49 protein-coding genes and 2 tRNA genes (1 of these 51 running past the window's edge) are annotated in these 51,117 nt (G+C 60.8%); 30 read left to right on the forward strand and 21 right to left on the reverse strand.

From position 1 onward, the window contains the following. From G5533_RS13670 to G5533_RS13680, 3 genes are all read left to right on the forward strand, one after another. Window positions 1-468, forward strand: the end of a protein-coding gene (locus tag G5533_RS13670) for an L-cysteine desulfidase family protein (protein ID WP_421255801.1). It extends 819 nt beyond the left edge of the window; only the last 468 of its 1,287 coding nucleotides appear in the window; its start codon lies off the left edge, out of view; the stop codon is at window positions 466-468. 133 nt (window positions 469-601) lie between these two features. Continuing rightward, window positions 602-2,002, forward strand: a complete 1,401-nt coding sequence (locus G5533_RS13675) for an L-cystine transporter (protein WP_421255802.1) — start codon at window positions 602-604, stop codon at window positions 2,000-2,002. A 98-nt stretch (window positions 2,003-2,100) separates the two neighbouring features. Next, entirely contained in the window at window positions 2,101-3,429 is a 1,329-nt protein-coding gene (locus tag G5533_RS13680; protein WP_441254900.1) for a CoA-disulfide reductase, read from the forward strand. A 72-nt stretch (window positions 3,430-3,501) separates the two neighbouring features. On the opposite strand, the gene arnF is transcribed toward G5533_RS13680, so the two are convergent. Genes arnF through arnB form a run of 7 tightly spaced genes read right to left on the reverse strand, consistent with a single transcriptional unit; the run spans window position 3,502 to window position 10,928 of the window. Beyond that, window positions 3,502-3,909: a 4-amino-4-deoxy-L-arabinose-phosphoundecaprenol flippase subunit ArnF gene (gene arnF, locus G5533_RS13685; protein ID WP_216952260.1), complete on the reverse strand. Its 408-nt coding sequence runs from the start codon at window positions 3,907-3,909 to the stop codon at window positions 3,502-3,504. After that, on the reverse strand, window positions 3,906-4,250 hold the full coding sequence (locus G5533_RS13690; RefSeq protein WP_216952259.1) for an EamA family transporter: 345 nt from the start codon (window positions 4,248-4,250) through the stop codon (window positions 3,906-3,908). Before G5533_RS13690 ends, arnF begins: the two co-directional genes overlap by 4 nt. Continuing rightward, window positions 4,250-5,893: a lipid IV(A) 4-amino-4-deoxy-L-arabinosyltransferase gene (gene arnT / locus G5533_RS13695; protein ID WP_421255804.1), complete on the reverse strand. Its 1,644-nt coding sequence runs from the start codon at window positions 5,891-5,893 to the stop codon at window positions 4,250-4,252. The genes G5533_RS13690 and arnT overlap by 1 nt, the downstream gene beginning before the upstream one ends. Window positions 5,894-5,924: 31 nt before the next feature. After that, window positions 5,925-6,824: a 4-deoxy-4-formamido-L-arabinose-phosphoundecaprenol deformylase gene (gene arnD / locus G5533_RS13700; protein WP_216952257.1), complete on the reverse strand. Its 900-nt coding sequence runs from the start codon at window positions 6,822-6,824 to the stop codon at window positions 5,925-5,927. Beyond that, window positions 6,817-8,808, reverse strand: a complete 1,992-nt coding sequence (gene arnA / locus G5533_RS13705; protein ID WP_421255805.1) for a bifunctional UDP-4-amino-4-deoxy-L-arabinose formyltransferase/UDP-glucuronic acid oxidase ArnA — start codon at window positions 8,806-8,808, stop codon at window positions 6,817-6,819. Before arnA ends, arnD begins: the two co-directional genes overlap by 8 nt. Continuing rightward, window positions 8,805-9,785, reverse strand: coding sequence for an undecaprenyl-phosphate 4-deoxy-4-formamido-L-arabinose transferase (gene arnC, locus G5533_RS13710; RefSeq protein WP_266135216.1), 981 nt, complete (start codon window positions 9,783-9,785; stop codon window positions 8,805-8,807). The genes arnA and arnC overlap by 4 nt, the downstream gene beginning before the upstream one ends. 6 nt (window positions 9,786-9,791) lie before the next feature. Then, window positions 9,792-10,928 carry a UDP-4-amino-4-deoxy-L-arabinose aminotransferase gene (gene arnB / locus G5533_RS13715; RefSeq protein WP_216952254.1) on the reverse strand — a complete coding sequence of 379 codons (1,137 nt, stop codon included), beginning with the start codon at window positions 10,926-10,928 and terminating at the stop codon, window positions 9,792-9,794. 401 nt (window positions 10,929-11,329) lie between these two features. Here arnB and G5533_RS13720 point away from each other — a divergent pair, with 401 nt between their 5' ends. After that, window positions 11,330-12,697 carry a UDP-glucose dehydrogenase family protein gene (locus G5533_RS13720; RefSeq protein WP_216952253.1) on the forward strand — a complete coding sequence of 456 codons (1,368 nt, stop codon included), beginning with the start codon at window positions 11,330-11,332 and terminating at the stop codon, window positions 12,695-12,697. Continuing rightward, on the forward strand, window positions 12,684-14,366 hold the full coding sequence (locus G5533_RS13725; protein WP_421255806.1) for an ArnT family glycosyltransferase: 1,683 nt from the start codon (window positions 12,684-12,686) through the stop codon (window positions 14,364-14,366). Before G5533_RS13720 ends, G5533_RS13725 begins: the two co-directional genes overlap by 14 nt. A gap of 290 nt (window positions 14,367-14,656) precedes the next feature. Here the strand turns inward: G5533_RS13725 and G5533_RS13730 are convergent, their stop codons facing one another. Beyond that, window positions 14,657-15,412: an outer membrane protein assembly factor BamD gene (locus G5533_RS13730; RefSeq protein WP_005339769.1), complete on the reverse strand. Its 756-nt coding sequence runs from the start codon at window positions 15,410-15,412 to the stop codon at window positions 14,657-14,659. 117 nt (window positions 15,413-15,529) lie between these two features. On the opposite strand from G5533_RS13730, the gene rluD reads away from it, so the two are divergent. The 3 genes from rluD (at window position 15,530) to clpB (ending at window position 20,237) form a co-directional block, all read left to right on the forward strand. Further along, window positions 15,530-16,510 carry a 23S rRNA pseudouridine(1911/1915/1917) synthase RluD gene (gene rluD, locus G5533_RS13735; RefSeq protein ID WP_227341786.1) on the forward strand — a complete coding sequence of 327 codons (981 nt, stop codon included), beginning with the start codon at window positions 15,530-15,532 and terminating at the stop codon, window positions 16,508-16,510. Window positions 16,511-16,723: 213 nt separating this feature from the next. Beyond that, a complete protein-coding gene (gene pgeF, locus G5533_RS13740; RefSeq protein ID WP_441254902.1) occupies window positions 16,724-17,461 on the forward strand; it encodes a peptidoglycan editing factor PgeF in 738 nt (245 codons plus the stop codon). Window positions 17,462-17,663: 202 nt separating this feature from the next. Further along, window positions 17,664-20,237, forward strand: coding sequence for an ATP-dependent chaperone ClpB (gene clpB, locus G5533_RS13745; RefSeq protein ID WP_441254904.1), 2,574 nt, complete (start codon window positions 17,664-17,666; stop codon window positions 20,235-20,237). A 285-nt stretch (window positions 20,238-20,522) separates the two neighbouring features. Here clpB and asnA read toward each other — a convergent pair whose 3' ends face one another. Continuing rightward, window positions 20,523-21,515 (reverse strand): aspartate--ammonia ligase, encoded by a 993-nt coding sequence (gene asnA / locus G5533_RS13750; RefSeq protein WP_058056217.1) that lies wholly within the window; start codon window positions 21,513-21,515, stop codon window positions 20,523-20,525. Between the two features lie 154 nt (window positions 21,516-21,669). Between asnA and asnC the strand changes: the two genes are divergently transcribed. Next, on the forward strand, window positions 21,670-22,131 hold the full coding sequence (asnC, locus tag G5533_RS13755; protein WP_216979927.1) for a transcriptional regulator AsnC: 462 nt from the start codon (window positions 21,670-21,672) through the stop codon (window positions 22,129-22,131). An 8-nt stretch (window positions 22,132-22,139) separates the two neighbouring features. Here the strand turns inward: asnC and G5533_RS13760 are convergent, their stop codons facing one another. Beyond that, window positions 22,140-22,904 (reverse strand): substrate-binding periplasmic protein, encoded by a 765-nt coding sequence (locus tag G5533_RS13760; protein ID WP_216979928.1) that lies wholly within the window; start codon window positions 22,902-22,904, stop codon window positions 22,140-22,142. 87 nt (window positions 22,905-22,991) lie between these two features. On the opposite strand from G5533_RS13760, the gene G5533_RS13765 reads away from it, so the two are divergent. Further along, the gene (locus G5533_RS13765; protein WP_064338940.1) at window positions 22,992-23,528 is read left to right on the forward strand and encodes a DUF2301 domain-containing membrane protein; all 537 of its coding nucleotides are present in this window, start codon (window positions 22,992-22,994) and stop codon (window positions 23,526-23,528) included. Here G5533_RS13765 and G5533_RS13770 read toward each other — a convergent pair. Then, the gene (locus tag G5533_RS13770; RefSeq protein ID WP_216979929.1) at window positions 23,525-23,929 is read right to left on the reverse strand and encodes a CBS domain-containing protein; all 405 of its coding nucleotides are present in this window, start codon (window positions 23,927-23,929) and stop codon (window positions 23,525-23,527) included. The two genes, G5533_RS13765 and G5533_RS13770, sit on opposite strands and share 4 nt — an antisense overlap. 162 nt (window positions 23,930-24,091) lie before the next feature. Here G5533_RS13770 and G5533_RS13775 point away from each other — a divergent pair, with 162 nt between their 5' ends. Further along, window positions 24,092-24,796 carry an SDR family oxidoreductase gene (locus G5533_RS13775; protein ID WP_216979930.1) on the forward strand — a complete coding sequence of 235 codons (705 nt, stop codon included), beginning with the start codon at window positions 24,092-24,094 and terminating at the stop codon, window positions 24,794-24,796. Here G5533_RS13775 and G5533_RS13780 read toward each other — a convergent pair. Continuing rightward, complete coding sequence (locus G5533_RS13780) at window positions 24,722-25,297, reverse strand: 2-amino-4-hydroxy-6-hydroxymethyldihydropteridine diphosphokinase (RefSeq protein WP_216979931.1); 576 nt, start codon at window positions 25,295-25,297, stop codon at window positions 24,722-24,724. The genes G5533_RS13775 and G5533_RS13780 overlap by 75 nt on opposite strands. A 124-nt stretch (window positions 25,298-25,421) precedes the next feature. Here G5533_RS13780 and cydH point away from each other — a divergent pair, with 124 nt between their 5' ends. From cydH to G5533_RS13800, 4 genes are all read left to right on the forward strand, one after another. Further along, a complete protein-coding gene (gene cydH / locus G5533_RS13785; protein ID WP_216952243.1) occupies window positions 25,422-25,514 on the forward strand; it encodes a cytochrome bd-I oxidase subunit CydH in 93 nt (30 codons plus the stop codon). 103 nt (window positions 25,515-25,617) lie between these two features. Then, the gene (locus G5533_RS13790) at window positions 25,618-27,027 is read left to right on the forward strand and encodes a sensor histidine kinase (RefSeq protein ID WP_421209119.1); all 1,410 of its coding nucleotides are present in this window, start codon (window positions 25,618-25,620) and stop codon (window positions 27,025-27,027) included. Continuing rightward, complete coding sequence (locus G5533_RS13795) at window positions 27,024-27,542, forward strand: hypothetical protein (protein ID WP_337073300.1); 519 nt, start codon at window positions 27,024-27,026, stop codon at window positions 27,540-27,542. The genes G5533_RS13790 and G5533_RS13795 overlap by 4 nt, the downstream gene beginning before the upstream one ends. Beyond that, window positions 27,539-28,819 carry a sigma 54-interacting transcriptional regulator gene (locus G5533_RS13800; RefSeq protein ID WP_216952241.1) on the forward strand — a complete coding sequence of 427 codons (1,281 nt, stop codon included), beginning with the start codon at window positions 27,539-27,541 and terminating at the stop codon, window positions 28,817-28,819. Before G5533_RS13795 ends, G5533_RS13800 begins: the two co-directional genes overlap by 4 nt. 1 nt (window position 28,820) lies before the next feature. Here the strand turns inward: G5533_RS13800 and G5533_RS13805 are convergent, their stop codons facing one another. Further along, window positions 28,821-29,303, reverse strand: coding sequence for a DUF1097 domain-containing protein (locus tag G5533_RS13805; RefSeq protein ID WP_441254905.1), 483 nt, complete (start codon window positions 29,301-29,303; stop codon window positions 28,821-28,823). Between the two features lie 369 nt (window positions 29,304-29,672). Here G5533_RS13805 and msrP point away from each other — a divergent pair, with 369 nt between their 5' ends. Next, entirely contained in the window at window positions 29,673-30,674 is a 1,002-nt protein-coding gene (msrP, locus tag G5533_RS13810) for a protein-methionine-sulfoxide reductase catalytic subunit MsrP (protein WP_184236585.1), read from the forward strand. Continuing rightward, entirely contained in the window at window positions 30,665-31,291 is a 627-nt protein-coding gene (gene msrQ, locus G5533_RS13815) for a protein-methionine-sulfoxide reductase heme-binding subunit MsrQ (RefSeq protein WP_421209075.1), read from the forward strand. The genes msrP and msrQ overlap by 10 nt, the downstream gene beginning before the upstream one ends. Here the strand turns inward: msrQ and G5533_RS13820 are convergent. Then, complete coding sequence (locus G5533_RS13820; protein WP_013724184.1) at window positions 31,288-31,536, reverse strand: PepSY domain-containing protein; 249 nt, start codon at window positions 31,534-31,536, stop codon at window positions 31,288-31,290. The two genes, msrQ and G5533_RS13820, sit on opposite strands and share 4 nt — an antisense overlap. Window positions 31,537-31,599: 63 nt before the next feature. On the opposite strand from G5533_RS13820, the gene G5533_RS13825 reads away from it, so the two are divergent. From G5533_RS13825 to G5533_RS13840, 4 genes are read left to right on the forward strand one after another with little or no spacing between them, the layout of a single operon-like run. Further along, window positions 31,600-31,938: a PepSY domain-containing protein gene (locus G5533_RS13825; RefSeq protein ID WP_005339825.1), complete on the forward strand. Its 339-nt coding sequence runs from the start codon at window positions 31,600-31,602 to the stop codon at window positions 31,936-31,938. Window positions 31,939-31,959: 21 nt separating this feature from the next. Continuing rightward, the gene (locus G5533_RS13830; RefSeq protein WP_005339826.1) at window positions 31,960-32,616 is read left to right on the forward strand and encodes a response regulator transcription factor; all 657 of its coding nucleotides are present in this window, start codon (window positions 31,960-31,962) and stop codon (window positions 32,614-32,616) included. Beyond that, on the forward strand, window positions 32,613-33,962 hold the full coding sequence (locus G5533_RS13835; protein WP_421309905.1) for a sensor histidine kinase: 1,350 nt from the start codon (window positions 32,613-32,615) through the stop codon (window positions 33,960-33,962). Before G5533_RS13830 ends, G5533_RS13835 begins: the two co-directional genes overlap by 4 nt. 41 nt (window positions 33,963-34,003) lie before the next feature. Then, a complete protein-coding gene (locus G5533_RS13840; protein WP_108542312.1) occupies window positions 34,004-34,465 on the forward strand; it encodes a hypothetical protein in 462 nt (153 codons plus the stop codon). 85 nt (window positions 34,466-34,550) lie between these two features. Here the strand turns inward: G5533_RS13840 and torA are convergent, their stop codons facing one another. After that, complete coding sequence (gene torA, locus G5533_RS13845; RefSeq protein WP_441254908.1) at window positions 34,551-37,031, reverse strand: trimethylamine-N-oxide reductase TorA; 2,481 nt, start codon at window positions 37,029-37,031, stop codon at window positions 34,551-34,553. Between the two features lie 23 nt (window positions 37,032-37,054). Beyond that, entirely contained in the window at window positions 37,055-38,185 is a 1,131-nt protein-coding gene (locus G5533_RS13850) for a NapC/NirT family cytochrome c (RefSeq protein ID WP_441254909.1), read from the reverse strand. A gap of 276 nt (window positions 38,186-38,461) precedes the next feature. On the opposite strand from G5533_RS13850, the gene G5533_RS13855 reads away from it, so the two are divergent. The 3 genes from G5533_RS13855 (at window position 38,462) to G5533_RS13865 (ending at window position 43,023) form a co-directional block, all read left to right on the forward strand. After that, on the forward strand, window positions 38,462-40,429 hold the full coding sequence (locus tag G5533_RS13855) for an ATP-binding protein (RefSeq protein WP_441254911.1): 1,968 nt from the start codon (window positions 38,462-38,464) through the stop codon (window positions 40,427-40,429). Window positions 40,430-40,484: 55 nt separating this feature from the next. Continuing rightward, window positions 40,485-40,982, forward strand: a complete 498-nt coding sequence (locus tag G5533_RS13860) for a response regulator (RefSeq protein ID WP_005339850.1) — start codon at window positions 40,485-40,487, stop codon at window positions 40,980-40,982. 67 nt (window positions 40,983-41,049) lie between these two features. Continuing rightward, the gene (locus G5533_RS13865) at window positions 41,050-43,023 is read left to right on the forward strand and encodes a DNA topoisomerase III (RefSeq protein ID WP_441254913.1); all 1,974 of its coding nucleotides are present in this window, start codon (window positions 41,050-41,052) and stop codon (window positions 43,021-43,023) included. Window positions 43,024-43,063: 40 nt separating this feature from the next. Here G5533_RS13865 and G5533_RS13870 read toward each other — a convergent pair whose 3' ends face one another. Beyond that, window positions 43,064-43,504 (reverse strand): DUF417 family protein, encoded by a 441-nt coding sequence (locus G5533_RS13870; RefSeq protein WP_005341854.1) that lies wholly within the window; start codon window positions 43,502-43,504, stop codon window positions 43,064-43,066. Between the two features lie 13 nt (window positions 43,505-43,517). Then, on the reverse strand, window positions 43,518-44,051 hold the full coding sequence (locus tag G5533_RS13875) for a carboxymuconolactone decarboxylase family protein (RefSeq protein ID WP_139412137.1): 534 nt from the start codon (window positions 44,049-44,051) through the stop codon (window positions 43,518-43,520). Between the two features lie 101 nt (window positions 44,052-44,152). On the opposite strand from G5533_RS13875, the gene G5533_RS13880 reads away from it, so the two are divergent. Beyond that, window positions 44,153-44,983 (forward strand): cupin domain-containing protein, encoded by an 831-nt coding sequence (locus tag G5533_RS13880; protein ID WP_441254914.1) that lies wholly within the window; start codon window positions 44,153-44,155, stop codon window positions 44,981-44,983. Between the two features lie 41 nt (window positions 44,984-45,024). On the opposite strand, the gene G5533_RS13885 is transcribed toward G5533_RS13880, so the two are convergent. Together G5533_RS13885 and G5533_RS13890 are read right to left on the reverse strand one after the other, a co-directional pair. Next, window positions 45,025-46,380 carry a TrkH family potassium uptake protein gene (locus G5533_RS13885; RefSeq protein ID WP_441254916.1) on the reverse strand — a complete coding sequence of 452 codons (1,356 nt, stop codon included), beginning with the start codon at window positions 46,378-46,380 and terminating at the stop codon, window positions 45,025-45,027. Beyond that, on the reverse strand, window positions 46,377-47,030 hold the full coding sequence (locus G5533_RS13890) for a potassium channel family protein (protein ID WP_005339863.1): 654 nt from the start codon (window positions 47,028-47,030) through the stop codon (window positions 46,377-46,379). The genes G5533_RS13885 and G5533_RS13890 overlap by 4 nt, the downstream gene beginning before the upstream one ends. A gap of 127 nt (window positions 47,031-47,157) precedes the next feature. Between G5533_RS13890 and murB the strand changes: the two genes are divergently transcribed. Together murB and birA are read left to right on the forward strand one after the other, a co-directional pair. Beyond that, complete coding sequence (gene murB / locus G5533_RS13895) at window positions 47,158-48,195, forward strand: UDP-N-acetylmuramate dehydrogenase (protein WP_159164501.1); 1,038 nt, start codon at window positions 47,158-47,160, stop codon at window positions 48,193-48,195. Further along, window positions 48,192-49,157 carry a bifunctional biotin--[acetyl-CoA-carboxylase] ligase/biotin operon repressor BirA gene (birA, locus tag G5533_RS13900; protein ID WP_421209070.1) on the forward strand — a complete coding sequence of 322 codons (966 nt, stop codon included), beginning with the start codon at window positions 48,192-48,194 and terminating at the stop codon, window positions 49,155-49,157. The genes murB and birA overlap by 4 nt, the downstream gene beginning before the upstream one ends. An 81-nt stretch (window positions 49,158-49,238) precedes the next feature. Here birA and coaA read toward each other — a convergent pair whose 3' ends face one another. Continuing rightward, entirely contained in the window at window positions 49,239-50,177 is a 939-nt protein-coding gene (gene coaA, locus G5533_RS13905; RefSeq protein ID WP_005339877.1) for a type I pantothenate kinase, read from the reverse strand. A gap of 263 nt (window positions 50,178-50,440) precedes the next feature. On the opposite strand from coaA, the gene G5533_RS13910 reads away from it, so the two are divergent. The 3 genes from G5533_RS13910 to G5533_RS13920 form a co-directional block, all read left to right on the forward strand. Then, window positions 50,441-50,525, forward strand: a tRNA-Tyr gene (locus G5533_RS13910). A 38-nt stretch (window positions 50,526-50,563) separates the two neighbouring features. Next, window positions 50,564-50,638: transfer RNA gene (locus G5533_RS13915), tRNA-Gly, on the forward strand. 168 nt (window positions 50,639-50,806) lie between these two features. Continuing rightward, window positions 50,807-51,117: GTP-binding protein (locus G5533_RS13920; RefSeq protein ID WP_238325203.1), on the forward strand; the 311-nt coding region annotated here is incomplete at its 3' end.

The raw sequence follows: 51,117 nt of genomic DNA on the forward strand, positions 1-51,117 counted from the left end.
GTGGTCGCGGCCGCCCGCTTCCTCAAGGCGAGCGACGAGCAGCTGACCCGGGCGCTGGTGATGAGCCATCTGGTGGCCATCTACATCAAGACCTATCAGAACAAGCTGTCGGCCCTCTGCGCCGCCAGTACCGCCGCCATGGGTGCCGGTGCCGCCATTACCTGGCTGCTGGGCGGCCAGTATCAGCAGATCAGCCACTGCATCAACAACATGATTGGCGATGTCTCCGGCATCATCTGCGACGGCGCGGGCAGCGCCTGCTCCATGAAGGTCTCCACTTCCACCTCGGCGGCGGTAAAGTCTTCGCTGATGGCCATCAACAACCTGCATGTCCCCCAGAGCGAGGGGATCGTTTCCGATGATGTGGACCAGACCATCGCCAATCTGGGCCGCCTCTCCAAAGAGGGGATGCTGGATACCGACATTGAAATCATCAACATCATGCGAGCGAAACAGCAGAAGCAGTGAATCTGTGACAAGGGGGCGATAGACCCCCTTGTTCTTGTCACGACGGCGCAGACCGTCTGACACGGTTGCCAGGGCAAGCATGGCGCTTGCTCTTGTTTCTCGGGCCCAAGCCCGCTTTTTGGGGAGTCATACCATGACATTTAGCGTTATCGGCAATCTGGCCATCGCCGCCATCTTGCTGTTCTTTCTCTACCGGTTACAGGAAAAACATGTGAGCTTCACCCGCCGGGTATTTGCCGGTCTGGGGCTCGGTATTCTGTTCGGCGCCGCGTTGCAACTGCTTTACGGTGCAGGTTCGCCCGTCATTGTTCAGACCATCGACTATCTGGATATCGTGGGTAGCGGCTATGTGAAGCTGCTGCAGATGATCATCATCCCGCTCATCATGGTCTCCATCATCAGCGCTATCTTGAAGCTCAATGGCGGCACCGCGCTGGGCAAGATCAGTGCCATGACCATAGGCGTGCTGATCTTCACCACCGCCATCGCCGCCGGGGCAGGCATCCTGATGTCCAACCTGTTTGGCCTGACCGCTGAAGGGCTCACCTCCGGTGCCGCCGAGAGCGCCCGTGGCGCTGCGCTGCAGACCACCCTCGGTAGCGTCGAGAGCATGTCGTTCGCCAAGATGATGCTGGAGTTCATTCCGGCCAACCCCTTCCTCGACATGACCGGGGCGCGCAAGACCTCCACCATCGCCGTGGTGATCTTCTCCATCTTCATCGGCCTTTCCGCTACCGGCATCGCCCGCAAGAAGCCGGAGATCTTCGCCAGCTTCAGCCACTTCGTGGCCGTGGCTCATGCCATCGTGATGCGGATGGTGACTCTGGTGCTGCGCCTGACCCCGTTTGGCGTACTGGCGCTGATGACCAAGGTGGTCTCCGGCTCCAACTATGCGGATATTCTCAACCTGCTCAGCTTTGTGATGGCCTCTTACGGCGCCATCGCCATCATGTTTGTCGTGCACCTGCTGCTGGTGAGCATGGTCGGCATCAACCCGCTGCGCTTCCTCAAGAAGATCACTCCGGTGCTGGCGTTTGCCTTCACCTCGCGCACCAGTGCGGGATCCATCCCGATGAACGTGCAAACCCAGACCAAGTCGCTGGGTATTCCTGAGGGGATCGCCAACTTCGCCGCCTCCTTCGGTTCCACCATCGGCCAGAACGGCTGTGCCGGTATCTATCCGGCCATGCTGGCCGTGATGATTGCCCCGACCGTCGGGGTCAACCCGATGGATCCCGGCTTTATCATGACCCTGATCGCCATCATCACCGTCAGCTCCTTCGGGGTGGCCGGGATTGGCGGCGGTGCTACCTTTGCCGCGCTGATCGTGCTCTCCGCGCTGGACTTCCCGGTGGCGCTGGCCGGGCTGCTCATCTCCATCGAGCCGCTGATCGACATGGGTCGTACCGCGCTCAACGTCTCCGGCTCCATCACCGCAGGGACGGTGACCAGCCGCCTGCTGGGGGAGACTGACATGCATGTGTTCAACAGCGATCACGAAGTGAGTCTGGACGGCGAAGAGTCCACCGTCTGATTTGCTATCGGTTGATCTGGACGTGGGAAGGGGCGACTCTTTCCCGTCATAGACCGCAGGGAGGGCATGCCCTCCCTGCGCCATTGAGAGGAAAAACTATGAGAATTCTGATCATCGGTGGCGAAGCCGCCGGTATGAGCGCGGCCGCCAAGGCACGCCGTCTGGCCATCGATGCCGAAATCGTGGTGTATGAGGCCTCCGAGGTGATCTCTTTCGGTGCCTGCGGCCTGCCTTACTTCGTCGGTGACGAGTTTCAGGAGCCCGGTTACATGGCCGAGTTCACCCCCGAGCAGTTCGCCGCCAAGGGGATCGAGGTCAAGATTGGCCATCGGGTGCTGAGCGTTGACGCAACTGCCCAGACCTTGGTGGTGGAGCATAACGGCGACACCTTCACCGATCGCTACGACCGGCTGATGATCGCCACCGGTGCCCGTGAAGTGATGCCCCCCATCCCCGGTTTGCAGCAGCAAGGGGTATTCGGTCTGCGCCGGATGGCCGATGGGTTGGCATTGAAGGCGGCGGTGCAAGACAAGAACAATCGCCGCGCCGTGGTGATCGGCTCCGGCTTTATCGGGCTGGAAGTGGTCGAGGCGCTGGTCCATCAGGGTAAAGAGGTGCGTCTCATCGAACTGGCGGATCGAGTCATCCCCGATGCGTTTGATGGCGAGATCACCCAGCACATCGAAACAGAACTGCGCGAGCAGGGGGTATCTCTCCATCTGGGTGAGCGAGTTGAAGCACTGCTGGGGGATGGTCGGGTGACCGGCGTGCGCACCAGCCAGGGCGAGTACGAGGCCGATATCGTGGTGGTCTGCACCGGGGTGAAGCCCAACACCGAGTTTCTGGCTAATACCGGCATCGAGCGGCTCGGCAATGGTGCCATCAAGGTGGACCGTCAGGGGCGCAGCTCGCTGGCCAACGTCTGGTCGGCCGGCGACTGTGCCAGCGTCTGGCACAGCGTAAAGCAGCAGCAGGTCTATGTACCGCTCGCCACCATCGCCAACAAGCTGGGGCGCATGGTGGGTGAGAACCTGGCCGGGGCCGAGCAGGAGTTCCCGGGTACCCTCGGTTCTGCGGCGCTCAAGGTGTTGGGGCTGGAGGCGGGCCGTACCGGCCTCTCCGAGCAGGAAGCCAAGGCGATGGGCATCGACTATCGCACCGTGGTGATCAAGGACAAGTGCCACACCAACTACTGCCCGGGTCAGTCCGACATTCACGTCAAGCTGGTCTACGAGGCGGGCAGCAAGCGGCTGCTGGGCGGCCAGATCCTCGGTCGCAAGGGGGCGGTACACCGCATTGACGCGCTGGCGGTGGCCATCACCATGGGGGTGACCACCGAGCAGCTCGGCATGCTGGACTTTGCCTACGCGCCGCCCTTCTCCCGCACTTGGGATGCCCTGAACGTGGCGGGCAACGTCGCGAAGTAACAGGCGCTGGTCAGGCGGAAAATGAGAAGAGGCGGCACAGGGGGCCGCCTCTTCTTTTTGTTTAAAGCTGCCTCAGGGATTGGCAGGGGGATCTTGCCGCTCCGGCTTGCCTGTCGCCGGTTTGCTGCCGACCAGCACGGCGCCGAAGAAGATAAGCGCAACACCTGCCGCCTTGCTTGCCACCAGCGGTTCGGCAAAGACCGGCATGCTCACCGCCAGCAGATAGACCAGCCCGTAACTGGTGCTGAGCAGTGGGTAGGCGATATTGAGCGGTGTGGAGTGCAGCGCGGCCAGCCAGCAGAGCAGCGATAGCCCGTAGCAGAGGATGCCGATGACGATGGTGAGGAGTGGCAGGGGGTGAGCCAGCATCACGGCGGGATCGGCCTGCCATGCAGGGAGGCTGATCGCTCCCCACTTCATGCAGAGCTGCGCCACCGTCACCAGCACTATGCTGCCTAACACGTAGAGATAGCCCTTCATCGCAGGCCTCCCAGCAGCAGGGCGCCGACGATGATGGTGGCAGCCCCCAGCCAGTTGTGGCTGCTCACCGGCTCGTGGAAAAAGAGGCGTGAGCCGAGCAGCACCAGCACCAGATTAATGCTGAGCATGGGGTAGGCCATGCTCAGCGGCAGTCGTTGCAACAGATAAATCCAGAGCAGCATGCCACTGCCAAGTGCTGCCACGCTGGCAACAAGCCAGGGGGAACGCAGCTTTTGCAGGTGGTTACAGGGGTTACGCTGCCAGCAGATAACGGCCTGCTTTTGCAGCATCTGGCCGCTGCTGGTCAGCAGGCACACCAGTAATAGCAGCACTATATCCATCAGCGTACTCCATGGTAGATGAGCAGGGTCAGCCGGTGGCTGACGAGGGTCTCGTCGGCAGGGGGCAGAGGGCCGGTCTCTCCGTCGTGATCGGTCTTCATCAGCAGGGCAACTTGCCCCTTCTCGCGCGCTTGTGCCAACCATCTCGGGAACTCTGCACGGGCAACATAGCGGCCCTTGGCATCCGGATAGCCCAGGCCGTAAGCTAGCTCTCCTTTGTCGTCGAACAGCATGATCTCGCCGCGCCGGGTGCTCCGGGCGAGAGCGGATGCCAGTCCCGGATCGCTGGCCAGCAGAGTCTCTGAACCCTGCAGCACGGCCTGATTGGTCTCGATGAAACGCTCTGGCAGCTTTGAGTCGATCAGTGATTGCGGCAGCGCCCAGGGCAGGCCGATGGCCAGTATCATGGGGCAGAGCGCGCTCAGGACCCAGCGGCGACTGACCGCCTGCAACTGGATGAGTCCGAGCAGGGACCAGCCGATAAAGATGGCCATGGCCACCGACAGTGCCCCGTGATCCTCTTCACCGTAGATGGCTTGGTCGCGGGATAAAGCCAGCACGGTCAGCACTACCAGTCCGATGAGGCCGAACAGGCCGTTCAGCCAGGCGTTGAGTTTGAAGGCCCGCTCTTTACCTTCCTTGATTTTGTCCACGGCGCTGGTGGCCATCAGCATGGCCAGCGGGGCGAAACAGGGCAGGATATAGGTGAGCAGCTTGCCTTTGGCAATGCTGAAGAAGAGCAGCGGCAACACCACCCAGGCCAACAGATAGAGGGTTTCCGGGCTGTTCTTGCGCGCTTGCCATCCTTGCTTCAGTGCCCCCGGCAGCAGGCCGAGCCAGGGCAGGGTGCCGAGCAGCCCCATCGGCAGGTAGTACCAGAATGGCGCCTTGTGCTGCGCATCTTCCGAGGCGAAGCGCTGGATGTGCTCAATCCAGAAGAAGTAGTGCCAGTAGTCCGGCTCGCGCAGGTGTACGGCGATGGCCCAGGGGGCGACCAGCAGAGCCGCGCTAAGGATGGCCAGCGGCCCGAAACATACCAGCTCGCGCAGACGGCGCTGATAGATGGCGTAGGGCATGATGGCTACCACGGGTACCGCCAGTGCGATAAAGCCTTTGGTGAGAAAGCCCATGCCGCAGGCGAGGCCGAACAGCAGATAGCCTGCCACTCTGCGACCGGGCGGCCCTTCTTGCCGGATGAGGTAGAAGCTCACCATGGCGGCATTGAGCCAGAGGGTGACCATGGCATCCAGCACGCTGTAGGTGCCGATGCCGTAGACGATCAGGGTCGAGAGATAGATCAGGCTGGCGAACCACGCTGTACGCCGGCACTGCCACAGCTGCAGAGCGAACCAGAAGATCAGCAGGGCGCTCAGGCCGGTGGCTGCGGCCGAGGCGAAGCGGACCGCAAAGTTGCTCTCGCCAAACAGCAGCTGGCTGAGGCTGTTGAACCAGAAACCGGCGATGGGTTTCTCGAAGTAGCGCAGGCCAAGGAAGTGGGGCACCACCCAGTCACCCGTGGTGATCATCTCCCGGCTGATCTCGGCGTAACGGTTTTCGTCCGGGCTCCACAGCATCCGCTGGTTGAGTGGCAGCAGGTAAAAGGCGAGGAAGAAAAGGGGCAGGGCCCATCGGGTCATCTTCATGAGATTCTCTGTTGCAATCTGGCGAGCGGGTTCATGGCGTCATCTTGCAACCGAGCCACCCTTCGCGTCCTGGCAGGGAGCCGCGCAGCAGATGGCTGGTCGGCAAGAGGGCTGGGTCGGGGGGAAGCAGGTTGCCAAGGGGGATGAAGTGGATGCCGCGCGACCTGGCTTCATCGAGCAGGAGATCGAACTGCTCGGCCATGACGATCCCCTCCACCTCGGCGTGGATGGTGTAGACATGGGGGCCCGGTTGCGGTGCCGCAGTCAGCTGCTCCAGCAGGAAGTGGTTGAAGCGCTCGGCCGTCACCTGGCTGCCAATCACCTCGTCAAAGGTGGGCAGGTTGACCGGGATCTGCGGGGTGCCGGGCCGACCATCCTCCAGAATGGGACGGAACAGGCCGCAGCCACGGCAGTCACTGTTGTAACGAAAGCCGAACTGCTCCTTGGCCTGGGTGGTGAGGGGATCGGCTCGCCAGCCGGCGGCGGCGGAGCAATCCACTTCGCGCCCCAGGATCTCGCTCAGGGCATCGACTCCGAGCCGGGTCTGGCGGATCAGTTCGGCTTCGTCCCAGCGACCGGTATTGGCCTGCCAGCCGTGGTGATCCCAGGCATGCAGCCCCACCTCATGGTGCGCCTTATCGGTGTCGCGCATCAGGGAACCCAGCTCTCTGCCGATGGACTTGCCGGGCCAGGCGGTGCCAGCCAGCAGGATATCGAGCCCATAGAGGGATGCGGCGTTGGAACGCAGCATCTTGAGCAGGAAGCGGGGTTTTAGCAGGCGCCACAGGTGGCGCCCCATGTTGTCCGGACCGACCGAGAAGAAGAAACTCCCCTTCACCTGATGCTTGTCGAGCAGTTGCAGCAGGCGGGGAACCCCGTCACGGGTTCCCCTGAAGGTATCGACGTCGATCCGCAGACCCACTTCAGTCATGCTCGACTCCCGTCGTGACCGCCCCCTGCAGGAAGAAGTCCAGCGTCTTGCCGATGGTCTCTTCCATCTCGATGGTCGGTTCCCAGTCGATCAGCTTGCGGGCATTACGGATGCTCGGGCGGCGGTGGGAGACATCCTGATAGCCGTCGCCGTAGAAGGACTTGCTCTCCACCAGATTGAAGCCGGCAAATGGCGGGAAGTGGTGGCGCAACGGGTGGGCCTCGAACTTGGCGAGCAGCACCTCGGCCATCTCGCGAATGCTCGCCTCGTTATCCGGGTTGCCGATGTTGATGATCTGGCCGTTGCAGCGATTGCCCCTGTTTTCGACGATGCGAAACAGGGCTTCAATGCCATCCTCAATATCGGTGAAGCAGCGTTTCTGGGCGCCGCCATCCACCAGCTGGATCGGGGTGCCGTCCACCAGATTGAGGATCAGTTGGGTGATGGCGCGGGAACTGCCGATGCGGGCAGAGTCCAGGCTGTCGAGGCGTGGGCCCATCCAGTTGAAGGGACGGAACAGTGTGAAGTTGAGCCCCTCTTTTTTGCCGTAGGCCCAGATCACCCTATCCAGCAGCTGCTTGGAGACCGAGTAGATCCAGCGCTGCTTGTTGATGGGGCCGACGATGAGGCGGGATTCATCTTCGTCGAAGCTGTGGTCGTCGCACATCCCGTACACCTCGGAGGTGGAGGGGAAGATGATGCGCTTGTGGTACTTGACGCAGTAGCGGACGATCTTGAGGTTCTCTTCAAAGTCGAGTTCGAACACCCGCAGCGGGTTGCGGGTGTACTCGATGGGGGTGGCGATGGCCACCAGCGGCAGGATCACGTCGCACTTCTTGATGTGGTACTCGATCCACTCGGTGTGGATGCTGATGTCCCCCTCCACGAAGTGGAAGTGGGGGTGGCCGATGAAGCGTTCCACTGCGCTGGAGCCAATATCGAGGCCATAGACCTCGTAGCCGCCATCCTTGAGCAGACGCTCGGTGAGGTGGTTGCCGATAAAGCCGTTGACGCCGAGGATCAACACCCGGGTCAGCCGTGCCTTGCGCATGGCCTTGCTCGCCTTGTCGCCGATCTTCATCCCTTCCATCAGCCCCAGCTCGCGGGCAAGTTGGGCGCCGCGTACATAGAGCCCTCCTTCGGCCTGGCCTGTCAGGATCTCCAGCACCCCTTCACCACAGGCCACCTGCAGCGGGTCGTGGGAGAGAATGGTGCCCGGCTGCTGGTCGCTCTGGATCGCCAGCGGCTTTGCCTGCCAGACCGTCAGCTTGCGATCACCGGCGAAGCTGAAGGCCCCCGGGTAGGGCTGGGTAACGGCACGTACCAGGTTATAGAGATCCCTGGCGGGCTTATCCCAGCGCAGCTTGCCATCGGCCGGGGTGCGGCGACCATAGTAGCTTGCCTTGCTCTCGTCCTGCGGGGTGAAGGTGGCGTCACCGCGCTTGAGTTTGACCAGCTCCCCTTCCAGCAGGGCGTGGGCTGCCTGGCGCATCTTGCCATGCAGGGTCAGTGCGGTGTCATCGTGGGCAATGGTTACTGCCTGTTGGGCAAGGATATCGCCGGCATCGGCACGGGCTGTCATCCGGTGCAGGGTCATGCCGGTTTCGCGCTCGCCGTTGACCAGACACCAGTTGATGGGCGCCCGGCCACGATAGGCAGGCAGCAGGGATCCATGCAGATTGAAGGCCCCGACGGTCGGGATATCGAGGAGTTCCTGCTTGAGCAGGTTGCGGTAGTAGAAGGAGAAGATGGCCTCGGGCGCCAGTTCGCGGATACGCTCGACCCAGAGCGGGTGGTTCACGTCTTCGGGAGAGTAGACCGGCAGGTCATGTTCGGCGCAGAGCTGGGCCACCGAACCGAAGAAGCGGTTCTCGCCCGGATCATCGGCGTGGGTGAAGACCGCCTGGATCTGATAACCGGCCTGAAGCAGGGACTCGATACCGGTGCAGCCGATATCGTGATAGGCAAAGACAACAACGTTCATGATTGAGTTTCCTGTTGCGAAGCATCCGGTGTGGAGCGAACGACTTGGTGAATGAAGTAGCGGGGACGGGCGCGCACATCGGTATACATGCGGCCTATGTACTCACCCAGCAGCCCCATCCCGATCAGCTGTACGCCGACAAAGGTGAAGAGAATGGCAAACAGGGTGAAGACGCCATCTGCTGCCCAGTCGGCGCCCAGTAACAGACGCAGCAGCAGCAGCAGGATCGAGAAGGTGAAGCCGATCCCCGCCACCAGGCTGCCAACGATGCTGAGCAGGCGCAGCGGGGCCGTGGTCATGCAGGTGACCAGGTCGTACATCAGGTTGATAAGGTGCATCAGGCCATATTTGGATTCGCCGTGGGCCCGCTCGGCGTGGCCCACCTCCAGCTCGGTGGTGCGGCGGGCAAAGCTGTTGGCCAGGATGGGGATGAAGGTGCTGCGCTCCTGACAGCAGAGCATGGCGTCGATGATGTGGCGGCGATAGGCACGCAGCATGCAGCCGTAGTCGCTCATCTGGACGCCGGTGGCCCGCTGTACCGACTTGTTGATAAAGCGTGAGGCTGTCTTGCGAAACCATGAATCCTGCCGGTTGCGGCGGATGGTGCCGACCACGTCATACCCTTCCATGGCGGTGGCGACCAGCCGCGGGATCTCTTCCGGCGGGTTCTGCAGATCGGCATCCAGGGTGATCACCAGATCCCCTGTTGCCGTCTCGAAGCCGGCCATGATGGCGGCATGCTGGCCATAGTTGCGGTTGAGCAGCACGGCGACCAGCTTGCTCCCTTCGCGATTGGCGGCTTCGCTGATGATGGTGGCGGATCGGTCGTTGCTGCCGTCGTCGATCAGGATCACTTCGTAATCCTGGCTCAGCTGCTCGCAGGTGTCGGTCACCCGTTGCAGCAGTTCCGGCAGGCTCGCCTCCTCGTTGTAGACGGGGATGATGACTGAGACCCGTTTGATGTCGTTATGGTTCACGTATTGTTACTCCAGTATGTCGGTCAGGGCTGCCACAACCCGATCCACGTCGGAGAGCGTCATGTCGGGGAAGAGGGGCAGGGTGCAGAGCCGTGACGAGTTCCACTCTGTGTTGGGTAGCGAAAGATCCGGATAGCGCTCCCGGTAGTACTTCTGGGTGTGGGCGGCGCGAAAATGCAGGCCACTGCCGATGCCTCGCTCCTGCAGCGCCTGCATCAGCTGATCGCGATCGAGGCCGCACTGCTCGGGGTCGACCCGCACCATGAAGAGGTGCCAGGCATGCAGATGGGGGTAGGTGGGGATGGCCAGCGGTGCCAGCGGCAGGTTGGCCAGACGTTCATGGTAGCGAGACACCAGTTCGACCCGCTTGGCATTGAGCTCGGGCAGGCGGGCCAGCTGCACCAGGGCGATGGCGGCGTTGATGTCGGCCAGGTTGTATTTGAAGCCCGGCATGATCACCTCCGCCTGCGGCTTGCGTCCCTGCGTCATGCGGTCGAAGGCATCGACTCCCAGGCCGTGAAATTTCAGCATGCGAGCCTTGTCGGCCAGCGCCTGGTCATCGGTCACCAGCATTCCTCCCTCGGCACAGGTAAGATTTTTGATGGCGTGGAAAGAGAAGATGGCGGTGCCGGTTTCCCCGACCCAGCGCGCGCGATAGCGGGTGCCGACTGCATGGGCGGCATCTTCGATGACTGGAATATCGTGCTGGCGACCCAGGGCGAGGATGGGGTCGAGGTCGACCGGTGCCCCTGCGTAGTGGACCGGGATGATGGCCCGGGTGTTGGGGGTGATGAGCGGCGCTATCTGGTCGGCGCTGACCATCAGAGTATCCCTGTCCACATCGACAAAGACCGGGGTGGCCCCCAGCAGGGTGATGATGTTGATGGTGGAGACCCAGGTCTGGGAGGGGGTGATCACCTCGTCACCCGGGCCAATCCCCAGCGCCATCAGGGTGACATGCATGCCCGCGGTCGCGGAGCAAAGCGCGACCGCATGCTGGCAGCCAAAGGTCTCGCAGAAACGCTGCTCCAGCTCATGATTTTTCGGGCCCGTGGTGATCCATCCCGATTGCAACACCTCGCTGACGGCACGGATCTCGGCCTCGCCCATGGCAGGCTTTGAGAATGGCAGAAAGTCTTTCATACGACTCCGGTCTTAATGTCGCAAAAAATAAAATGACGATGAAAATCTGCATTGCTGATTTTCACTGGAAATATGCCTGGGGAAAGTGTCGAGATTGCTCGATATATTTTGAAAGTAGCTGAATAACGAGTTTTTATTCAAGCGCACAGCAACACTTGGTAACAATTACTGCCGTTTTGATGGCGTGGCTTAATATGGAAATATCTCGTAACAAAAAATCGCTTGGCTTTATTTTAGGTTGGTGTTTAGCCACTTTTTTGACTGTCGCCATCTAAATCATCTGCTATTGATCAATAGGTTGGGTGTCATTCAGAATTGACATTGCTTGTTACAAATTGCCCGTAGTGCAATTGAGTAAAGGATGTAAAGTTTCCATCATTACGCATTATGGAAAAATCGTTATGAATATCACAGTGTTTGGCAGTGGCTATGTCGGACTGGTACAGGCAATTGTATTGGCAGATGTAGGGCACCAGGTTGTTTGTATCGATCTCGATGCAGATAAAATAAATAGATTATCCCATGGCGAATTACCAATATATGAGCCGGGACTGGATGTGTTATTACACCAGACATTGCAAAATGGCTCGCTGACATTCACCACGGATATTCCCATGGCGGTTACCCATGGTGACGTGCAATTTATCGCCGTCGGTACGCCCCCTGATGAGGATGGTTCGGCCGATCTGAGCGCCGTCAGGGCGGTGGCGAGATCGATTGCCCAGCATCGTGCAGATGAGGTGATCATCGTCAACAAATCCACCGTGCCGGTTGGTACGGCAGACAAGGTGTTTTACTGGGTCAGGGAGCAGCAGGCCGAACTTGGCAAGCAGTTTGAATTCGATGTGGTCTCCAATCCGGAATTTCTGAAAGAGGGGGCGGCCGTCAGGGATTGCCAGCGCCCGGATCGCATTGTTATCGGCACCGGCAAGGAGCGTTCCAGAGCCGTGATGCGCGAGTTGTATGAGCCATTTAATCGCAATCACGACCGCATTCTGTTTATGGATGTTCGCAGTGCCGAGCTGACCAAATACGCCGCCAACTGCATGCTGGCCACCAAGATCAGCTTTATCAACGAGATGGCCGGGCTGGCCGAGCGGGTCGGTGCCGATATCGAACTGGTGCGGCAGGGGATTGGTGCCGACCAGCGCATCGGCTACCAGTTTATCTATCCCGGTTGTGGTTATGGCGGATCCTGTTTCCCCAAGGATGTGAGGGCATTTCTGGCGACTGCAGCGGCCCTCGACTACGACACGCCGCTTATTCGTGCGGTGGAGCGGGTCAACGAGCGGCAGAAGTTCAAGCTCTTCGACACCCTGGCCTGCCACTTTCACGAGCGAGGCGAGTCGCTGGCGGGCAAGACCATCGCCATCTGGGGACTCGCCTTCAAGCCCAATACGGATGACATGCGCGAAGCGCCGAGCCGGGTGTTGATGGAGGCGCTCTGGCAGGAGGGGGCCCGGGTGCAGGCCTTCGATCCGGTGGCGATGAAGGAGGCACAGCGTATCTATGGTTGCCAGCCCGAGCTGTCGCTGATGGGGACCAGGGAGGCAGCGCTGGCGGGGGCGGATGCGTTGGTCATCTGTACCGAGTGGAACGAGTTCAAGGCGCCCGATTTTGCCCAGATCAGGAAGATGCTGGCGCACCCCCTCATCGTCGATGGTCGCAATCTCTACGATCCGCTCAAGATGAAGGGGCTGGGCTTTTCCTACTATGCCATCGGGCGTGGGGAGACCATTACAGAAGGTATGAGCCATGCAGAGTGCTGATATTTCGGAGCGCACGCTCTGCTGGATGTTGCTGCTGGTTACGCTGGTGCTGCTGTCTGGCCAGTTTGACCATCAGCTCTGGACCCCTGACGAGCCGCGTGAGGCAGCCATTGCACTCGAGATGTACCGCAATGGCGATTGGGTGGTACCGACCCTTGGCGGGCACAGCTTTATCGAGAAGCCGCCGCTCTTCTATATGGCCGCTCTGCCGTTTCTTGATGGGTTTGAATCCTGGCTGGGGGTGACCAATAGCCTGCGGTTGGCGGGCGTGGTCTGGGCGGCGGGTATGCTGCTCTTTACCGGCCTGCTGGCCTATCGCCTGCTTGGCAATAGATCGGCCGCGATCTGGTCGGTGATCGCACTGGGCACCATGGAAGGATTTATCATCAACACGCACTGGATTAGAACGGACAGTGCGCTTGCCTTCTTTGTCATATTTACCCTTTGGGCATTTTCAGAATATTACCTTGTAAGCCGTCGGTGGATGGCGATACTGGCCGGAATAGGGTTGGCGGGCTGTTTTATGGCAAAAGGTCCTATTGGGCCACTGACAGTTTTTTTTGGCTGGTTCCCGCTATTCTTCTTCGCTGCAAGATGTGCCGCCATCGACAAAAAACTGCCAGGATTTATCTGGCAGCATCTGCTGATGCTGCTCTGTTTTATATTGCCAGTGGCAGCGTGGATTCGTGAATTAATTAATCATGTCGATGGCGATGCTTTATGGAATGAGTGGTTCTGGCAGAATCAGGTAGGCCGCCTGACAGGCACCTCGACCGAACTCGGCCACATCAAGAAAGGGGCATATCTTTATTATTTATGGGGGATGGCTGAATATACCAACCCCTGGTTGCCATTCATTTTCTATTGGGGTTGGCAAACCATCAAACAGCGACGCTGGAGTCGTGAGAGGTTATTTCTGTTGTGCTGGGCAGTGGGCACCCTTTTGCTGTTAACCCTCTCATCCACCAAGCGCACCCTCTATCTTTTTCCGTTGTTGCCGGTATTTGCCATCATGCTGGGTCAGGTCAGCCTGAACTGGCCGGGATGGACGGCTCGCTATGGTCGGGGATGGCTCTGTTTCATGCTGCTGTTCTGTGTCGTGGTCATAGGGCTACCTCTGCTGGGCCCTTCACTACCGGTGGCCAGTCATGTTCCGGCAGACGTGCTACAGGTCGCCAGCAAGCTGGGGTGGCGTTATATCCCCGCCAGTATGCTCTTCGTGATTGCGCTGGCGCTGTTGTTGCGGCGCAAGGAGGTGCATGGCGCTACTCATGTTGCCAGCTCGGTGGCCATCATGTTTCTGCTCACCTTTACACTGGTTTACCCCTTGATCGATGCCGCCAAGGGAGTATCGGGAAAGATGGCCCGGTTGCTTGAGGGAATACCGCTCGAGAAGCGGGATCGCATCGCCGGCTGGCAATTGGGGGAGACGGAGCTTGGTCTGCTCTCTGCCTATGAGCAGATGCAGGTAATGAATCTGGACAGGGAGAAAGTGAGGGATGTGGTTGCCTGTCGTGATGCCCGGTTTGATGCCGTGTTGGTCAATGGTACGGCCGGGGAGAGGGTCAAGCTGCTGGAGGGGATTCCCTATCAGTTGCTGGCCCAGACCGCTCTGCGCTCGGACAAGGGGCAACTACTGACTCTGGTGACAGGATTACGGTGCCATTAAGCCATCTATTCCCATTCAGGGGCACTGTATGAGGCAATATGGCCGTGTGGTGACGGTTCCGCTCTTCCCGGCCTAGCGTCGGGCTGACAGCGGGTTTGCAACCCTTGGTGATAAGCGAACTTCACGATGCGGCCATCTCGCAGGTGGCTAATGAATGGGATAGATGGGGTGTGAGGGGCCGCGACCGCTATGGGTTGCAGGAACTTCACCCAGCCGGATTGGTGGATTGCAAAGATAAAAAAACCGATGCCTTGGCATCGGTTTTTTTATTACCGGTTTATCCGTATCACTCAGCCACGGCCGAGGCGGTTCTCCGGGTAGTTCTTGGCCAGCACTTCGCGGGCATGCTTGGCCAGCTGCGGCATCTTCAGGGCGTCGTAAGACTCGACCATGATCTCCAGTGCCTTCTCGGTTTCGGCTGTGTCGGGGTAGGTCTCGACAATCAGCTTGGCCCGGTTGGCGGCCGCGACCAGTGCATCACGCTTCACGTAATACTCGGCCACGCTCAGGTCATATCGGGCCAGACGATTCTTCAGGCCAATCATGCGAGCGCGGGCATCGGCGGCATAGACGCTGTTGGGGTAGTTTTGCAGCAGGGTCTTGAAATCCTGGAATGCCTGACGGGCATAAGCCGGGTCTTTGTCGTCACGACCGATACCGAACAGGCTCTGGAAGAAGTTGTAATCCGCCGCCATGTTGGTCAGGCCGCGCATATAGAATACGTAATCGATATTTTTATGCGCCGGATTGAGGCGGATAAAACGGTCGATATTGGCGATCGCCTGAGCGGTATCATCCTGCTTGTAGTAGGCATAGATGAGGTCAAGCTGTACCTGGTTAGAGTAGGCGCCGAACGGGTAGCGAGAGTCCAAAGCCTCAAGTAATTCAGTGGCTTGCACGTAATTGCCAACGTCCAGTTTGAGGCGTGCTTTCTGGTACAGGGTCTCCGGCGGTTCGTCGGGTACCTTGGGTTTGGTGCTGGAACAGCCTGTGATCAAGGTAGCGACCAAGGCGAGCGACATCAGCAGGTGAGACTTCTTTCCCATCAACAACATCCGGTCCATTTCCACGAAATTGGCAAAGTATCCGTTATGCTTGGCTAAAAGAAAAGCTAGAATACCCGGATTATTTCGAATTGATACCCCCCGCTCAAGAGACCATACATGAGCCAGCATATTGAACTGACAGGCGAATTCCAGGATCACCAATTCGGGCAGCGACTCGACCAGGCCCTGGCCGAATTGTTTCCAGACTACTCCCGCACCCGCATCAAGGAGTGGATTTTACAGGACAGAGTGACCCTGGACGGTCAGGTTGCCAACACCCCGCGCGAGAAGATTTTGGCCGGGCAGCAGGTGCATGTGAATGTCGAGCTGGAAGATGATACTCGCTGGGATGCCCAGGATATCGAGCTCAACATCGTTTATGAAGATGAACACATTCTGGTGATCGACAAACCAGCCGGTCTGGTGGTTCACCCGGGCGCAGGCACGCCGGATGGCACCATCCTCAACGCCCTGCTGCACCGCTACCCCGGCATTGCCGAGGTACCCCGCGCCGGTATCGTGCATCGTCTGGATAAAGACACCACAGGTTTGATGGTGGTTGCCAAAACCGTACCCGCCCAGACCCATCTGGTGGAAGCGTTGCAGGCGCGCCAGATCACCCGTGAGTACGAAGCGATCGCCATCGGTCACATGACCGCAGGTGGTACGGTTGATGCGCCCATAGGCCGTCACCCGACCCAGCGTACCCATATGGCCGTGGTGCCCAATGGCCGCCCCTCTGTGACCCACTACCGGGTGCACGAGAAGTTCCGTGGCCACACCCGTCTGCGTCTGCGTCTGGAAACCGGCCGTACCCACCAGATCCGTGTCCACATGGCGCACATCAAACACCCGCTGGTGGGGGATCCCGCCTACGGTGGCCGTCTGCGCCCGCTGCGCAACGCGACCCCCGAGCTGACCGAGGCGCTGCGCAACTTCCATCGTCAGGCGCTGCACGCCACCATGCTGCAGCTGGCTCATCCCATCACGGGTGAAGTGATGCAGTGGCACTCCCCCACGCCGCAAGACATGGTGGCGCTGATGGAGGTGCTGCGTGCCGACACCCTCGCCAATCCGGATGAATTGGTCTGGAAATAGTGGCTTGATTGAGGCACTGCACTCCTGAATAGCCCTCGCCAACCTGGACGAGCTGGTCTGGAAAGGGTGATGAATCTGGCGGTATTGCGACAACTTCTGCCGTAACCCGCCGATACAGCGCGTAGCACACAGAACCTTGAAACGGGGCGTCTTGACTGGTTGCAGCCAAGCGCCCCGTTTCCATTTGAACGATAGAGCGTGAAGGAGTGAGCAATGAAATGGCTTGAACCCGACTGGCCGGCACCAGCGTGCGTCCGTGCCCTTTCGACCACCCGGGATGGCGGAGTAAGTGAAGGGGTCTTTACCGGCCTCAATCTGGGGGCCCACGTGGGTGACGAACCGGTGCGAGTCGAGGCCAATCGGGCCCGGCTGCAGCAGGCGGCTGCCATCCCGGGGCCCCTCAACTGGCTTAATCAGGTGCACGGCACCGTGGTTCATCAGGTCAGCAGCCATTATCAGCAGGCGCCGGATGCTGATGCTGCCTGCGCCCATGAGGCGGAGCAGGCCTGCATCGTGATGACTGCTGACTGTCTGCCGGTGTTGTTCTGCGATCGGGCAGGTACCGTGGTCGCAGCGGCCCACGCAGGCTGGCGTGGACTGAAAGAGGGCGTGCTGGAGGCGAGCATCGTCGCCATGGGCTGCGAGCCGGGCGAGCTCCTGGCCTGGATGGGCCCGGCCATTGGCCCTACCGCATTTGAAGTGGGGGGGGAGGTGCGCGAGGCCTTTATGGCTGAGCAGGCTGAAGCAGAAGCTGCGTTCGTCCCTTCGTCCAACGACGGCAAATGGTTGGCGGATATCTACCAGCTGGCGCGGTTGCGCCTCGCCCGTGCCGGCGTTACCGCCGTCTATGGCGGCGAATACTGCACCTTCAGCGATAGCGAGCAGTTCTACTCTTATCGTCGCGACGGCCAGACCGGCCGGATGGCCTCCCTCATCTGGTTGGCCCGCTAAGCAATCACCCGCCAAGTAATAGCCCGTCTCTCTCAAGACCAGAGCCATATGAGAGAGGCGGGGATCATGTTCTTGTCCCGTCTTGCAGAAAAAATAACCAGTCCATGCCCTTGAAATAGCCCGTACGGGCCTCATCTTTCATCTCAGAAAGTTATGTTGTTTGCCGCGCAAGCGGCGTCTGCCTGTTTGAAGGGGGAGTGCAATGCGCCTCGATCGCCTTACCAGCAAATTCCAGATTGCTATTTCCGATGCCCAGTCTCTTGCGCTGGGTCGTGACCACCAATTTATCGAACCCGTTCACCTGATGACCGCACTGGTCAATCAGGATGGCGGCTCTATCCGTCCGTTGCTCACCCTGACCGGGATGGATATCAATGCCCTGCGCTCCCGTCTCGGTGAGGAGCTGGATCGCCTGCCGCGCGTCAGCGGCGTAGAAGGGGACGTGCAGCTCTCCAACGGCCTCGGCCGCCTGCTCAACGTCTGCGACAAACTGGCCCAGCAGCGCAAGGATCAGTTCATCTCCTCCGAGCTGTTCGTGCTGGCAGCCCTCGACGACAAGGGAACGCTGGGTGAGCTGCTGCGCGCCCAGGGGCTGACCAAGGAGAAACTGGAAGCGGCCATCGACAAGGTGCGTGGCGGCAAGAAGGTGGAGGATGCCAACGCCGAGGAGAACCGTCAGGCGCTGGAGAAGTACACCATCGATCTGACCGAGCGGGCCGAAATCGGCAAGCTCGACCCGGTGATCGGCCGTGATGACGAGATCCGCCGTACCATTCAGGTGCTGCAACGCCGCACCAAGAACAACCCCGTGCTGATCGGTGCTCCCGGTGTCGGCAAGACCGCCATCGTGGAGGGGCTGGCCCAGCGCATCATCAACGGCGAAGTGCCGGAAGGTCTCAAGAACAAGCGGGTGCTGTCGCTGGACATGGGGGCGCTGGTGGCCGGTGCCAAGTATCGCGGTGAGTTCGAGGAGCGGCTCAAGGCCGTACTGACCGATCTCGCCAAGGAGGAGGGCAACGTCATCCTCTTTATCGACGAGCTGCACACCATGGTCGGTGCCGGCAAGGGCGAAGGGGCGATGGACGCGGGCAACATGCTGAAACCTGCGCTGGCCCGCGGCGACCTGCACTGCGTCGGCGCCACCACCCTGGATGAGTACCGTCAGTACATCGAAAAAGATGCCGCGCTGGAGCGCCGTTTCCAGAAGGTGCTGGTGGAAGAGCCGACAGTCGAAGACACCATCGCCATCCTGCGCGGCCTGAAAGAGCGTTACGAGCTGCACCACCATGTGCAGATCACCGACCCCGCGATTGTGGCGGCGGCCCAGCTGTCGCACCGCTACATTGCGGATCGTCAGTTGCCGGACAAGGCCATCGACCTTATCGACGAGGCGGCAGCCAGCATCCGGTTGCAGATCGACTCCAAGCCCGAGGCGCTCGATCGTCTCGAGCGGCGCATCATCCAGCTCAAGCTGGAGCAGCAGGCGCTGATGAAGGAGGACGATGACGCCAGCCGCAAGCGTCTGGAGCTGATCAATCAGGAGATTGGCGAAAAAGATCGGGAATACAACGAGCTGGACGAGGTATGGAAGGCCGAGAAGGCCGCCCTTGCCGGCACCCAGCATATCAAGGCTGCGCTGGAGCAGGCCCGTCAGGATCTCGATGTGGCGCGCCGCGCAGGCGACCTGGGTCGGATGTCCGAGCTGCAGTACGGCCGCATTCCGGAGCTGGAGAAACAGCTGGATCTCGCCACTCAGGCCGAGATGCAGGAGACCAGTCTGCTGCGCAACCGGGTCACCGACGTGGAGATTGCAGACGTCTTGGCCCGCTGGACCGGTATTCCGGTCGCCCGCATGTTGGAAGGGGAGCGCGACAAGCTGCTGCGGATGGAAGATCAGCTGCACAGCCGGGTGATTGGTCAGGAGGAGGCGGTCGATGCGGTCTCCAACGCCATTCGTCGCTCTCGTGCCGGTCTCTCCGATCCGAATCGCCCCATCGGCTCCTTCCTGTTCCTGGGGCCCACCGGGGTGGGCAAGACCGAGCTGTGCAAGGCGCTGGCGGAGTTCCTGTTCGATACCCAGGATGCCATGGTGCGGATCGATATGTCCGAGTTTATGGAGAAACACAGCGTGGCCCGTCTGGTGGGGGCGCCTCCCGGATACGTGGGTTATGAAGAGGGTGGTTATCTGACCGAGGCTGTGCGCCGTCGTCCCTACTCGGTGATCCTGCTGGACGAGGTGGAGAAGGCGCATCCGGATGTGTTCAACATCCTGTTGCAGGTGCTTGATGATGGCCGCCTGACCGATGGTCAGGGTCGGACCGTCGATTTCCGCAACTCGGTGGTGATCATGACCTCCAACCTCGGGTCGGATCTGATTCAGGAGCACCACTCCGAGAAGGATTACGACGAGATGAAGGCCATGCTGATGGATGTGCTGACCCGCAGTTTCCGGCCGGAGTTTATCAACCGGATCGACGAGACAGTGGTGTTCCACCCCCTCGGCGAGGAGCACATCAAGTCCATCGCCCGCATCCAGCTCAAGAGCCTGATGGGCCGTCTCGAGGCTCAGGGTTACGAGGTGGAGGTGAGCGAAGCGCTGCTCGAGAAGCTGGTCCACGCTGGGTTCGACCCCGTCTATGGGGCGCGGCCTCTCAAACGGGCGATCCAGCAGAAGGTGGAGAACCCGCTGGCGCAGGCGCTGCTCTCCGGTAGCATCGTTCCGGGCAAAAAACTGGTGCTGGGGGCCGACAGCAACGGCCTCACCATGACCCAGTAACTAGTCTCGCATCTATATTTGCAACGCCAGCCCTCGGGCTGGCGTTGTCGTATCTGGTGGCGGGGATTCGGGCGCAAAAAAACGGCAATCCGAAGATTGCCGGGAGGAATGTAGTGACGCGACCTGACGTGGGTTGAGCGGGTCGCAGGGGCAAGCCCCCGATTGCGAAGCAAGGCCGCTGCCGGTCTTGCCTCTTACAGCCTGCCGGGGATGCGCTCGCTCAACCCCGACGGCCACCTGCCTGTTGCCATGCCCGCGCGATGACGCCAGCATAGCCTTCATTCGTTACAGCATGCCTTGCACGGCGGCTTTCATCTCGGCCGGCCAGACACCAACCTGCACCTGACCAATATGCTCTTTTTGCAGCAGCAGCATGGCCAGACGGGATTGGCCGATGCCGCCGCCGATGGTCTGCGGCATCCGTGCGGCCAGCAGATCCTGATGCCAGTCATACTGCAGGCGATCCTCGTCGCCGGTGATGGCCAGCTGGCGGCGCAGCGCCTCGGCATCGACCCGGATCCCCATGGAGGAGATCTCGAAGCTGTCTTGCAGCACCGGGTTCCACACCAGAATGTCACCGTTCAGACCCGCCAGACCCAGCTCGTTGTGGCTGCTCCAGTCGTCGTAGTCCGGGGCGCGCACATCGTGGCGCTCACCGTGGGAGAGGGCACCGCCGATACCGATCAGGAACACGGCGCCCAGCTCTTTGGCGATGGCACGCTCGCGACCCTTGGCATCGAGGTCCGGGTAACGGGCCAGCAGCTCTTCGCTGTGCAGGAACTGGATCTCGGCTGGCAGGAAGGGGGTCAGCTCATGCTCGGCGCAGACTGCGCGCTCGGTGGCCTTGATGGCGGCCCAGATACCGCGCACGGTTTCCTGCAGATAGGCCAGATCGCGGCGCTCGCTCGGCATCACCTTCTCCCAGTCCCACTGATCCACGTAGACGGAGTGGATGGGGGTGAGCTTGTCTTCATCCGGACGCAGTGCCTTCATGTGGGTGTAGATCCCTTCGCCCGGGCCGAAGCCGAAGCGACCCAGGGTCTGACGCTTCCATTTGGCCAGTGAATGGACCACTTCGTAGCTGTGCTCCGGCAGGGTTTTCACTTTGACCTGCACTGCATTCTCATGGCCAGAGAGGTTGTCCTGAGTGCCATCACCGACACGGCTCAGAATGGGGGCTTGCACCTCCATCAGACCCAGTTGCTGGGCGAGTTGGCGGGAGAACATCTCTTTGACGAAGCTGATCTGCTGTTGGCTGCGAATGTAGTGCTGTTTCATGCTGAATTCCTGTTTCAAACCCCGTTGGATGTGGTGATTCTTCAACGGATTGCCAACCAAATTCAATATTCGATAATAAAAATAGGCTTTGTGTGTTTTTTTCTTCAAAATAAGGATGCTTTTAATGACGTATCGCTAACGGGAGGACAAAAAAATGCCGGAAAATTACCGGATCGATAATCTCGATCAAGCCATCCTCTCCGCTCTGATGGAGAATGCGCGTATTCCTTATGCCGAACTGGCGAAACAACTGGCAGTCAGCCCGGGCACCATCCATGTGCGGGTGGAGAAGATGAAACAGGCGGGGATCATCGAGGGGACACGGGTGCAGGTTAACCCCAAGAAGCTGGGTTACGACGTCTGCTGCTTTATCGGGATCAATCTGAAGAGTGCCAAGGATTACCCCTCGGCACTGGCCAAGCTGCAGGCGCTGGACGAAGTGGTGGAAGCCTACTACACCACGGGCCACTACAGCATCTTCATGAAGGTGATGACACGCTCCATCGACGAGCTGCAGATAGTGCTGATCAACAAGATCCAGACCATCGACGAGATCCAGTCCACTGAAACCCTGATTTCACTGCAAAACCCGATCCTGCGGGATGTGAAACCCTGACCCCTTGATCAGGGTTCGATATAGGGGATGGCGTACTTGTCGTAGAGGGCCTTGAGGCTGCCGTTTCGCTTCATGCGCAGCAGCTCGGCATCGTAGGCCGCCATCAGGGCGGGGGTCTGTGCATCTGCTCGTGCGCGGGCCCAGGTGTTGAAGTAGGGGCTGCTCTTGAGCGGTTTGGGCAGGTAATCGACCTTACCCGTCAGCCCCTCCTCCTTGATCTGGGTGAAGGCGGTGACCAGCGGCATGGGCACGGTATCGATCCGTCCGGCCAGCAGTTTACGCAGTTGCAGCTGGTTCATGGTGATCTCCTGAAACTGATAGGCCGGGTCGGTCATGGCCGCTGCCAGTTCAGGGGTATAGGAGAAATCCTTGGTCACGCCGATGCGCCAGGGTTTGAGATCGGCCAGCGTTTCGTAGCGGATCTTCATCAGGTCCGCCTTGCGTACAAAGAAGTGCCAGCTGTGGCGAAGATGGGCCTGTTGGGGATAGATGAGATAACTCTCCCGCTCCGCCTTGTAGGAGTGGGTCATCACCAGGTCGCAGGCGCCGGTTTCGGCATTGCGGGTGAGGCGGGCACCGGAGTCGGCCAGCTCGATCCGAAAGGGCGTCTCCAGCTTGTCGAATATGGCGGTGACGATATCGATATCAAGACCCTGGGGTTTCTGATCGGCATCGAGATACTTGAGCGGGGGCTCCATGGTGCCGCAGATCACCAGCTCTTTGGCGGGCAATCCGAGTGGAAACAGCAAACAAAACAGGGGGATCACACGCAAACTACGTCTCCTGAGCCCGTTTGAAGATATTCCAAGACCTGATTCCAGTATATTGGATGGCACCTGATCCGTTAGAAGCGACTGTTTATGGCAAATCCTGAAATCGAGAGCCCGCTGGACGGGATCGACAAGTTGACCGTCTCGCTCTACCGCCTTGGCTTGAGTGCAGCTGCCCTGTTGCTGCTTTGCCGCGGTGCGGCGCTGCTGAGCGGGATGGCACTGCTCCCGTCGGCACAATGGTTGATGTCGCTGGCAGTGGCAAGCGCAATCTGCGGCTTCTCGCTGCATATCTACGACAAGCGGATTCGCCTGATTCTGCAGGGATTTGGTTGGGGCGCGCTGGCCCTGGCTGCGGTAGGAGCGCCGGATGCGCTGGTGCTGGGAGCGGCCTTGGCGACCCTCTCCGGGCTGGCGTTCAAGGAGCAGTTTTGCTTCGCCATTCCCGGCATCAAGCTGGTGCCCGTATTGCTGCCGGCGTTATGGCTGCTGGAGTGGTTGCGGGTGGAGTGGGCCGCCGCACTGGTGGCGCTGGCCTGCGGGGCCCTGTTGACCTTGCTGGCGCTGGCCAAGTGGCGGATGCCCCTGCACTTCGATATCGGTGACAAGGGGCGTTACCAGATCTAGGTCTGCTGGCACACCTTCATCTGCTGGTTGAGGGCCTGCATCACCTGACGGCGGCTGATGATGCCGACCACCTTGCCCTGTTGCTGCACCGGGTAGATCTTGGGCTTGGCGTCAGCCATCTGGCGGGCCAGCTCCAGAATACTGTCATCCGGCCCGACCGAGAGGGGCGAACGGTTCATCAGATCCTCCACCCGGGTGCGGGTATCGCAGTGGTAGCTGCCGGTGAGCAGGCTGGGAATGCAATCTTGTTCGGAAAGAAAGCCGATCAGCCGTTTCTGCTCATCCAGCACCGGCAGGCCGCCAAGACCCGATTGATGCAGGCGATCCAGCGCCTCGGCCAGGCCGAGTCCGGCAGTCAGGGAGTGGGTCAGGCGACCCATGTGGTGGTGTACTTTCAGCATGGTGGTAACTCCGCAAGAGGGGGATGCCGCCACTATGACGCGGGTGGGTGGCCCGCGACCAATGGCTTGTGCCGCAGAGATTGATAGGCACCGGCCATCGGCGGTGATCCGCTGGCAGGCGGGCTTCGTTCATGCAAGACCATGAAAGGGAAAGGAGATCGTATGCGTGCATTGGTTACGGGCTGCGGCCGTCGACTCGGATTTTATCTCTGTGAACAGCTGGTGGCAGCGGGTTGGCAGGTGACGGGCAGCTATCGCAGCGAGCGGCCGGAGCTAGCCACGCTGGCAGCACTGGGGGTCGAACTGGTGCTGGCGGATTTTGGCCGGGAAGATGACGTTGGCAAGCTGATCGATGTGCTGGCTGCCCATCAGGATCTGGCGCTGGTGATCCACAACGCCTCGGCCTTCGAGCCGCAGGCAACTGATCCGGCGGCGCAACTGGCCCAATTCGAGCAGTTCTACCGGGTACACATGGCGGCCCCCTTCCAGCTAAACCGGGCGTTGGCCCCCCAGCTTGCCAGCAACCCCAACGCCAGCATCATTCACATCACCGATATCTATATCCATGCCCCGGCCCCCCGTTTTGCCAGCTATGTGGCGACCAAGGCGGGAGCCCATTCGCTGGCCATGAGCTTTGCCCGCGAGCTGGCGCCTGCGGTGCGGGTCAACACTATAGAGCCGGGGCCGATCCTGTTTCTCGACGAGCATGACGAGGCATGGCGCCAGCAGGTGTTGGCGAAAACACCGCTGGCGCGGGAGGGTGGACTTGAGCCCATCTGGCAGGCGGTGCAGTTACTGATGGGGAACAGTTATATGACGGGGGCCAGCATCAAGGTAGATGGCGGGCGGGCGCTGGCCACCCTCTGATAGGTTGCCGAGCACCAGCGGCCCCAGCCCGACCTGCCGAGTCAGCAAGCCTTTGCCGGGTTTGAGTTTGCCCGACGGGGCGGGGAGCGTCACTTGCAGCGCCACCTTGGGCTCATGCACCTCGCCATGGCCATAGAGCTCGGCCAGCAGCTCCGCCAGATAGGAATCGACCTCTGCCGAGGCAAAGTCACCGCTCCTGTTGCTGGCCAGAATATCGATGTCGAGCGGCCGATCGTGCACCTTGCAGAGTGGATCGCTGCGATCCCGGCCGTGAGCTACCTCAAGGGCGACAAAGTGCTGCTTGAGGCGGGCGGCATCGAGCGGGCTCTCCACCACCAGCAGGCAGTTGAGAAAGTCGTGGCAGGAGTGCATTCCCACCGGCTTGGTGCGGATCACCGAACTCAGCCGCAGGGGGCCGACGTTCACAAACAGCTCGGCCAGCGCGCGGCTGACATGGATGTGCGGGTCAATATTGGATCCAATGCTACACAGATAGAACATGCTCACCTTCCCGGGGTTGGGCTCATCTGAAATGTATACGCAGCTCACGGTTATCGGATTAACTATGGCTTAACATTGTCTTATCTATTGTGATCCGGCACTGATTGGCAGAAAGGAGGTTTGCATGAGTGTGGAGCTGAAATGGGCGCTGTTGACCGCTTCGGGTGCGCTGGCGCTGATCATGATTATCTGTCTGGCCTCTGTCGCGTTGGCGTGAATCACCACAATCCAGATAATCCAAACCGGCCTGTTGGCCGGTTTTGTTTTTCTGGGCGGTGCAGCTATGCTGGCGCACCGGTGAGAACGCAAGAGAAGAGATGATGACCAAGGTTCGCCCACGCTCCCTGCTGCAGGTGGTATTGATGGGATTCGTGCTGGTATTGATGCCGCTGGGCGGCATGATCTGGCACAACAGCACCTCCCTTGCCCACCTCAGCCAACTCACCAGCGACGAGATGGAGCGGGCGGTCAAGGATACCCGCCGCGCCACCCTGCTGACGGCGCAGGCCATCGATATCGAACGCACCTTGCGCCGCTTCGCGGTGCTGGGGGATCGCCGCAGCCTCACCAGCTACCAGCAGCAACTCGACGGGTACCGGGTGTTGCTGGCAGAACATCGCAGCTCTATCTCCGACGGTCAGCTCTACAGGGGGCTCGATCAGGGGCTGGCCTGGCTCGACAGCTTGCAGGATGCCGCGCTGGCCCAGGCTGCGGTGGCGGGGGACAAGCTAGAGCTGTTTAACGATGCCAACAAGCAGCTTGAGATGGTCACCCGCAGCCGGGTTGACGAACACATGGAGCGGGTGCGACTCACCATCGCCGGACTGACCAGGGAGCTCTGGTGGGTGAGCGGCGCTGTAGCGGCGCTCAGCCTGCTGATGGTCTTTATCTTCACCTACCTGATCATCCACCCGGTACGACAGATTGAGTCGCGCATCTTGAGCCTAGGGGCGGGGGTCGAGCCGGATCCAAGGCCGGTAGATGGCCCCGCCGAGCTGGTGTTGCTGGGGGAGCGGATCCTCTGGCTTTACGACAAGCTCAAGGAGCTGGAGCAGCAAAAGTACCAGTTTCTGCGTCATGTTTCCCACGAGCTCAAGACCCCGCTAGCGGTGCTGCGGGAGGGGTCGGATCTGCTCTGCGAGCAGCTGGTCGGGCCGTTGACGCCGGATCAGCTGGAGATCTGCCAGATGCTGGACGAGAGCAGTCGGCGTTTGCAGACCCTGATCGAGCGGCTGCTCGACTTCAACCGGCTCAGTCAGCAGGAGGCCTTCGAACTGGAGCCCGTCCCCCTGCTGCCCATGCTGTCAGAACTCACCATCGAGTACCGGTTGGCATTGGAGTCCAAGCAGATCCGTGTACACTTGCCGACCGGGCCGGTTACCCTGTGGGCGGAGCCCTACCGGTTGAGACTGATCCTCGATAACCTCTTCTCCAACGCAGTCAGTTACGGCGCCAGCGGGGGCAATATCTGGATCAGGGCAGGGCAGGATGAACAGACAAGCTGGCTGGAGGTAGCCAACGAGGGGCCAGAGATCCCCGCTGCCGATCAGCAACGTATTTTTGAACCCTTCGAACAGGGCAGTACAGTGCGGCAAGGTGTATTGAAAGGCTCTGGTATGGGTCTCTCTATCGCCCGTGAGTCTGCCCATAGCCTCGGAGGTGAGTTGGTTCTGGTAAGAGATGAACAGGCAGATGTCTGCTTCAGGTTGACGTTGAAAAGAGAACTATGAAGATACAGCGCGTATTTCCAGCCCTGATGATGGGGTTGCTCGCGGGTTGCGGCCTGCTGCCACAGCACGAGCAGCAGAACTCCTCCGATATCGCTTTTGCCAAGCGGATGGAGTTTGCCAACAAGGAGATGCAGGTACGTCTGCAATACTCCGACTGGTTGCTGGCCAGCCATCCCCAGCAGCGTGTGCAGGAGCGTCAACGCCTGAAAGGGGCGGGAGATCTTGAGAGCCGGGTCAGTCTGGCGATGGTGGATTCCCACCCGGCCGAATCGGTGGCCAATCGTACTGCCGGGCTGGTGCGCCTGAAGCAGATGCTGCCCGAGCTGGGTCTTGATGCACAGGCTTTTTTGCGCAGCTGGATCGCTCTCGGAGAGCAGTTGCTGGCTCGCGACAGCCGGCGTGATGATCAGAGTCAGGAGATCCAGCGGCTGCGTCGTCAGATCGAGCAGCTGACTGCCATCGATGACCAGCTCAACCAGCGCAAGCTGAACGAGAATCGTGAGGCTATACCATGAGCCGGATCTTGCTGGTGGATGATGACGTCAGTCTGCTCAAGCTGATGAGCATGCGGCTGCGCAGTCAGGGTTATGAGGTGGATACTGCCGACAGTGCGGAAGGGGCCCTCGACCGGCTGCGCCAGCAGCGGGCCGATCTGGTGCTGAGCGATCTGCGGATGGGGGGCATGGACGGTCTGGCGCTGTTCGAGCGGATCCAGGCCCAGTGGCTGGGGCTGCCGGTGATCATCATGACCGCCCACGGCACCATACCGGACGCTATTCAGGCGACCCGCTCCGGCGTCTTCAGCTTTTTGACCAAGCCCATTGACAAGGATGAGCTGCTGGCCACCATAGAGCATGCTCTCAGCCTGACCCGGCCGAAACAGCAGCAGGAGTGGCAGTCACTGATCCTGACCCGCAATCCCCAGTTGGAACAGTTACTGATCCAGGCTCACAGCATCGCCACCATGGAGGTGCCGGTACTGATCATGGGGCCGTCAGGCTCCGGCAAGGGGGCGATGGCGCAGGCGCTGCACCAGGCCAGCCAGCGCCGCGACAAGCCGCTCCATACCATCAACTGCGCCGCCATTCCGTGGGCGTCACTCGACTTGCAGCTGTTTGGTGAAGATGGCCAGTCCGGGCTGTTCGAGCAGGCCAAGGGGGCGACTCTGTTTCTCGACGAGATTGGCAGCCTGTCGGAATCCTTGCAGGCCAAGCTGCTGCAGGTGATGGAGGAGTATGGTCAGGGCACGCCGGAGGTGCGTGTGCTCAGCTCCAGCCATCAGGATCTGGTCAAGGCGATGGAGGAGGGACGCTTTCGGGAAGATCTCTTCTATCGTCTCAACGTCGCCAATATCACCTTGCCGTCTCTCAGTGCCCGCAGTGAAGACATTCCGCTGCTGGCCAGACAGGCGCTGGATGATTATCGCTGCCGCCACAGCGACTGCGCCGCCATGGGCTTCTCGCCGGAGGCGCTGGCGATGCTGGCCGCCGCTGCCTGGCCCGGTAACGTGCGTCAGCTCTGCAATCTGGTGGAGCAACTCGCCAGCCTCTGTTGCAGCCCGGTGATCGGGGTCTCCATGGTGGAGTCCGCCCTGAGCGGCGGCGGTGGTGGCATCCCTTCCTTCAACGAGGCTCGTGCCGAATTCGAGAAGGAGTATCTGATCCGTTTGCTGCGCACTACCGAAGGCAACGTGACTCTGGCGGCCAACCTGGCGGGCAGAAACCGTACCGATTTTTACAAGTTATTGAATCGGCACGGTATCGAAGCTGCAAACTTCAAATCGAAGGGATAAATCAGGCGGGATCAACCACCGCCGGAGCGGCATCGGCTTTTTGGGTTTTATGGGAGAGCCAGAGGCCGCTCGCCTTCATCAGGTAACCGAACAAGGCGCCAATGATGAGGGAGGGCAGGATCAGCCGCCACTCGCCAGCCGCCCCGAAGGTGGCACAGCAACCGGCAAAGGTGCCGGGAATGTAGCCGAGCCACTGCTGCTTGGCCTGTACGCACATCAGGGTTGCGACCACCCCCGTCATCACGTAACCCGCCACACCCGCCCCCCACAGGCTGTCGCCATGGATCAGCAGCAGTGCCCACAGCATGCCGCTGGTGTTGCAGAAGATGGTCTGCAGCAGCGCCTTGTAGCCGCCGCTTGACGCGAAATAGCTGGTGCAGCCGAGAAAGCCGACCCAGGAGATAAGGCCGAACGTGACGGCAATCCAGCCCCAGACGGCGGAGAGAATTCCAGTAGTGATGGCGATGGCGATCAGTGGGCTCATGGGGGCGACTCTTCAGTTGGCTTCGCAAAATGGGCAGCCTACCCCCGGCAATTGGGGCGGCAAGCGGGGGCCGAATTGTGTGTGATCTTCATCACCCTTTTCAACTCAGGAATACGCTTGCGCTCGCGAAAAAAATTCATTGGTGACCGGCCTGACAGTCGGCCATAGTTAGAGGCCCTGTCCTGCTCATGGAGTGAGTCTGATGGCGCCAAATGTGATCGTTCCCCTGCTGGTGTTCGTAGTCCTGTTTCTGGTCGGCACCATGGCCAAGGCACTGCCCCTGCACCACATGATGTAAATTTGTGTGAAATAAAAATCTGCCGGGGCGGGTCTTATCCATACTGCCTCACTCAGCCCCGGGAGTTTTTAATGTTGATCAAGCGTCGTACCGCCCACCCCCTCACCGAACAGGATGTTACCCCGGAAGCCGTCTATCAGGACCGCCGCCTTATTCTCAAGGGGCTGGGTCTGGGCGCAGCCACCCTGGCGTTCCCCACTCAGGCCGGAGTGCTCGACCTGCTGCGCGGTAAAGAGGATGCCCCCCAATTAGCTACCAAACCGCTCAACAGCAAGCCTGCGGAGCGCCCGGCCAATCTGGTGCTGACACCGGAAGAGAAGGCCACCAGTTACAACAACTTCTATGAGCTCGGCACCGACAAGTCCGACCCGGCTCGCAACGCACATTACCTCAAGCCCGAACCCTGGACCCTCAAGGTGGAGGGGGAGGTGGCCAAGCCCTTTACCCTCGATGTGTGGGACCTCATCAACAAGAGCGAGCTGGAGGAGCGGATCTACCGGCTGCGCTGCGTTGAAGCCTGGTCCATGGTACTGCCCTGGAACGGCATCTCGCTGGCGGAGATTATCCGCCGTGCCGAGCCCACCAGTCGCGCCAAGTTTGTCGCCTTCGAAACCCTGTTTGATCCGAAACAGCTGCCGGGGCAGGCCTCCAGTTTGGGGGGCGGCATCGAGTATCCCTATGTGGAGGGGCTGCGTATCGACGAGGCGATGCACCCTCTCTCATTCCTTGCGATGGGGCTCTACGGCAAGACCCTGCCCGCCCAGAATGGCGCGCCGATCCGGCTGGTAGTGCCGTGGAAGTATGGCTTCAAGAGCATCAAGAGCATCGTCTCGATCCGGCTGGTAGAGGAGATGCCGCCCACCACCTGGAACCTGCTGGCTCCCAACGAATATGGCTTCTACGCCAACGTCAACCCGCAGGTGGATCACCCGCGCTGGAGCCAGGCAAGCGAGCGTTTCATCGGCGAGGGAGGAGTGTTTGGCGCCAAGCGTCAGCCGACCCTGATGTTCAACGGCTATGGTGACGAAGTCGCCTCGCTCTATCAGGGGATGGATCTGCGCCAATGGTACTGAGATTGAAACCGGCCCATATCAGCGGCTTGCGGGCGCTGGTGCATCTGTGCTCCCTCGGCTTCCTGCTCTGGCTGGTTTTTGCCATCCCGGCAGGCCTGCTGGGGGGCGATCCGGTGCCCGAGCTCATCCACTACCTCGGCAAGGGGGCGCTCAATCTGCTGCTGCTCACCCTGTTGGTCTCGCCGCTGGCCAAGCGCTGGCGGCAGGGGCAGCTCATCAAGCTGCGCCGCCCCCTCGGGCTCTGGTGTTTTGCCTGGGCGCTGCTCCACTTCATGGCGTGGCTGGGGCTGGATCTGCAGTTTGACTGGGGGCTGATTGGCGGCGAGCTGGTCAAGCGCAGCTACATAGTGGTGGGGATGGTGGCCCTGCTGCTGCTGGCCGCCCTCAGCATCACTTCGCTGCCCGCATTGCAGCGCAGCATGGGCGCTGCATGGCAGAAGCTGCACAACTGGGTCTATGCCATCGCCCTGCTGGTACCGGTGCACTACTGGTGGTCGCTCAAGAGCGGTTGGGGGGAGCCCCTCATCTACCTGCTGCTGGCCTGCGCCCTGCTCTGGCCGAGGCGGGAGAAGCTGCTGCGCCCCATGCGGGGACGCTGGAATGCAAAAGAGGCCTAATCGGCCTCTTGTTGTTTGATCTCGCCAGTGTAGGCATCGACGATGAGATGCACCTTCTGATCCTGGCGATTGAGGGTTTTGACCTCGAATTTGTCCCCTTCCAGCTCCACTTCCCGAATGTCGTGATACCCTTGCGCCAGCAGGAGTTTGACCAGCCCGGCCATGTCGAGACGGCTCTGGGCCGCCCAGCTTGTGGCACTCAACAGGCAAAGGATCAGCAGGAAACTGCGCGGGATCATATTCATTCCGGATTCATGGCTGGCAGACTATAAACGCCATTATGTTAGGTTTTTGGAGATGAATCATCCATGAATAGAGCGCTCCCTCTGCTTGGGTTATTGCTGCCGTTGCTGGCACAGGCGGTCACGCCTGATGAAGCTATGCTGCAGCAAGCTGTCCATGAGGGACGGGTTCGGCCCTTCCATGAAATGATGGAGGTGGCGGCCAGATTGCCGGTGCGGGTGTTGCGGGTGGATCTGGGGGAAGAGGATGGTATCTGGCTCTATGAACTGCGAGTCATCGATCGGGAAAACAGCGTGATCAAGGTAGCCTATCGGGCCGACAACCTTGAGCTGGTGTGGGCCAAGGGCCACCATCTGGAGCGGTTGTTCGAACCGCCAAAGCCCCCGGTCGAGGATGATGAATAACCCCTGTGTGGAAGCCTGTTCATGCGAATTCTGATTGTTGAAGACGAAAAAATTCTGGCTGGCCAGCTGGCCGAACAGCTGCGCCTCTCCGGCTTTGTCACCGACCTCTGCCACGATGGCAACGAGGCCGGTTTCCTTGGTGAGACCGAACCCTACGACGCCATCATTCTCGACCTCGGCCTGCCGGGGCGCGATGGCCTGAGCGTGCTGAAAGAGTGGCGCAGCAAGGGGATCGATACCCCGGTGCTGGTGCTGACCGCCCGTGGCCAGCTGCACGAGAAGATCGAAGGGCTCAACGCCGGTGCCGATGACTACCTCACCAAGCCGTTCCAGGTGGCCGAGCTGGTAGCGCGGGTCCATGCGCTGGTGCGCCGGGCAGCGGGCAACGCCAGCTCCATTCTGGAGATCGGCGGGGTGCGGCTCGACATGGCTGCGTCGCAGGTGTGGTATGAAGGGACCCCCATCAAGCTGACTGCCCACGAGTTCCGGGTGCTGGGTTACCTGATGCAGCACAGGGGCAAGGTGGTATCACGCAGCGAGCTGATCGACCACATCTATGCTCAGGATTTTGACCGTGACTCCAACACCGTGGAGGTGTTCATCGGCCGGATCCGCAAGAAAACCAACCCCGATCTGATTGAGACAGTGCGCGGCCTCGGGTACCGGATCAACGAATGAGGCTGGTGAGAACCCTGCGGGGGCGACTGGTCGCCATTGCGCTGGTGTGGTGCGGGCTGTTTCTGTTCGCCACCGGTTTCAGCCTGCAGACCATGATGCGCAACTACTGGCAGGAGGCGGAGGCCGACGGTCTGCGCCTGCAGCTTTATGATCTGCTCTCCCGGCTGGAAGTGGCCAAAACCGGCCTGCCGGTGGTCACCGGCTCCCTCTCCGATCCCCGCTTCAATCAACCCTACTCCGGCTACTACTGGCAACTGGAGCTGGGCCAAGATGTGGTGGGGCGCTCCCGTTCCCTGTGGGATACCAACCTGAAGAGCGACGGCCTCAAGTCGGCGTTTGGCGATCCCGACCTCTTTGTCGGCAAGGGACCCAACAAGGAGCCGCTGCTGATCATGACCCGTACCGTGCTGCTGCCCGGTTCGGATCGGGTGTTCACTCTGGTGATGGCCAAGGACAGCAGTGCCCTGACCCAGACCCTCAACAAGACCCGCATCAGCCTCTTCCTCGGCCTCGGCTTTGCCGCCGCCGGCCTGGTGCTCGGCTTCATGTTCCAGATCGTCTACGGCTTGCGGCCGCTGCACCTGCTGCGCCGCGAATTGGGGCGGGTTCACGAGGGTCATCAGGAGGGGTTCCGGCTGCGCTACCCGCTGGAGATCCAGCCGCTGGTGGAGGATATCAACCGGCTGCTGCACCACTACGGCGAGCTGCTGCAGCGGGCGCGCTCCCACACCGGCAATCTGGCCCACGCCCTCAAGACGCCGCTCAGCATCATGCGCAATCAGGTGGCTCAATTGCCGCCGGAGGATCAGGCCGCCATCGGCGAGCAGCTCGACCAGATCCAGCGCCATATCGACTATCACCTCGGTAAGGCGCGGGTGACCGGCGCCGCCAAGATCCTCGGGGTGTCGACCCCGGTGCGGGCGCGGGTGGAGTATATCTGCCGCGCCTTCTCCCGCCTCTATCCGGGCAAGACGGTGGATCTGCAAGTGCCCGCCAATCTGGCGGTCGGGGTGGAGGAGCAGGACTTCGACGAGATGGTGGGCAATTTGCTGGAGAACGCCTTCAAATGGTCCGCCAGCGAGCTGCGTATCTCCAGCGCCGAGCTGGGGGGCTGGATCACCCTGCGTATCGAGGATGACGGCCCCGGCATGAGCGAGGATCAGATCGCCAAGGCGGTGCTGCGCGGGGTGCGGCTCGACGAGAAGGTGCCGGGTTCCGGTCTCGGTCTCAACATCGTCTCCGATCTGGCGGAAGCCTATCGCGGCAGCTTTATTATGGGCCGCGCCGAACTGGGCGGGCTGGCCGCCTCCCTCTCGTTGCCCAAGGTGGCAAGGGTCGAGAGCTAGGCATAAGATATGGCATTTGTTTTAGCCTGAGGAAGAGAACCATGACCGACGATCCGTGGGCCCTGTGCCATCTTGACGATTCATTCGATGCCTCTGTACTGGGGGTCAAGGGCGCCCAGATCCAGTGGTTTGAAGACAGGGATGGCCTGATCGCGTTCCTGCTGGAAGATTTTGTCGACTTGCTGGCCGATGTGGGCGAGCTGGACGAGGAGCAGACCGAGCAGGCGCGCGAGCGCTTCACCCTGCTGGTGGAGCAGAGCTTCGACGATCGCACCCTGATGGATGCCATCAACGATCTCGCCTCCGGCCTGCGCCGCATCGCCTGGTTGGGGCCGCTCTCGGAGCTGGCCGAGATCAGCGACGAGTTTGCCTCCGGCCTGCGCCGCTATTTCTGGAGCCAGTACGACGGGGATGAAGATGACCCGGACGCCTGGGTGCCGGAAGAGCTGTGGCCGCAGCTGGTGGAGTGCGCGCAGGAGTATATGGAAGAGGGGGATTTTTAAATCCGTCCGGACTATGTGTGCTCTTTGGCAGACAGATAAAGAAACGGCGCCTTGATGGCGCCGTTTTTATTGGGTGGCAATCGCCTTAGCCGTTGGCCGGTACCGCGTGGGCGGTGTTGGCCAGCACCGGGCCTGTGTACTTCTCGATCTGCAGCTGGGCCATGTGGCCGCAGTTGCCTTGCGCCAGACTGGACGAGCCTTCGTCGAAGGTGAGGCAGTTGACGTTGCCGTTCTTGCAGATGCTGCCCGCTTCGCCCGGCTTGGCCGGGTCATACCAGGCCCCTTCGCAGATCCGCACCACGCCTTGGCGCACATCATCGGATAGCAGGGCGCCCACCAGGATCTGGCCGCGCTCGTTGAAGGCACGCACCAGATCCCCCTGGGCGATGCCACGAGCCTTGGCATCCAGCGGATGGATCATGATCGCCTCGCGGTCGGCGATGGCGAACTTGTCTCGCAGCGGGGTGTTGTCGAGTTGGGAGTGCAGCCGCTGGGTCGGGTGGGAGGTGTTGAGCGACAGCGGATAGCGCGCCGCCACTTCACTCTTCACCCACTCCCTGGGCTCATACCACTTGGGATGGCCGGCGCAGTCGGCGTAACCCATCCCCGCCACCGTGTTGGAGAAGATCTCGATCTTGCCGGACGGGGTACCGAGCGGGTTGAGCAGCGGGTTCTCGCGAAAATCGGCGTGACGGATCCACTGGCGGTTGGCCTCCGGGATCGGGAAGCGGATGTAGTTGTTGGATTCCCAGAACATATTGAACGGCGGCAGCGCCACGCGGGCGCCGCGGGCCTGTGCCGCCATGCCGTCGTACATCTGCTTGAGCCACAGCATCTCGTCCTTCCCTTCGGTGTACTGCTCCTGCACGCCCAGCTTGGCGGCGATGGCGCTGAAGATGTCGAAGTCGTTGCGGGCTTCAAACTGGGGCGGTACGCACTGGTGCATCGGGAACACATAGCGCTGGGAGTAGTCGCCCCCCATCTCCAGATCATTGCGCTCGTAGCTGGTGGTGACCGGCAGCACGATATCGGCGTGCTTGGCGGTAGCGGTCCAGTAAGGCTCGTGAACGATCACGGTCTGCGGTTTGCGCCACGCCAGCAGCAGGTTGTTGGTGTCCTGATGGTGGTGGAAGGGGTTGCCGCCCGCCACGTAGACCAGCTTGATGTCCGGATAGGTCACCTTGCGGCCGTTGAAGTCGATGGTCTTGCCCGGATTGGCGAGACAGTCGGCGATGCGGGCCACCGGGATCGGTGCCGGGCTGTTCTTCGGTGCGTTGCCGGCGGAGATACCGGCCAGAATGCCGCCTTTGGCGGTGGGGCTGCCACCGGAGGAGTAGTGGTAGCTGAAGCCGTAGCCGCCGCCCGGCAGGCCGATCTGGCCCAGCATGGAGGCCAGAGTGACCAGCATCCAGTTCGGCTGTTCGCCGTGCTGCTGACGCTGCATGCCCCAACCGGCCATGATCATGGTGCGCTTGGCGGCCATGTCGAGGGCCAGCTGGCGAATCACCTTGGCATCGACGCCGCAGACAGTGCTCGCCCACTCGGCACTCTTCGGCTGACCGTCATCCTTGCCGAGCAGGTATGCGAGGAACTTGTCGAAGCCGACGGTGTAGCGATCGAGGAAGGCCTGATCGTGCTTCTTCTCACTGTAGAGGGTGTGAGCGACACCCAGCATCATGGCCACGTCGGTGTAGGCGTTCGGGGCAATCCACTCGGCGCCGACCAACTTGGCGGTCTCGTTGTAGACCGGATCGATGCTGATGACGCGGGTGCCTTTCTCTTTCAGCGCCATGAAACCGGCCTGACCTTCGTGATCCGGCATGTTCCAGCTGTTCTTCAGGGTCACCTGAGCGTTGACCCCCCACAGAACGACCAGTTCGGCGTTCTCGACCACGTTGGGCCAGGCGGTCTGCTGCTCGTACACCTCGATGGAGCCCATCACGTGGGACATGATCACCTGAGCCGCGCCGGTGGAGTAGTCACCGGCATAACCGGTGAAGCCGCCGGAGAGGTTCATCAGGCGGTGCAGCAGGGTGCGGCTGTTGTGGAACATGCCGACACTCTTCCAGCCGTAGGAACCGGCGTGGATCGCCTGTGGGCCGAAGTCACTCTGCACGCGCTGGATTTCACCGGCCACCAGTTCGATCGCCTTGTCCCAGCTCACTCGCACCCACTCGTCGGCGCCGCGCAGCTCCGGCTTGGCGCCCGGACCATGCTCCAGCCAGCTCTTGCGCACCATGGGGTACTTGATGCGGTTTTTGGCGTGCACCTGGAACGGCGCCATGTCGATGAGATCGTTCGGCGCCGGATCATCGGCCACCGGCTGGACGCGCACCATGCGGCCATCTTCGACGATCGCCTCGAACGCACCCCAGTGGGCACCAGTCAGAATGCCCTTCTGGGCGGGCACCAGGGTCGGGAACTGGCTCAATGCGGTGCTGATGGCTTGCGCCAGCGCACTCTTGGGAAAAATGCCGCCGAGCAGGGGCAGGGCTGCGCAGGCGCCGAGCCCTTTGAGCAGGTTGCGGCGGGACAGATTGGTCTTCTTGTCATTGAAAAAAGTCATAACGGTTTTCCTCTGTGCCAGCCTTAGTGGGCCGCGCTCATGTCACTGGCGTGTTTCTGGACATACTGGGTCAACATGCGAGCCTGTTCCGGGGTCAGGGAGGTACGAGATTCCATCCCCTTGATGACGCCGATCCACTGGTTGGCATTGAAGTGATCCAGCGCGGTGAGGCCGTGGCAGCCGGTACAGTTGTTGGACATCAGGGTGGAGGCGTATTGCCACAGCTTGCCCTGATCGCCGATGAGCTGGCTCTGGTCGACCCAGGCGGTCAGCTTGACCTGATGCCAGGTGAGGTTGGTGGCGCTGTCGGTTTCGCTCTGGCCGGTGACCAGCGCTTTCTTGGCGGCATCGCCGACCAGTACGCTGAGGATCCGTTTGCCCGGTGCGGCGTAGAATACTTCGCTCACACCATCCTGTTGCCAGCCTTCGATCTGCACCTTGGCTCGGCCGTTTTCGTTGGCCAGCACTTCCACCTTGGTGGAGGGCATCAGGGTGCCTTCGTCGGTCTTGGCGGCAGCATCGAGGAACAGCGGGGTGGTGGCGATGGCGTAACGGGTGGTGACGTTGGCCGGGGTCTGGGCCGCAGCCTGCGCCAGCTCACTGGCACCGGCGGCAGCCAGGCCGCTCATGTCTGGCATGATGTGGGCGACACCGCGGTGGCAGTCGATACAGGTCTGGCCCTCCTTGATGGCGACCGGGTGTTCGGCACGGGCATTGGGGCGCTGGGCCAGAATGTCCATCGCCTCGTAGCTGTGGCAGCTGCGGCAGGTGGCGGAGTCGTTGGCTTTCAGCTCGTCCCAGACCGACTGGGCCATACGCAACTTGTGGGCCTCGTATTTCTCAGGGGTGTCGAGGGTGCCGATCGCCTCGTGATAGATATCCTTCACTGCACGGATCTTGGTCCACAGGTAGGAGGCTGGCTCATTGGGAATGTGGCAGTCGGCGCACTCGGCACGGATCCCCTTGGTGTTCTGGAAGTGGACACTGCCCTGATACTCGGCCAGCGGTGTCTGCATGGAGTGGCAGGAGACGCAGAATTCGGTGGAGCTGGTCTTGTGCAGCACGGTCACGGTGACACCCAGTGCCGCGACACCCAGCAGGGCCCCGAGCAGCAGGAGCCAGAACCAGGTTTTTCTTATCAGTTTTCCAATCATGGCGGCGTTTTCCTACGGTCAATAATTACCTACATAGTACTAGTCCAATAGTAGTAGTAATGATAGGGATAAGGCGTTGACCTCTATCATGGTTTATATTTTTGATTGTTGTCACATTTTGTCTTTTGTTTTGCTATTGACGCATTTATAGAATTAAATTCAGTTGTTTTCTGTTTTATCTATTTGTTTACTTTCCGCGACAGCTGTTAGCGCCCTCGCAAAACCCCACAAGATTCGCTGATATAGTGAGCAGTGAGCCTCAACGGAGTGTCGCTGATGAGCCCTTTCTCACTGCTGTGTGTCGCCGCCAATGTGCAACTGTTGGCCGAATTCGAACAGGAGTTGGCTCCGCTGCTCGGCCATTTCGCGCTGGTGGTGGTGGTCGGTCAGGGGTCGGCGGAGCTGGCCTTGGACGAGTTGGATCGCAAGGGGCAGCCACCCGCCGTGGTGGTGTGTGACAGCGATCTGGGGGATGGGAGAGGGGCCGATTTTCTGATCCGCCTCGGCAGCCGTCACGAGGCGTGCCGCAAGATCCTGCTCGGCAGCCAGCCGGAGATGAAATCGATCATCGAGGCGGTCAACCTAGGTCGTCTCGACTACTACCTGCAACGCCCCTGGCGCGATGGCAGCCTGCGTCGGGCGGTGATCGAGCAGGCCAGCCACTTTGTATTGCAGCGTCCCGAGGCGGACCTGCTGAGCTATGCCGCCGTGCTCGACAACCAGAAGCTGCTGCGAGCCCACGTCGATCGTCAGTTGGCTGCCTATCGGCAGGGCTTTATGGATTACACCCACTGCAGCGATGAAGAGCTGTCCCGGGTGGTGATCGACGGTCTCTACCAGTTTTTCGAGGGCAATGACGAGGAGCGGGTCTGCCGCCACTACAGTCCGGGCCATGTGCTGACCCGCGAGGGGGAGCCCAACAGCTTCCTCTGGTTTATCGCCAAGGGGGAGGTGGTGCTGCGCAAGCGGGACGAGCAGGGGATCGATCAGGAGGTGGTGCACTACCGTACCGGCTCGCTGGTGGGGGGCATGTCATTTGTGACTGGAGAACCCGCCTTCACCACCGGCGTGACTCTGACCGGCGCCGAGGTGATCAAGCTCGACAAGCTGCAATTCTCCCGGGTGATGCAGGCGCGCAGCGAACTGCTCCCCTCCTTTACCAACCTGCTGCTGCGCCACTTCAACCGCCGTCTGCAAAACAGCATCCGCACCGAGATGCGGCTGCAACAGACCCTCAACTCCCTCGATGCCGCTCACGCCCAGCTGGTGGAGAGCGAAAAGATGGCGATGCTGGGTCAGCTGGTGGCCGGTGTCGCCCACGAGCTGAATAACCCGGTGGCGGCCATTATCCGTGGCAGCGAGACCCTGCGGGCTGCCATCCCCGATCTGGTCAATCTCGAACTGCCCGCCTCTATCAAGGGTCTCGGCAACCAGACCCTCTGTCAGGCGCTCTCCTCCCAGCCGGTCTCGACCAGCGAGATCCGTGACAAGACCCGGCTGGCGGAGGGGCGCTTTGGTGATCGCCAGCAGGCGCGGCTGGCGGTGCAGATGAATCTGGATGACGAGCTGAACTGGCAGCGCTGGTTTGCCAGCCGCACTGCCGACGAGCGGGAGGCCCTGCTCGCCCGGCTGGAGCTGTTCCAGCAGACCGGCAGCTTCCTGCGCAATATCGAAGTGTGTGCCCGTCGCATCGGCGATCTGGTCAAGAGCCTCAAGCAGTATGCCCGGCAGGATCGGGCCGAACCCTCGCTGGTAGACCTGCACGAAGGGCTGGAAGATACCCTGATGATTTTCGAAAACCGCCTCAAGCAGCATGAGCTCTGCAAGGAGTACCAGCCGTTGCCGCTGGTGCGCTGTCACCCCATCGCCCTGCAGCAGGTGTGGACCAACCTGATCGCCAACAGTCTGGATGCCATGAGCGGCCCGGGGCGACTCACCGTCCGTACCGGATTGCTGGATCCCGAGTGGGTCATGGTAGAGATCGAGGATAGCGGTTGCGGCATCGAGCCCGAGCTGTGGCAGCGGATCTTCGATCTCAACTTCACCACCAAGCGGGAGGGCCATTTCGGCCTCGGTATCGGTCTGAGCGTTTCGCTGCAGATAGTTCAGCAGCACCACGGCCGGATTGAGGTGGCCTCGGAGCCTGGCCGTTACACCCGGATGCGGGTCTGTCTGCCGCTGGACGGCATGGGGCAGGCCGGTTACGGGGGCGAACCTCATCACAACAAGGAGCATGCGGCCTGAGCCGTCGCCAGCATCAATCGCGCGGCGTGCCAAACCATGTCGCCAAGGAGGAGCAATGAACAAACACTATCTGATCCTGTGTGTGGACGATGAGCGGGAGGTGCTGGATGCGGTGATCCACGATCTCGCCCCGTTCCGTTCCCACTTCGAACTGGAAGCCGCCGAGAGCGTCGATGAGGCGCGTGCGGTGGTGGAGGAGTGGGAGCGCGACGGCAACAAGCTGGCGCTGATCCTCTGTGACCACATCATGCCGGGAACCCTGGGGGTCGATTTTCTGGTGGAGCTGAACCGGCGAGCCTCCACCCGTGCCAGCCGCAAATTGCTGCTGACCGGACAAGCGGGGCTGGAGGCCACCGTCGAAGCGGTCAATCGCGGCGGGTTGCACTACTACCTTGCCAAACCGTGGAAGCTGGAGACCCTGCAAGAGGCGGTGCGCGAACAGCTGACCGACTATCTGCTGGCGGAAGATGGCGAAAATGCCTTCCACTTTGCGCCGCTGCTCAATCAGGCGCGGCTGTTTGCCGCCATCCACGATCACCCGTTCGACGAGTAGGGGCAGTTGGGCTTTCGCAGTGGCAGTTGTATACTGTCTGCATATACAGTATTGCAGGTAGCCACCGATGCGACTCTTTATCGCCGAGAAGCCCACGCTGGGCCGCGCCATTGCCGATGCCCTGCCCAAGCCCCACAAGAAGGGCGACGGTTTTATCGAAACAGCCCAGGGGGATGTGGTCACCTGGTGCATCGGCCATCTGCTGGAGCAGGCCGAGCCCGATGCCTATGACGCCGCTTTCAAGCAGTGGCGGATGGAGCATCTCCCCATCATCCCCGCCCAGTGGCAGTTGGTGGCCAAGCCCAAGACCAAAACCCAGCTCACCGTCATCAAGCGGCTGATCAAGCAGGCGGACTGCGTGGTCAACGCCGGTGACCCGGACCGGGAAGGACAACTGCTGGTGGACGAGGTGATCGACTTTCTCGGCTACCCGAAAACCAAGCCGGTGCAGCGCTGCCTCATTAGCGATCTCAACCCGCCCGCGGTGCGCCGCGCCCTCGACAAACTGAGGGATAACAAGGAGTTTGTGCCGCTGGCGGTTTCCGCACTGGCCCGCAGTCGGGCCGACTGGCTCTACGGCATCAACATGACCCGCGCCTATACCTTGCTCGGGCGCAAGGCAGGTTGCAGCGAGCTGCTCTCGGTTGGTCGGGTGCAGACCCCGCTGCTGGGGCTGGTGGTGCGGCGGGATCTCGAGATCGAGGCCTTCGTGCCCAAACCCTTCTACGAGGTGCTGGCCCATCTGTTGACCGATAGCAACGAGCGTTTCACCGCCAAGTGGCTGCCATCGGAAGCCTGTCTGCCGTGGCAGGATGAGGAGGGGCGGGTGCTCAACCGGGCGCTGGCCGACAAGGTGGTGAGCCGGATCAACGGCCAGCCTGCACAGGTCGAATCGGTGGAGGAGCAGGCCCGCAAGCAGGCGGCGCCGCTGCCCTACAACCTCTCCAGCCTGCAGATCGATGCCGCCAAGCGCTTCGGCATGGATGCCAAGCGGGTGCTCGACATCTGCCAGAGCCTCTACGAGCGCCACAAGCTCATCACCTATCCGCGCTCCGATAGCCGCTATCTGCCGACCGACCACTTCAAGCGGGCCGAACAGGTGCGCGGTGCCATCGCCGCCACAGCGCCTGCGCTGGCCAAGGCGGTGAGCGAGGCAGACGGCAAGATCCGCAGCAAGGCGTGGAACGACAGCAAGGTGGATGCCCACCACGCCATCATCCCCACCGAGAAGCAGGGCAACCCCGCCACGCTGGGGGCCGACGAGGCGAAGCTCTATGGCCTGATTGCCCGCCAGTATCTGCTGCAGTTCTATCCCCCGTTCGAATACAACGACAGCAAGGTGCTGCTGCGCATCGCCGGTGGTCTGTTTCAGGCCAAGGCGCGGCGCATTCTTAAGGCAGGCTGGAAGGCACTGCTCGGGGTGGAAGAGGATGACGACGAAGAGAAGGCGGGCACGTTGCCTGCCCTGAAAGAGGGAGAGCAACTGCTCTGCGAGCGGGGCGAACTGCAGGAGAAAATGACCCAGCCGCCCAAGTCGTTCACCGACGCGACTCTGCTGGCGGCCATGACCGGCATCGCCCGTTATGTGCAGGATCCCGAGATCCGCAAGACCCTGCGCGACACCGATGGCCTCGGCACAGAAGCGACCCGGGCGGGCATTATCGACCTGCTGTTCAAGCGCCGCTTTCTGGTGCGTCAGGGCAAGAGCATCAAGGCGACCCCGACCGGGCGGGCGCTGGTGCAGGCGCTGCCTGCTACTGCCACCACGCCGGATATGACGGCGCTGTGGGAGCAGAGCCTCGGCCAGATCGCCGAGCGCCACGGCAGCTACCAGCAGTTCATGGGGCCGCTCACCGAGCAGCTCAACGGCCTGATTGAAGGGGCGCGGCAGGACTCCGGCGCCAGCTTCAGCGCCCTACCCAAGGAGGCGCCGGGTGCCGGCAAGCGGCGTTTTACCAAACGCAAGAGTCCGGCGGCCAGCACGACTGGCGGGCCCCGACCGCGCAAGACGGCCAGCAAGCGCCAGACTAGGGCTGCATAACGAAAAAAGGCGCCCATCCTGGGCGCCAAAGGCATTGTTGTCAGGCTGCCTGAGTGGACAAGCTGGCACGGATCCTGTGCTGGTAGTGCAGAACCACACCGAGAAACACCAGATCCTTGAACAGGAAGAACTCGGTGACTGGCACGCCATCAACCACTTTCCAGACACCTGTCAGAGTCAGCAGGAAGCTCAGCGTCGCCAGGAAGGTGACGATAGCCCCCATGCTGCACCAGTAACCGATGCGAGGTTGCCACAGACCCACGACCAGTCCGATGGCGATCACTATCTCGACCACCCCGATCAGGTTCGATACGCTCTGTTCCGACAGGGGGCCATAGAGCCAGCTCATCAAGGGGTGGCTGGCTACCAGTGGTTTGATGGCGGCTGCCTCGGTCGGGGTAAACTTGAAGACGCCGATCCAGAGCAGGGTCAATACCACGCCCGCCAGGGCGACCAGAAAGCCTTTGTCATGTTGCTGCATGGGGGCTCCTTGTTTAAGGGGTCAGAGTGACGGGCGGGAAGTCGATCTCGGTCGCCGCCAGGTGGTTGCCATAGTTGGTCAGGGTATTGACCACCACCTGGCCGAGCACCTCCAGCAGCAGCTCGTCATCTACGCCTGCGGCACGGGCGCTAGCAAGCTGCTCGTCACTGATCACCCCGCGCTGACTGACCAGCGCTGTTGCCAGTTGCAGCAGGGCGTGATCAAGGGGAGCCGAGGCCTGGCCGAGCCGGGCAGCCCGGATCTCCTGGGCCGAGAATCCGGCCTTGCCCGCGAGCAGTGTGTGGGCAGACAAACAGTATTGGCAGGCGTTGGCTTGACCTATGGCCAGTGCCAGCAACTCCCGTTGTGGGGCAGTGAGACGCCCCTTGCCAAGCGCCTCGGCAAAGGCCAGGAAGCCATTGAGCAGGGCTGGCGAGTGGGCCAGGGTAGCGTAGAGGTTGGGCACCATACCCAGATTGCGTTGCAGGGTGGCCAGGGTCTGGGCAGCTGCGGGTTGCGGTTGGGATACGGGTTGGATACGGCTCATGATCTTCTCCTGTGGTAGTGAAGGTACGGGAGACAGTGTGCCGTCATTCGTGATACGGTTTATCACTCATCGTCTGCAAATAAATACTATTAGTCTCAAATATGGATCCGCTCTCTGCCCTGTTGGTTCATGCCTCCCCCGAAGCCAAGATCTTCTTCGCCGGCAACCTGTGCCAGAACTCCTCCAGTGATGATTACCCGAGTGGCGGACATCTTCATCTGCTGCGCAGCGGTGCCGTCATGCTGCGTGAAGAGGGGGGAGCCAGCTTGCTGCTCGAGGAGCCGACTCTGATCCTGTTCCCTCGGGGACGTCCTCACAAGCTTGAACCCAGAACTCTGGGGGGTTGTGATTTGGTGTGCGCCAATGTCGTATTCGGCAGGGGGGGATCATCGCCGTTGCAACTGGCATTACCGGGCTCGCTGGTGCTGCCGCTACGTGAGTTGCCTGTCCTGACGCCGGTGCTGAGTCAGCTGTTTGACGAGGCGTTTCACCCCCGCTACGGGCAGGATCCGCTGATCTCCCGCTTGCTGGAGGTACTGTTGATCCTGCTGCTGCGTCATCTGGTCGAGCAAGGGGTGTGTCAGCAGGGGATGCTGGCAGGTATTTCCGATCCCCAGTTGGCCAAGGCGATCTCGGTGATGCATCAGCGTGGGGATGAACCCTGGACGGTGGCCACGCTGGCGCGGGAGGCCGGCATGTCGCGGGCCCGCTTTGCCGCGAGGTTTCAGGAGCGGGTCGGTCAAGCGCCGCTTGGTTATCTGACCCGCTGGCGCATGGCGTGCGCCTGCCAGCAACTGCTGGCGGGGGAGCCCATGGTGCAGGTGGCGCTGGGTGCGGGATACAGCAGCAGTGTTGCCTTTGGTCGGGCATTCGAGCGGGAGCTGGGGGTGAGCCCGGGGCGCTGGCTCAAGGCGCAGCAACAAGCCGAATAAAAAAACGGGGCAGCCAGTGGCTGCCCCGTGTTCATGGCTGGTCAGCCGGTATAGACGTTCTCTTCCGGATAACGGATGCGGGTCTCGACCGGGCGGGCCAGCATAAAGGCCAGGGTCAGGGGGCCGAGACGGCCGCAGATCATCACCAGCACCAGGATCAGCTTGCCCGGCTCGCTCAGGGAGGCGGTGATGCCGGTGGAGAGGCCGACGGTGGCAAATGCCGAGATGGTCTCGAACATGATTTTGTCGAACGGCAGATCCTCGGTCACCATCAGCAGGAACATCGCCAGCATCAGCACCATGGTGCTGACGATGATGATGGCCAGCGAGCGGGTCACGATCTGGGGCGACAGGGTGCGGCCAAAAGCGGTGACATGGGGCCGCTTGGTCAGAAACGCCTTGGTCGCCAGCAGCACGACCGCGAAGGTGGTGACTTTGATACCGCCACCGGTGGAGGTGGCACCGGCACCGATAAACATCAGCATCATCAGGAACAGCAACGCCGCCGGGGTCATCAGCCCGATATCTATGGTATTGAAACCGGCGGTACGGGCGCTGGCAGACTGGAAGAAGGCAGCCAGCAGCTGGCCACCGATACCGGCCTTGCCGAGGGTGCCCGGGTTGTTGTGTTCCAGCATCCAGAACATCAGGGTACCGGCCAGCAGCAGCGCCGGGGTCATCAGCAGCATCAGCTTGCTGTGCAGCTTCAGCTTGCGCCAGCGGCGGTTGCGCACCAGATCGACGATGACGGTAAAGCCGATCCCCCCCAGGATCAGCAGACCGGCGATGGTCAGGCTGATGATGGGGTCGTCCCTATAGTCCATCAGGTTGTTGGCAAACAGCGAAAACCCGGCGTTGTTGAAGGCCGATACTGCGTGGAAGAAGCTGACATAGAGGCCGTGCACCCAACCCATCTCGGGCACCCAGCGGATCGCCATGATGCCGGTACCGATCAATTGGGCGATAAAGGCGAACAGCACGATCCGTTTGACCAGCTGAATGATGTTGACCGAGCCTTCCTGTCCCAGCGCCTCCTTGGCCAGTACCTGCTGGCGTAGGCCGACCCGTTTGCTGAAGATGGCGATCAGCAGCAGGGTCATGGTCATCTGGCCCAGACCGCCGATCTCCATCAGCATCAGCAGGAAAATCTGCCCCTGCAGGGTAAAGGCGGTGCCGGTATCCACCACGCCAAGACCTGTCACGCTGATGGCCGAGGTGGCGGTAAACAGGGCGTTGACGAAGGTGACCTCGCCATTGTGGCTGGAGGGTTGCACCAGAAAGATGGTGCCAATCAGCAGAATGATCAGAAAGCTGCCGAGGATCAGCCGGGCTTCGCTCCAGCGAGAGTCCTGCTCCCGATGGAGGGCGAAGGCGTAGCTGCTGCGCCAGTTGATCATAGGGTTTCGAGCCAGTGGTCGATGGCGTGCTTGTTGCCCGCCAGGATCAGGATGTCGCCCAGTTGCAGCTCCATCTTGCCGGTCAGCACGTTGTGCAGCACATCACCACGCTTGATGGCGAGCAGCTGGAAATCGCTCTGTTGCAGCAGATGGAAGTCGCCTAGTTCCCGGCCGTTCTGTTGTAGGCCAATCACGAACTCGGTCAGCACCATGTCGTGGCCCAGCTCCAGATAGTCGAACAGCCGGTTGTCCAGCATGCTCTGGGCGACCCGGCGGCCCATGTCCCACTCCGGGTTGATCACCTTGTCGGCGCCCACTTTCTGCAGGATCTTGGCGTGGAACTTGTCGCGCGCCTTGACCCACACCTTCTTCACGCCCGCCTCTTTCAAGACGAGGGTGGTGAGGATGCTGGTCTCCAGGTTGTCACCGATGGCAACGAAGACGATATCGAAATTGGCCAGTCCCAGCTCGGCCACGGTGGCCTCATCGGTGGCGTCGGCCACGATAACGTGATTGCAGAGGGCGGCGATTTGCCGGGTCTTGCTCTCGTCGATATCGATGGCCAGTACTTCGGCATCTTGCCGTTGCAGCTCTTCGCACAGCGCGCTGCCAAACAGGCCCAGGCCGATGACGGCAAACTGGTTGTTCATGAGTTATTCCTCAGCAGTTGAAGTCGCCTACTCTAAACCACTGCTATTCCCCCGAAAAGGGCTCGGGTTTTTCGTCATGGGGCAACTTGAGGTAGACTGCGCCCTTGCACCAAGCCGGGATAGACCGATGAAACTGAATGCCAACGCCTCCTTGTTGAAGCTCAACACCCTTGCCCTCGATGCGTATTGCCTCTGGCTGGCCGAGGTGGAGCAGGTTGCCGATCTGGCGACCCTGCGTGCCGATCCGCAGTTCAACCAGCTGCCGCGCCTCAATCTGGGCGGCGGCAGCAACATGCTCTTCACCACCGATTTTCTCGGTCTGGTGGTGCTCAACCGGCTCAAGGGGATTACCGCTGAAGATGGTGGCGATCACTGGTTGCTCCATGTTGCGGCCGGTGAAGATTGGCATCAGCTGGTGCGCCATACCTTGCAACAGGGCTGGTTCGGGCTGGAGAATCTGGCGCTCATTCCCGGCACAGTCGGTGCAGCGCCGGTGCAGAATATCGGTGCCTATGGCGTTGAGCTGGCCGACTTCTGCGCCTATGTCGAGGCGTTCAACTGGCAGAGTGGCGAGATAGAACGGATCGCGGCGGCAGAGTGCCGCTTCGGTTATCGCGACAGTATCTTCAAACACGAGTATCAGGATTCCCACCTGATCACTGCCGTCGGGCTCAAACTGCCCAAGGGGTGGCAACCGGTGCTGGGCTATGGCCCACTGGCGGCGCTCGGTGACGCGCCTTCGGCGCAGGTCATCTTCGATACCGTCTGTGCCACCCGCATGGCCAAACTGCCGGATCCCGCCGTGCTCGGCAATGCCGGTAGCTTCTTCAAAAATCCGGTGGTGCCTGCCGCGCTGGCGGAGTCGCTCAAGGTGCGCTACCCGCAGATGCCCTGCTATCCGGCCGGAGAAGGGCAGGCCAAGCTGGCTGCGGGCTGGCTCATCGATCAGTGCGGTCTGAAAGGTTTCGCCATCGGCCGCGCCGCCGTCCATCAGGAGCAGGCGCTGGTACTGGTCAATCTAGGGGGCGCCAGTGCCATGGAGCTGATCGCGCTGGCGGCTCATGTCCGCGACAGCGTGGAGCAGACGTTTGGCGTGGTGTTGGAGCACGAGGTGCGCTTTATGGGGGCGCATGGTGAAACCTGGCTCGACGAGGTGCTCTCATGACGTTGACTCCCATCAGACAGACCCTGATCACCCTGCTTAGCGACGGCCAGTTTCACTCCGGCGAACAGCTGGGTGAGCAGCTCGGCATCAGCCGGGCGGCGGTGAGCAAACACATGGCGGCGCTCAAGGAGCTGGGGTTGGATCTCTTTAGCCTGACCGGCAAGGGCTACCGGTTGGCGGTGCCGATGGCGCTCTATGATCAGGCTACCTTGCAGGCACTGGCCCCGATGGCACCGGTGCACTGTTTTCCGGTCATTGGCTCGACCAATCAACACCTGCTGGATCGGGTCAATGAGCTGCGCTCTGGCGAGAGCTGTCTGGCCGAGTGTCAGACAGCCGGGCGCGGTCGTCGTGGCAAACCCTGGATTTCGCCGTTTGGTTGCCAGCTGATCCTCAGCATGTACTGGCGACTCGAACAAGGCATGGCGGCGGCCATGGGGCTGAGTCTGGCGGTCGGCGTGGCAGTGGTTGAAGCGCTGGAGTCCCTTGGCTATCAAGGCGTCGAGCTCAAGTGGCCGAACGACCTCTACTATCAGGGCCGCAAGCTGGCGGGAATACTGGTGGAGATGAGCGGTAGCGCCGGGGCCAGTTGTCATCTGGTGATCGGCATTGGTCTCAATCTGGCGATGCCTGCCCGCGAAGGTGAGAAGATTGATCAGGCCTGGGCTGAGCTGCGTCACATCAATCCGGAACTGGTGGATCGCAATCAGTTGGCGGCCCGGATGATCGTCCATCTGCAGCGGGCGTTGCATACCTTTGAGCAGCAGGGGCTGGCAAGCTTTGTCGATGAGTGGAACCGGCTCGATCACTTTGCCAGTCGCCCGGTGCGCCTGCTGATGGGAGATCAGGAGATCCGCGGCATCGCTCGTGGCATCGACGATCGCGGCGCCCTGCGACTGGATACGGAGGAGGGCACCAAGTTCTATCTGGGTGGTGAACTCTCCCTGCGCCGGGGCGACTGAGGGTCAGCAAGGCCGCTCATGATACCAAACAAGAAGAGGGGGCCCGCGGGCCCCCTCTTCGTTATCCGGCAACTGTAGTCATCATTTGCGCAGCTTGATCTGTTCGATGGCGTGCTCATGGCCCTTGGTCATGATCAGGTTGGCTCGCTCACGAGTTGGCAGGATATTTTCTTGCAAATTCAGATAGTTGATGTCTTGCCAGATGTTGCTGGCGATCTGGGTCGCCTCACTCTCCGCCAGCTTGGCGTAGTTATGGAAGTAGGAGTCGGGATCCGAGAAGGCGCCGCTGCGGAATTTCAGGAAGCGTTCGATATACCAGGTGCGCAGCAGTTCGGCATCGGCATCCACATAGATGGAGAAGTCGACGAAGTCCGACACGAAGACCCGATGGGGCTCCTGAGGATAATCCATGCCGCTTTGCAGCACATTGAGCCCTTCCAGGATCAGAATGTCCGGCTGCTCCACCACCTTCTTCTCATCGGGAATGATGTCGTAGATAAGGTGGGAGTAAACCGGCGCTTCGACCTTCTCGTGACCAGCGCGGATGTTGGCGACAAATTCCACCAGATGGCGGATGTCGTAGGATTCCGGGAACCCCTTGCGGCGCATCAGGCCGCGCTCTTCCAGTACCTTGTTGGGATAGAGGAAGCCGTCGGTGGTGACCAGCTCCACCCGCGGATGTTCCGGCCAGCGCTCCAACAGGGCCTGCAGAATACGGGCCGTGGTGCTTTTGCCCCCCGCCACGCTGCCGGCAATGCTGATAATATAGGTGCCCTTGCCGCGGGACTGGCCGAGAAACTGCTCCAGCACCCGGCTGCGACGCTGTTTGGCTTTGACATAGAGATTGAGCAGGCGGGAGAGAGGCAGATAGATCTCTTCCACTTCCCGCAATGACACCTTCTCGTTGATCCCGCGCAGGGTCTGCAGATCGTGTTCGGTCAGGGTCAGGGGGACCGAATCGCGCAATAACGCCCATTGTTCGCGGGTGAATTGCAGATAGGGGTTATGCTCTGTCGTCATGGTGTCATCACTGTTTCTTGGGCACGGCGACCATACACCAAGGGTGGGGGAGCGACAAGGGACGCAGCAGGATTGGCTTGTTTGCCCCCGCTTTTTTGCAAACTTCCCAGCAATAAAGCATATTTTGCCGGGTTCAATGGTTGCATCCCCCAAAACCTTACAATAAAATGCGCGACGCTTGACTGTCTGTCGTCTATTTGCCGTGCAAAAGCGATAAACACAACGGGTGCAAGCAGAATTACCGTTGTGACAATCTGGCGTCTGGAGGGGTTCCCGAGCGGCCAAAGGGATCAGACTGTAAATCTGACGGCTCTGCCTTCGAAGGTTCGAATCCTTCTCCCTCCACCATATTTCTCTGCGGTTTGAGTTCTTTGGGTTAGAGAAATGCGGGCATCGTATAATGGCTATTACCTCAGCCTTCCAAGCTGATGATGCGGGTTCGATTCCCGCTGCCCGCTCCAAGATGCTGATATGGCTCAGGCGTTAGCAGAGCCGCACCCTAGGGTGAGTTCGGCAAGCGAACCAGCCATCAGTACCTCTCTCTTTCCCACCAGATTCAAATCCATCATATAAACTGTTCTGTGGTTAGCTTGCCACCGCGTACTCAGCGTTAGTTTAGAGGGACGATCATGTCTAAAGAAAAATTTGAGCGTAATAAACCGCACGTTAACGTGGGTACCATCGGCCACGTTGACCACGGTAAAACCACCCTGACTGCAGCTATCACCAACGTGCTGGCCAAGCACTTCGGTGGTAAAGCTTTCGCCTTCGACCAGATCGACAAGGCACCGGAAGAGCGTGAGCGTGGTATCACCATCAACACCTCCCACGTAGAATACGACACCGCTACCCGTCACTACGCACACGTAGACTGCCCGGGTCACGCCGACTACGTTAAAAACATGATCACCGGTGCTGCCCAGATGGACGGCGCGATCCT

Origin of the sequence: Aeromonas sp. A600620, assembly GCF_029479985.1 — a bacterium.
Classification (GTDB): Bacteria; Pseudomonadota; Gammaproteobacteria; order Enterobacterales; family Aeromonadaceae; genus Aeromonas; species Aeromonas veronii_A.

Excerpts from the sequence above, each read along its gene's own strand:
- G5533_RS13800 (WP_216952241.1), top strand. The coding sequence starts at position 27,539 with ATGAGCCGGATCTTGCTGGTGGATGATGACGTCAGTCTGCTCAAGCTG.
- G5533_RS13690 (WP_216952259.1), bottom strand. The coding sequence starts at position 4,250 with ATGGATATAGTGCTGCTATTACTGGTGTGCCTGCTGACCAGCAGCGGC.
- G5533_RS13725 (WP_421255806.1), top strand. The coding sequence starts at position 12,684 with ATGCAGAGTGCTGATATTTCGGAGCGCACGCTCTGCTGGATGTTGCTG.
- G5533_RS13790 (WP_421209119.1), top strand. The coding sequence starts at position 25,618 with ATGACCAAGGTTCGCCCACGCTCCCTGCTGCAGGTGGTATTGATGGGA.
- murB (WP_159164501.1), top strand. The coding sequence starts at position 47,158 with ATGAAACTGAATGCCAACGCCTCCTTGTTGAAGCTCAACACCCTTGCC.
- G5533_RS13865 (WP_441254913.1), top strand. The coding sequence starts at position 41,050 with ATGCGACTCTTTATCGCCGAGAAGCCCACGCTGGGCCGCGCCATTGCC.
- arnD (WP_216952257.1), bottom strand. The coding sequence starts at position 6,824 with ATGACTGAAGTGGGTCTGCGGATCGACGTCGATACCTTCAGGGGAACC.
- G5533_RS13835 (WP_421309905.1), top strand. The coding sequence starts at position 32,613 with ATGAGGCTGGTGAGAACCCTGCGGGGGCGACTGGTCGCCATTGCGCTG.
- G5533_RS13875 (WP_139412137.1), bottom strand. The coding sequence starts at position 44,051 with ATGAGCCGTATCCAACCCGTATCCCAACCGCAACCCGCAGCTGCCCAG.
- arnB (WP_216952254.1), bottom strand. The coding sequence starts at position 10,928 with ATGAAAGACTTTCTGCCATTCTCAAAGCCTGCCATGGGCGAGGCCGAG.
- G5533_RS13855 (WP_441254911.1), top strand. The coding sequence starts at position 38,462 with ATGAGCCCTTTCTCACTGCTGTGTGTCGCCGCCAATGTGCAACTGTTG.
- G5533_RS13675 (WP_421255802.1), top strand. The coding sequence starts at position 602 with ATGACATTTAGCGTTATCGGCAATCTGGCCATCGCCGCCATCTTGCTG.
- G5533_RS13805 (WP_441254905.1), bottom strand. The coding sequence starts at position 29,303 with ATGAGCCCACTGATCGCCATCGCCATCACTACTGGAATTCTCTCCGCC.
- G5533_RS13885 (WP_441254916.1), bottom strand. The coding sequence starts at position 46,380 with ATGATCAACTGGCGCAGCAGCTACGCCTTCGCCCTCCATCGGGAGCAG.
- G5533_RS13780 (WP_216979931.1), bottom strand. The coding sequence starts at position 25,297 with ATGTTCTATCTGTGTAGCATTGGATCCAATATTGACCCGCACATCCAT.
- G5533_RS13770 (WP_216979929.1), bottom strand. The coding sequence starts at position 23,929 with ATGCTGAAAGTACACCACCACATGGGTCGCCTGACCCACTCCCTGACT.
- asnC (WP_216979927.1), top strand. The coding sequence starts at position 21,670 with ATGCCGGAAAATTACCGGATCGATAATCTCGATCAAGCCATCCTCTCC.
- arnA (WP_421255805.1), bottom strand. The coding sequence starts at position 8,808 with ATGAACGTTGTTGTCTTTGCCTATCACGATATCGGCTGCACCGGTATC.
- arnT (WP_421255804.1), bottom strand. The coding sequence starts at position 5,893 with ATGAAGATGACCCGATGGGCCCTGCCCCTTTTCTTCCTCGCCTTTTAC.
- G5533_RS13795 (WP_337073300.1), top strand. The coding sequence starts at position 27,024 with ATGAAGATACAGCGCGTATTTCCAGCCCTGATGATGGGGTTGCTCGCG.
- birA (WP_421209070.1), top strand. The coding sequence starts at position 48,192 with ATGACGTTGACTCCCATCAGACAGACCCTGATCACCCTGCTTAGCGAC.
- pgeF (WP_441254902.1), top strand. The coding sequence starts at position 16,724 with ATGAAATGGCTTGAACCCGACTGGCCGGCACCAGCGTGCGTCCGTGCC.
- G5533_RS13830 (WP_005339826.1), top strand. The coding sequence starts at position 31,960 with ATGCGAATTCTGATTGTTGAAGACGAAAAAATTCTGGCTGGCCAGCTG.
- G5533_RS13765 (WP_064338940.1), top strand. The coding sequence starts at position 22,992 with ATGGCAAATCCTGAAATCGAGAGCCCGCTGGACGGGATCGACAAGTTG.
- arnF (WP_216952260.1), bottom strand. The coding sequence starts at position 3,909 with ATGAAGGGCTATCTCTACGTGTTAGGCAGCATAGTGCTGGTGACGGTG.
- clpB (WP_441254904.1), top strand. The coding sequence starts at position 17,664 with ATGCGCCTCGATCGCCTTACCAGCAAATTCCAGATTGCTATTTCCGAT.
- G5533_RS13720 (WP_216952253.1), top strand. The coding sequence starts at position 11,330 with ATGAATATCACAGTGTTTGGCAGTGGCTATGTCGGACTGGTACAGGCA.
- msrP (WP_184236585.1), top strand. The coding sequence starts at position 29,673 with ATGTTGATCAAGCGTCGTACCGCCCACCCCCTCACCGAACAGGATGTT.
- G5533_RS13870 (WP_005341854.1), bottom strand. The coding sequence starts at position 43,504 with ATGCAGCAACATGACAAAGGCTTTCTGGTCGCCCTGGCGGGCGTGGTA.
- G5533_RS13730 (WP_005339769.1), bottom strand. The coding sequence starts at position 15,412 with ATGGGAAAGAAGTCTCACCTGCTGATGTCGCTCGCCTTGGTCGCTACC.
- rluD (WP_227341786.1), top strand. The coding sequence starts at position 15,530 with ATGAGCCAGCATATTGAACTGACAGGCGAATTCCAGGATCACCAATTC.
- G5533_RS13890 (WP_005339863.1), bottom strand. The coding sequence starts at position 47,030 with ATGAACAACCAGTTTGCCGTCATCGGCCTGGGCCTGTTTGGCAGCGCG.
- G5533_RS13860 (WP_005339850.1), top strand. The coding sequence starts at position 40,485 with ATGAACAAACACTATCTGATCCTGTGTGTGGACGATGAGCGGGAGGTG.
- G5533_RS13850 (WP_441254909.1), bottom strand. The coding sequence starts at position 38,185 with ATGATTGGAAAACTGATAAGAAAAACCTGGTTCTGGCTCCTGCTGCTC.
- G5533_RS13680 (WP_441254900.1), top strand. The coding sequence starts at position 2,101 with ATGAGAATTCTGATCATCGGTGGCGAAGCCGCCGGTATGAGCGCGGCC.
- asnA (WP_058056217.1), bottom strand. The coding sequence starts at position 21,515 with ATGAAACAGCACTACATTCGCAGCCAACAGCAGATCAGCTTCGTCAAA.
- torA (WP_441254908.1), bottom strand. The coding sequence starts at position 37,031 with ATGACTTTTTTCAATGACAAGAAGACCAATCTGTCCCGCCGCAACCTG.
- coaA (WP_005339877.1), bottom strand. The coding sequence starts at position 50,177 with ATGACGACAGAGCATAACCCCTATCTGCAATTCACCCGCGAACAATGG.
- G5533_RS13825 (WP_005339825.1), top strand. The coding sequence starts at position 31,600 with ATGAATAGAGCGCTCCCTCTGCTTGGGTTATTGCTGCCGTTGCTGGCA.
- G5533_RS13840 (WP_108542312.1), top strand. The coding sequence starts at position 34,004 with ATGACCGACGATCCGTGGGCCCTGTGCCATCTTGACGATTCATTCGAT.
- G5533_RS13820 (WP_013724184.1), bottom strand. The coding sequence starts at position 31,536 with ATGAATATGATCCCGCGCAGTTTCCTGCTGATCCTTTGCCTGTTGAGT.
- G5533_RS13775 (WP_216979930.1), top strand. The coding sequence starts at position 24,092 with ATGCGTGCATTGGTTACGGGCTGCGGCCGTCGACTCGGATTTTATCTC.
- cydH (WP_216952243.1), top strand. The coding sequence starts at position 25,422 with ATGAGTGTGGAGCTGAAATGGGCGCTGTTGACCGCTTCGGGTGCGCTG.
- msrQ (WP_421209075.1), top strand. The coding sequence starts at position 30,665 with ATGGTACTGAGATTGAAACCGGCCCATATCAGCGGCTTGCGGGCGCTG.
- G5533_RS13880 (WP_441254914.1), top strand. The coding sequence starts at position 44,153 with ATGGATCCGCTCTCTGCCCTGTTGGTTCATGCCTCCCCCGAAGCCAAG.